The following is a 53,746-nucleotide window of genomic DNA, read 5'->3' on the forward strand; positions in this document are numbered from 1 at the left end:
TAACGCAAACGCTCAGGCATCACAGCACTCCGAATGTGAGAAGACCGGCGGATTCCAGCGCGATCTCGAATTGCACCTCGCCATCGTGGCGGCCGGAATATTCGAGCGCCACGATCTGAAACGGCCCGGCAATGGTGCCGAAATCGGGAATGACGATCTGCCAGCCCGGAATGGTGCCGGCGAAAAACGCGCCGCGCACCAAAGCATCGCTTGCCTGGTCCTTGAAGATGCCGGACGCCGTCAGCGATGCCCGCTGTACACCGGCGCCGGAGAGAAGTTCGCGCCAGCGGCCGGCGCTTTGCGCATCCGTCACATCGACCGCCTGCGCGTTGAAGGCCAGCCGTTTTGTCCTCAACCCTGCCACTGTGATATAGGCACCGGCATTGTCGATCTTCAGCAGCAGGTCCTTGCCCTTCTGCGCTACCATGTTGTTTCCTTTCATCCCGATTGCTGTTGCGGGGGTGGAGCTGGCCTGCTACCAAATAGTTTCCTGCCCCTCGCACCCTGCGATCTCACCATGTCCGACGCCGCCTCCATGACGTCCCGCGTGCGCCTTATCGGCGTGCTGGCGCTTGGGCAGATCGTCAGCTGGGGTAGCGGTTTCGATATGCTGGCCATTCTCGCGCCACGGATCGGCAATGAACTGGCGATCGGCAACGAGATCGTTTTTGCCGGCCTCACCATCATGATGCTGATCAGCGCGCTTTGCGGTCCGCTGCTTGGAAGAATGCTCGTCCGCCGCGGTGCGGCACCCGTGCTGGTGGCCGGTTCCGTGCTCTTCGCCGCCGGTTTTGCCGTGCTTGCCTTTTCGGGTGGTGTCACGAGCTATCTTTTCGGCTGGGCCGTGATGGGCCTGGCCGCGACCTGCGGGTTGACGACGGCCGCCCATACGGCGGTGGTGGAGCGCGTGGGTGCGGAAAGTGGGCGGTTACTGACGCTTCTGATGCTGTTCACCGGCCTTTCAGGGGCAGTTTTCCTGCCCCTCACCGCGCTTGTGGAACAGCATCTCGGCTGGCGCGGCACGCTTGTGCTTTATGCCTGTCTGCAGATTTTCGTCCTTCTGCCACTCTATCTTTTCGTGCTTCCCGGCCGTCCGGTCCGCACGGAGGCGAAGCGGCAGCAAACAGATGCCCTTTCGTCCTCGCCGGTCGATACACGCCGGGCCTTTCTGCTACTGGCAGCCATGACGACGATCAGCGCGTTTACGACATTCGGCCTGTCGCCGCTCCTGCCGCTGCTCCTGGTACAGGCGGGAGCAGCGCAATCGCTTGCCGTGCAGCTGGCATCGGTGCGCAGCCTGCTGGCAATTACGGCGCGCGGGCTGGATTTCCTGCTTGGAAAACGCGGCAATCCCTTTGTCACGGCCGCGATCGGCCTCTGTCTGCTGTTCCTGTCGCTGCTGCTGTTGCTTGGCTTTGCCCCGGCCATGCCGTCCTTCATCGGCTTCATCGTGTTTTTCGGTTTCGGCGCCGGCGTGCTCACCGTCAGCCGGGCCGTGCTGCCGCTCGCCGTGTTTTCGCCTGAAGACTATGGTCTTCAGGCGGCGCGCATCTCCCTGCCGCAGAACCTCGCCATTGCCGTCGCACCGGTCATTTTCACACTGGCGTTGGATCGCGGCGGGGTGGCGGCCATGCTTGGGATTGCCGCTGTGCTGATCGGCATTTCGTTCCTGCTGTTGATCGCTCTCTGGCGAACCGTGCGTAGACAAGGCTCCTGAAACGGCACTATTCCGTCACGGCCCTGAAACGCATTTCCGTCACAAAATTCCGCGTCTTCGCCTCGCGCCGCGAGCGGCTGGAGAGAAGCAGCAGATTGACGAGAGAGACGCCGGCAATCGACAATGCCGCATCGTCGAGCAGGTTTTTCACCCGAGCGGCGATCTCCCCCGCATCCTTGCGGCCATTGGCATCGCTCCAGATTTGCAGCGCCAGGAAATGTTCCTCGCCCTTTTCCGTCGCCGTCGAGTAATCCCGGCTTTCGAGATCGCCGATCACGATGCAGGGCAGAACGGCGCGCGACAGAAGCCGGTCGACAATGCCGCCGGGGGTGAGCGTCATGAGCGCCGCATCGCCCGCCAGCCGCGCGAAAATCGCCTGAAGAAACGCATTGGCAGCGCTCATCGGCTTTCCTCCTCGCAACGGCAGACGATGAAGCGTCTCGTCTCATCCGGATCCATCGTCGCCCGGATCGCGAGAATGCGCCGGCCCTTGCGAAAGCGCATGCCGGTGGTGACGTCACTGCGAAAGGCCAGCCAGACGCGGTGGGTGATCGTCACACCCTCGGCAGACGCCCGCTCATGGGAGGCCTCGGAAATCGGTTCTATGGCCGCCCAGAGCGACCGCAGGACAGACCAGCTTTCCGTTGTACCGCCCTGCCCGTCGGCCGTTTCGGTGCGCAGTTCCAGTTCCAGCCGCGCCGTCAGCTTGCCGGGGTCGAGAAAAACGAGGTTCATGGCTCAAAGCCCCAGGCGGCAGAAGGGCGCCACCAGCCGTTCGTAACCGGCGGGAACCGCCGCAGGCTGGTTCTCCGGTGCGACCGCGCCGCGAAAGGCGAACATCTGCGCTACATGCATCAACATGGCGCGTTTCAGCGTGTCGGGCACATCCGTGCCGGCCTCTCCGTAACCGGCGATGAAATCAATCTCGATACCGTTCATCGCCCGGCCGGGGCTTGGCGGATCGCGCAGCCACAGCCGCGCCGGGCGCGCCACGCCGTCGACTAATCTGTCAGCGGTCGTGATGTTTGCCGCGCGGCCCTGACCGTCAAAAACCAGAATCGTTTCGATGGCTTGCACCGGTCCCTTGCCAATCAGAATCACGCCGTTCTGAGGCCACCGATCAAGATAAAGCCGCCAGGTCTGGCGGATGAGGCAGAGGCCGGTCACGCGTTCCAGGTGTTCACGGGCGGTGCGCAGCAATGCGGCCAGAAGCGCGTCCTCCTCGCCGCCGTCGAGACGCAGATGCGCCTTGACCTCGGCAAGCGTCAGCGGCTCCGCCTGCGGCGGATGAATGAGGGCATAGGTCATTGGGGTCTCCGATGAAGAGGGCGAGCGGGTGCGTCTTTCGCCTTCTCCCCGAGGGGGAGAAGGTCGCGGCAGCGGGATGAGGGGGCAAGGGCAGTGATAGACCGAGAGCTTGCCCCCTCATCCGGCCCTTCGGGCCACCTTCTCCCCCACGGGGAGAAGAACCGAGCGGCACCGTCGAGGCTCAATTCACCCCGAATTTCACCAGCTTGATCGCCTCGAAATTCTGCACGCCGCCACCCATTCGCTTGGTGGTGTAGAACAGCACATAGGGTTTCGCCGAATAGGGATCGCGCAGGATGCGTACGCCGGTGCGGTCAACGACGAGGTAACCGGCGCGGAAGTCGCCAAAGGCGATGGCGAAACTGTTGGCGGCCACACCAGGCATGTCCTCGGCCTCCGTTACCGGAAAGCCCATCAGCGAGGCCGGCTGGCCGGCGGCGGCCGGCGGGTGCCAGAGATAGGCGCCGCTGGTATCCTTGAAGCGGCGCAATGCGCCTTGCGTCTTGCGGTTCATCAGGAAGGTGCCGTTCTGGCGATGGCCGGCTTTCAGCGCATAAACGGCATCGAGCAGTACGTCCATCGGCCCGGCAGAGGCGAAACCGGCCGAAACGCCGGTTGCGACATAACCGATATTGCCCCAGCTCCAGCCATCATTGGCAACGGGGGTATAGGAGAGGAACCCTTTTGGCTTGTTGATGCCATCACCGGCGATGAAGGCTGTTGCCTCCTGCTCGGCGAAGGCAATGTCCACTTCGGACGCGATCCAGGCCTCGATATCGACGGCCGCATCATCCAGCAGGCCCTGCGTGGCCGCCGGCATGGCGTAAAGCTCCATGGTCGGGAAAGAAAGCTCCGCAAGCTGCGGCGTTGCCGTCTGCGGACGCGCCGCCGTTTCGGAGACCCAGCCGGTCGTCATGCCACCCGGCGCGAAGGGTTTCTTCAGAACGGCGGCGGAAACCTGCCGTACGGTCGCCAGCGCCCGGATCGGCGAAATCGCCGTCATGCGCCGGCCGATCTCGCCATCCGTCTCGCTCGGCAGCAGAAAACCGCCATCCGCCCCGGTCGAACCGGCGAAGGCCTTGGCCTCCAGATCGCGCAGCGCGCCTTCCTCGCCGCGGCGGATATAGGCCTCGAAAGCTGCCTTATGCTCCTCGGAATCGTGGGAAAGCGCGTCGTTGCGGCCAAGCGCAGGGCGCGCCTTCTTGAGCGCAAGGTCATCCATGATCCTGCGGTTGTCGTCGAGCGCCTTGTCGATGCGGTCGAGCTTGTCGCGGGTCACAACATCCGACCCCATCTTGCGCTCGATATCGGCAAGCCGCTGGTCGTTGGTTTCACGGAAGGCCTCGAACGCTTCCATGAAGTCGTCGAAGGCGGCCGTCACCGTATCGGGCACGGCTTTCACCTGCGGCGCGACGGTCATCGGGGCCGGTTTCGTCATCTGGTCCGTCATGTGGTTTTCCTTTTTCGTTGATACCTGAAGGGTCAGCGTTTGAAGGTTGTGTCGAATAGCGAGCGGGCGGCGCGGCGCATCGCGCGCACCAGTTCGGTCTCCCGGTCCCTGAAGAAGCGGGCATGCTTGACGTCGGAGACCCGCGCAGAAGGCAGCATCGGGAAGGTCACGACCGAGATTTCCCAGAGATCGGCCTCCAGAATGCGCCGCACACCACTGCTAGCACCCTTGCCGGAACGAACCGTGCGAAAGCCGATCGACAAGCCGTCCAGCGCGCCGGTCTTCATCAGCGAATGCACCTCGCGGGAACGGGCAACGCCGGGTGCGAGGATGCCTTCGACATAAAGACCGCGCTCGTCCTCGCGGATGGTGCGCCATGCGCCGATCGGCTCGGCCGGATCATGCTGGTAGAGCATGCGGATACCCGCCGCTCCCCGCTCCTCGATGGAACGGCGGAAAGCCCCGCGTTCGATCACGTCCTTGCCGAGATCGACCTCGCCGAAGACGCTGGCATAACCGGAAAAGGTGCCGTCGCTGGTGATGCCACGCAGTTCCAGACTGGCGAATTTGCGCGTGGCGGGACGCGGCCCGCGATAGACGTGCATGAAAAACTCCTGCGATGTGAAGAGAGGGGAACGACGTCGCTCTCAGGCTGTGGGCTCCGGGCTTCGGGCTCTGGGCTCCGGGCTCTCAGGCGCGCGGGCGCGCGCCGTATCGTTCGGCGATGCGCACCAGAACGCCCAGCCCCCACCAGGCGCCCATGCTGGCGGCAGCAGAGCCGGCCACCATGATTTCCCGGCCTGAAAGCGCCCCGGCAATATCAAGCTGCTGCACGATCCACAGGCCGATCGGGCCGCCGAAGATCATGCCGCAGGAAACGCCGGTGACGAAACGGCTCGCCGCTTCGCGTTTGCTTTTCGGCAGCAGGTAAACGAGTGAGACACCCGCGCCCGCCACGGCGCCGGTGATGCGGGCGGCCCAGATACCGGCCTCATTGGCGAATTCAGACATGGGTAATCATTCCCGTTTAGGATGTTGCAATCGGGCGAACGCACCGCGCCGCCCGCAGGCGCTTTTTGCGCGCCTGTGATGGGTGATTTTCGAATCGTCGGAATCGCTTGGACGGAAGACCTCACAAAGAGAGTCCGCTTCTTCAGAAAGTGATTCAACTCAACCCGCCCGCTTCCAAGGGCGTGGTTCCAGCCACTCAGTAACCGACGGCTTCGCGTTTTTCCTCGTCGCTCAAAAAGGATGCCGCGCCGATGCGTGTCCAGAGCGCATCCCGTTCGCCGGCAAGCCCGGCGATCCTGTCGAGATCGGGTTCCAGCCTCAACCCGGCGCCGAAGACCGGTGCCAGCCAGCCGCAGAGCCTTGCCGCCGTGCGATAAACCAGTGGCAGCACGGTGAGGCGATAAAAGGCGCGGTTCGCCTCCTGGTAATTGGCATAGGTATTGTCACCGGGAATACCGATCAGCATCGGCGGCACGCCGAGCGAGAGCGCGATATCGCGCGCCGCTCCGTTGCGGGCCTCCAGAAAATCCATGTCGCGCGGTGAAAGACCCATGGCCTTCCAGTCCAGCCCGCCCTCCAGAAGCAGTGGCCGGCCGGCATTCATGGCCCCCTGATAGCCCTCTTCCAGTTCACGTTTCAGCCGCTCATATTGCTCGGTGGAGAGATTGCCGCCCTCCTTGGGCTGGTAGACCAGCGCACCGGAAGGCCGGGCGGAATTGTCGAGCAGCCGCTTGTTCCAATGGCTTGCGGCATTGTGGAGATCGAGCGCCGCACCCGCGGAGGCGAGCGGCGCAAAACCGACCCGGTCGTCCAGCGGATGGAAAAGCTTCAGATGCAGAAGCCCCAGCCCATCGCGGTCAGTGGCGATACGCCGCGCGGCGCGGCCCTCGGCGCGGTATTCATAAGCCGCCGGCCAGCCATCAGGCCCCTCGACGATGCTGACCCGGTCGGGCCTCAGGAGATGCAGCTCACGCAACCGACCGCCAACCATCAGCGGTTCGATATAGGCGTTTCCGGAGAGCATGAGATGGCCATAAAGCGTCTCGAAAAAATCCGGCCCGCCCATATGGGCGCTCGGCTGCGACAGCAGGGCCAGGAGCGGATGATCGGCCAGTTCCTCGTCACCATCATAAACCAGCCAGCTGACGGCGGCGGACGTTTCCGCCACCATGCGGGCGGCGCGGTGGGCGACCGGGTTCTTCATGAAACCTTCGCGGGCCAGAGCGGCATAGGAACGGCCGGACCAGAAGGCCTGCCCGCCCTGCATGGCCACGGCCATGAAGCCCTCGGCCATTTTCCGGCTTTCAGGCACGGCTTTGCCATCCGCCGGGCGCAGCCACGGCAGGGAGAAAGGAAATCGCATGGAATTGTCCTTGTTTTTATTCCGGCTCAGCCTCCCGCCCGGACCTCATCCCTGTTCCCCGGGAGAAGCCCGAGGACGTCACAGGGATCCAGCCAGCCCAAGTCCTTGGGCTGAAAGGAGTCTTTCCGCCGCGCAGACGCGCGTCGACTGGATTCCTGTGACGTCCTCGGGCTTGTCCCGGGGAACAGGAATGCGGGCGGAGGGGGCCTGAGCCCTATGACGAAGGAAAGGTTTGCGCCCGTTGTCAGCAGACTAAGTGCACATGCACGTTACTTCGCAGACGAAATGAGATGCTACCGGATCGGCGCCTTAACCGCCGTATCGCTGTTGAAATCGGCCGCGACACGGGTCTCGCGCAGTGGCTTCACCGTGCGGGTCGAAAGGTCATAGGCCGGATCGGCCTTGTAAGCCGCCAGCGCCGCCTCGTTTTCAAACTCGCCGTAGACGATGAAATCGACCGAGTTGCCCCATTGATCCTTCTTGACGTTCTCGCCGATTTCCAGCTTCAGCGCATGCGGTATCGCGGTGAGGCCGGAAAGCCCCCTGCGCACGGCATCGCGGTTTTCTTCGGGAACGGTGAAAAAGACGATATGGCGGATCACGGTGTCACCTGTCATGCAAAGTTCAAGAGCGGCCTCAGCGGCACGGTGTAACGGGTTATCATCTGGCCGACGCCGGTTCAATCCGCGCCGTAAGAAGGGCGCGATGAAATGCCCGTCCGTAACCGCTCACAAGCCGTGCCCGGTCACTGCCATTGATGATGGCGCGTGCGCCATCCCAATCCTCGCTGTCGCCGCTGAAGAAATCGGCAAGCCTGCGGCCGGTGAAGCTGCCGGCCATCATGCCGTGGATCAGGATCGTCGTTGCCACTTCCGCCTCCATGGCCCGCTCGGGGCGCTTCACCAGGTCGATACCCGTCAGCGCCGACATGGCGTCGTAGTTTCGGCGATGGGTCAGCTGCACGAAACCGCGCCCCAGCCAGCTTTTTCCTTCGGCATCCAGCCGCCAATAGGGTTTGCGCACCATGGGCAGCCGGCCCGCCGCAAAGGCGCGGTCGAGCCTGACGATTGCCTCGGCGTCGCTTGCCGCCAATGTCTCGCGAACCGGCTGCATGGTCGCCGCCGTCTCGTGAAAGGCCGTCGCCAGCATATAGGCCAGCCAGCGCGGATCGCCGCCCGGCAGCGCCTTTTCGAAACCGGCAAGCACCGTTTTCGTACCGGCTAGCTGCGCGGCGCGCAGGCGGCCCCCGAAGATGGAAATTCGCACCGACGCGAAGAATCGCACCTCGTCATAGGCCATATCAGGCTCCTGAAAGTGACGGGCGACAAGGCGCCCGGTTTTCTACATGACGGCCGTCACGACTAAATCGATTTGAAAAAACCTTAATCGATTTTAATCCGCCGCCCGGGGTTTCGGGGTAAAAAATTCCTTGAATTCCGGAACCTTAGCGCGCTAACTCCATTCACCGCGCAGTTCAGTCGCGTTAACCAATCAAGGAGGAATGCCACCATGACAGCGACAATCCCCCAGACCGTTTATGACCGCCTCGAAAACGAGTGGCGCCAGATGCGCGAAACCGGCTCTCAGCCGAAGCCGGCGCAATCTCCGAAGAAGTAAGGTCCACCGGACGCCCAATCATCGGCGGATACGGTGCCGAAAATTTCTTCTCCCCGCCGGGGAGAAGATGGCCCGAAGGGTCAGATGAGGGGGCGAGCTCTCCGAATCTGTCTACTCTCTCAGCACATATTGACCGTGGCCCCCTCATCCGGCGCTGCGCGCCACCTTCTCCCCGGCGGGGAGAAGAAACATGCGGCAAACGCTCGCTCAACGGGCTATGGCTCTTACCCGCGGGCCCGAAATTGCCCGCTCACATTCCCCGCACCCTCGGCTCATTCACCACCATCGTCGTCAGCGCCGTGATCGCCCAGACGAGCGCGTCCAGCCTGTCCGGCGAGCGTCCGGATGACAGGCCATCGGGCCCGAAATCCGTCATCTGGTCCTCCAGCTTTTCAAATCTCCCCGCGTGGCGCACCCGGCCCTGCTCGTAAAGGGCTGCGACCGGCTCGGCGCGGGTGAATTTGCCGCGGCTGGCGCGCACCATAGTCAGCGGCAGGTTGGCGTCTATGCTTTGCAGCATGGCCCGCACCATTTCGCCGCCCTGGTTGACCTCGGCCACCACCCGGTCGGCCTCGTGGCGGCGGAAGGCGGCAACCACGGCGCGCGCCCAGCCGGCCGGCGTTTCACCCTCCACCGAACAATCCGCCAGCACCGTGAGCAGCCCGGACATGCCAAGCCCCGCCACGACGATGCCGCAGCAGGAATTCTCGCCCATCCCGGAGGGCGGATCGACCGCAACCACGATCCGCGATAGCGGCTCATGCGTCGCCTCGATGATCGCTTCCAGATCGGCGCGTTTCCACAGCGCGCCCTCCCGTTCGTCGATCAGCTCGCCGCCGATTTCCTGACGGCCGAGCCGCGTTCCGCCGTAACGCTCCTGCATGGCCTTCAGGAAGCCGGGCGACAGGTTCTGCGCATTCATGGCGGTTGGCATTCGCGCCACCCGGCTTGTCGGGTCGGAAAGCAGTGCCTTCAGCAGCGGAATGGGCCGCGGCGTGGTGGTCACCAATTGCCGTGGCGCGTCACCGAGGCGCAGGCCGAATTGCAGCATGTCCCACGTCTCCTGAGGATATTTCCATTTGCCCAGCTCGTCTGCCCAGGCCATGTGAAATTGCGGGCCGCGCAGGCTTTCCGGGTCTTCCGAGGAAAACACCTGCGCCATCGCCCCGTTCGGCCAGAGAAGCCGGCGGCGCGACACTTCGAAGGCGGGGCGATGGCGGCGGGCAATGCGGCAGATGCCGGAAATGCCGTCGATCATCACCTCGCGGGCATCGCCCAGCGTTTCAGCCACCAGCGCGATGCGCAGATCCGACTGTTTGCCGGCGGAAGCGACGGCGTGCACCCATTCGGCCCCGGCGCGGGTCTTGCCGGAACCACGTCCGCCGATCAGCAGCCATGTTCGCCACTCACCCTCCGGCGCCTGCTGCGGCAGGTTGCCGATGAAACGCCAGTCGCGCAGGAGGTTGAAGACCTGTCCCTGCAAGCGGGTTTCAGTCAAAAATTCCGCCATGCCTCAGCCAGACCCGACGGAAGTACCAGACGCAGCGATCGCCTCCAGCCTCTCTCGGCATTTCTGCTCGGCCAGCGCTTCGATACGTCCGAGGAAATGCGCCACCGCCGCCTCGTAGTCTTCGGTATCGGCTTCATCCTCGTCCACAAGCGCCTGCCGCTCCTCTGCCAGCACCCGTTGCAGGGCATCGATCCGTTCCAGCGTGCGGACGATAAGCGACAGCTGATCCGTTGCGATTTTCACATCGGCGCGCGCCTGCTTGGCCTGCGCATCCTCGGCATCAGGCAAAAGCCCCGCCTCTCCGGCCTCCCGCAGATTGCGGTACATCGAGAATTGCTCGCGCATCTCCACCGTCAGCTCGTTCAGCAATTGTCGCAGACTGCCGTTGCGCGCCGCATCCTCCGCGGCCAGCCTGTCGGCCCGCGATTTTGTTTCGGGGGCGGCTTCCGACATGTCCTCACCCGCATAAGCGGGCGTCTCCGGCCAGGCTCCGTAGAGCGCCGGGTCACAAGTGTGAGAGCTTGTCATGGGATTGGCCTGCGAAAAAATAAGAAGGACACCGTACCGTATAGGGCGCAAGATGGTCCATCCAGACTCCCTCATCCCTGTGCTTGTCATAGGGATCCAGCCGACGCGCGTCTGCGCGGCGGAGAGATTCCTTTCAGCCCAAGGACTTGGGCTGGCTGGATTCCTGTGACAAGCACAGGAATGAGGAAAACGGGTGAAACTGTCAGTCAGCCGCAAATCTCCGACCGTATCCAAACACTAGCAAACCACCGTCACGCTGTAAAGGATTATTTTCCTATAATTGTGATTTTTATCCTGATGACAGCATTTGCACCCTTCCCCGCACCATACTACACTCGCGCCGCAAGCGGTGGACAAGAGGGGCAAGTCAAGTTGGTGAAACAATGGGTTGAGCGGTTGTTTGCGGGTCTTTCGGCAACCGGCATCGTCTTCGGCACGGTTCTCTTCTGCGCTTCTCTCACACCCTCGCTTTTGCCGCGTACATGGCTGATGCAAGGCGTTTTGTGCGGTTTCTCCTTCGCCATCGGATACATGATCGGCGTCGCCCTGCATGCCATCTGGGCCTATCTGGAGCTGCCCGAACCCTCGCGCCACAATGTCCGCGGCGTTCGGTTTCTCATCGCGCTTGCCGCCGCCATCACGGCGATTGCGTTCCTGTGGCAGGCGAAGGACTGGCAGAATTCGATTCGCGTGCTGATGGAGCTTGATCCGCTGCCCAGCGCCCACCCCACCAAGACCGGTGGCCTCGCCGTGCTGGTTGCCGCCCTCCTCATCGGCGCTGGTCGGCTTTTCCAGCTCATCCGCCGGTTCTTTGCCACCCGTAGCCGTCATTACCTGCCGCGCCGGCTCGCCAATGTTCTCGGCATCGCCGCTGCTGTCGTGCTGTCATGGATGCTGCTTAACGGCCTGATTTTCGATATCGGCCTGAAATTTGCCGATTCCTCGCTGAAACAGGTGGATTCGCTGATCGAGCCTGATGTGCCGCGCCCTTCCGATCCGCTGAAAACCGGCAGCAGCGCCTCGTTGATGTCATGGGAATCGCTCGGCCGCCGCGGACGGGAATTCGTGGCGGAAGGGCCGGCCGGCACGCAGATTTCCGCCTTCACCCATCGCCCGGCGAAGGAACCACTTCGGGTCTATGCGGGCCTCAATTCCGCCGCAACACCCGAAGAGCGAGCCTCGCTGGCGCTGGAGGAGCTGAAAAGGGTCGGCGGTTTCGAGCGCAAGGTGCTGCTCGTCGTCATCCCAACCGGCACCGGCTGGATCGATCCGGAAGCGCTTGATACAGTGGAATATCTGCATGATGGTGATATCGCCAGCGTCGCCGTGCAATATTCCTATCTTTCCAGCTGGATCGCGCTGCTGACCGAACCGGATTACGGTGTCGAGACGGCCCGCGCCCTGTTCGAAGCCGTTTATGGCTACTGGACCACCTTGCCGAAGGAAACGCGGCCGAAGCTCTACCTGCATGGCCTCAGCCTCGGTTCGCTCAATTCGCAGAAATCTTCCGATCTCTATGATGTGCTGTCCGACCCGTTCCAGGGTGCGCTGTGGAGCGGACCGCCCTTTTCCAGCTCCACCTGGCGCATGGCCACCAATGGCCGGGTGAAGGACACGCCGGAATGGCTGCCGCGTTTCCGCGATTCCTCCGTCATCCGCTTCGCCAACCAATATACGACAGCCCATATGCCAGGCGTGGACTGGGGTCCGATGCGGATCGTCTATCTGCAATATGCCAGCGACCCCATCACCTTCTTCGAGGCCGCCTCGCTTTACCGGCGGCCGCAATGGATGGTGCATCACGGTCCTGACGTTTCCACGTCCTTCCGCTGGTTCCCGGTGGTCACCCTGCTGCAGCTCGGTCTCGATGTTGCCGCCGCGACCACGGCGCCGATGGGTTATGGCCATGTCTATGCGCCGGAACATTACATCGACGCGTGGATGGAGGTGACCCAGCCGCAGGGCTGGAATGCCGAGGATATCCAGCGGCTGAAGATGCTCTTCAAGGCCCGCCGCGGCTCCACCGATCCGGCGTGAGCGCGGCGGGTTCGCTTTGAGCCTCAGCCTTTCAGCCGGTCCAGATTGTCGGCAATATAGGTTTGGAGCGAACGCGGCGCATGGCCGGTCAGCGTTTCCACGTCGCCGGTCACCACGGCCGTCCAGCCCTCGCGCACGGGATAGAAGATCGAGGCGAGGAAGGACGCGTAATCCTGCGGCACGCCGGCGCCGGTGAGGATGCCGATGAAGACTTCATCCGAGACGGCGCCGTAAGAGACAGGTTTTCCGATCGCCTGCGAAATCAGCGCGGCTGCCTCGGCGTAACCGAAGGCCTTCGGGCCTGTTAGATTGAAGGCCTTGCCATTGAAAGCGTCAGAGGTAAGTGCTGCGGCGGCACTGTCGGCGATATCACGCACGTCGATGAAGCTCGATTTTCCCTCGCCGGCCGGAACGGCGATCTGACCGTGCTCGATCCCGGCCTTCCAGTAGCTGTGGAAATTATCGGCAAACCAGTTGGGGCGCAGGATGACGTAAGGCGTGCCGGACGCGATGATCTTCAGTTCGATCTGGCGATAGGGAATGGAATCGTCGGCATCGACGCCCAGCACGCTGAGGAAGACGATCTTCACCTTGCGGCGCGCGGCCTCTTCGACAACAGGGGTCAGTGCATCGATGGCATCCAGACGCCCGCCGGCCAGCATGAGGAACAGGCGATCAACGCCGTCAAATGCATCCGCGAAAGTGGCGTGGTCGGTATAATCGAAGCGCACACCTTCCGCGCCGTCCGTGGCGTTGCCGCTGCGCGACGCCGCCTTCACGCTTTCACCCTTGGCAACCAGCGCTTTGACCAGCGGTGTGCCGATCGTGCCTGTCGAACCGATTACGAGTATCTTGCCTGTCATCTCAAATCTCCTTAGTATCTAATGGAAACCATGTTTCGAAAACACAGATACTGCGTTGGCGAAATCATGAAAAGAGAGCACTTTTCGGTTATCTGGTTTCCTCGTGGAAACCGGCAAGACCCTGAAAGCACGGAACAAACCGATGGAACACATCTATGACGTCTATGAGGATCGCTGCCCCACCCGCATGGTGCTGGACAGGATCGCAGACAAATGGGCGCTGCTGATACTCGACAAACTGCGGGTGGACGCCGTGCGCTTCAACCTGCTGCGACGGGAGATCAAGGGCATTTCGCAGAAGGTCCTGTCGCAGACGCTGAAGAAGCTGGAGCGCGACGGGCTGATTTCCCGGCAGGCCTTTGCGACGGTGCCGGTGACGGTGGAATATTCGCTGACACCGCTGGGGCGGACGCTGACCGACACGGTGGCGGCGCTCGCCCATTGGGCGGAAGGCAATATCGATGCGGTGATGGCGGCGCAGAGGGCTTATGACGAGAGAGTGGCGGTTTAAATCGAGGCGCGGCTACCCCCGGCTCCCTCATTCCTGTGCTCGTCACAGGAATCCAGCCAGCCCAAGTCTTTGGGCTTAAAGCACTCTTCCCGCCGCGCAGACGCGCGTCGGCTGGATCCCTGTGACAGGCACAGGGATGAGGAAGGAGAGAGCGTCAGGAACGACGGTCGGCGTCGCGCCCACCAAACTCCCCTACCGCGAAATCCGCGTCGAAAGAATGATCGACGACAGCGTCCGCTCCACACCGTCAAGCGCGCCGATGCGGTCGATCAACCGGTCGAGATCGAGGATCGAAGGTGCGGCCAGAATCGCAATCAGGTCAAATGTGCCGCTCACAGAATGCAGCGTCGTCACTTCCTTGATGGCGGTAAGCGCGGCCGTTACCGCCGGCAGCGCCTTCGGCCCGATGGTGATCAGCACATGGGCGCGCACCAGCCCGGAAAGATAACTTTCCGAAAGCCTCAAGCCATAACCGGCAATCACGCCGTCGGCCTCCAGCCGCTCGATTCGCGCCTGCACGGTGGTACGGGAAAGCCCGAGCCTGCGCGCCAGTTCCGCCACCGGCATGCGGGCATTTTCGGAAAGCAGGGCGAGCAGCGCCCGGTCCTTGTCGGCGATTGCCATAGTGATCAATCCTGTCGTCTAATTGTCCAATATTATCCCGCTATCCGCACATAGTGAAGCTGCGAATCGTCAAAAAAAGCTGGCATTCTGTCTTTGGAGCGCATTCATTGCGCAAAGACATGCGAATTTACTGCGGGGAACAAAAACATGAAAAACATTGTCGTCATCGGCGCTGGCAATATCGGTTCAGCCATTGCCTGGATGCTGGCCGCAACGGGCGATTATCGCATCACCGTCGCCGATCGCTCGACCGATCAGCTGACGAACGTGCCGGCGCATGAGCGCGTCGATACCGAGATCGTCGACATCGCCGATCGCCCGGCGCTGGAAGCACTGCTGAAGGGCAAATTCGCCGTGCTTTCCGCCGCCCCCTTCCATCTGACGGCGGGCATTGCCGAAGCGGCGGTCGCGGTTGGCACCCATTATCTCGATTTGACCGAAGATGTGGAATCCACCCGCAAGGTCAAGGCACTCTCGGAAACGGCCGAGACCGCGCTCATTCCACAATGCGGTCTCGCGCCCGGCTTCATCTCCATCGTCGCCGCTGATCTCGCCGCCCGCTTCGACAAGCTGGACAGCGTGAGGATGCGCGTCGGCGCGCTGCCGCAATATCCGTCCAATGCGCTCAACTACAATCTCACCTGGAGCACGGACGGGCTGATCAACGAATATATCGAACCCTGCGAAGCCATCGTCGAAGGCCGCCTCACCGCCGTTCCGGCGCTGGAAGAGCGTGAGGAATTTTCGCTCGACGGCGTCACCTACGAGGCCTTCAATACTTCGGGCGGCCTCGGCACCCTGTGCGCCACGCTTGATGGTAAGGTGCGGACGATGAATTACCGCACCATCCGTTATCCCGGCCATGTGGCAATCATGAAGGCGCTTCTGAACGACCTCAACCTGCGCAACCGCCGCGACGTGCTGAAGGACCTGTTTGAAAACGCCCTGCCCGGCACCATGCAGGATGTGGTTATTGTCTTCGTCACCGTCTGCGGCACCCGCAACGGCCGTTTTCTGCAGGAAACCTATGCCAACAAGGTCTATGCCGGCCCGGTTTCCGGCCGGATGATGAGCGCTATCCAGATCACCACAGCCGCCGGTATCTGCACGGTTCTCGACCTTCTGGCGGAAGGCGCCCTGCCACAGAAGGGTTTTGTGCGACAGGAGGAAGTGGCGCTGCCGAAATTCCTCGAAAACCGCTTTGGCCGGTATTATGGCGCGCACGAGCCGCTGGCCCGGGTGGGGTGAAGAGCTAGTATTTATAGGGCGCGGCGTTGCCGCTGGGTTTCTTCTCCCCGCCGGGGAGAAGGTGGCCCGAAGGGTCGGATGAGGGGGCAAGCTCTCCGGATATCTCTACCCTCGCCCCCTCATCCCGCTGCCGCGACCTTCTCCCCGGTGGGGAGAAGAAACAAGGGGCACACGCTCGCTCCAACGCTGCCGTTCAACCTTCGCTTACGTCCCGCAAAACGTCCTGAATACCCGTTCATGGCTCATCGGCGGCTGCATATAGACGAAATTGTCCGGCCGCTCCTCGAAGGGCGTTGCAATGGCCCTCAGCATCGCGTGGAAGGGCTCGAAATCACCATCCTCCACCGCCGCCTCGATCAGCTCCTCGATGCGATGGTTGCGCGGGATGACGGCCGGATTAACTGATAGCATCGCCGCTGACCTTTCGGAATCGGAAATCCCGTCCCGACCGGCCCGTTCCCGCCAGCGGGCCAAAAACGCGTCCGCCCCGGCAATGTCGATGAACATGCCGCGGAACGGCTCGGCATCACCGTTTGCCGCATGGGAGAGACGCCGGAAGGTCAGTGTAAAATCGGCTTCCGATGACTGCATCAGCGAAAGAAGCGCCTGGACCAGATCCATGTCGCCCTCTTCCTCGGTCGTCAGGCCGAGCTTTTCGCGCATGCCGGTGAGCCAGCGCTGGGGAAAGGCGGCAGCGAAATCGGCGAGAACGGCGTTGGCGAGTTCCGCGGCCTTCTCCACTTCAGGATCGAGCAGCGGCAGCAAGCATTCCGCCAGCCTTGCGATGTTCCATTGGGCGATGCCGGGCTGGTTGTTGTAGGCATAACGGCCCTGCGCATCGATGGACGAGAAGACCTTGTTCGGATGGTATTCGTCGAGGAAGGCGCAGGGGCCGAAATCGATGGTCTCGCCGGAAATTGCCATATTGTCGGTATTCATCACGCCGTGGATGAAACCCACCATCATCCAGCGGGCGATAAGCGCGCATTGCCTTTCAGCAATGCCGCGCAGCAAAGCGAGATAGGGATTGTCGGCGTCTTTCGCTTCGGGATAGTGGCGGTCGATGACGTAGTCCGCAAGGCTCCTGATCGCCTCGTCGTCTTCGCGCGCGGCGAAGAACTGGAAGGTGCCGACACGGATATGGCTTGCCGCGACACGGGTGAAGACACCGCCCGGCAGGCCCACCTCCCGCTGCACCCTTTCGCCACTGAGGACGGCCGCCAGCGCCCTTGTCGCCGGAATGCCGAGCGCAAACATGGCTTCCGAGACGATATATTCACGCAGCACCGGGCCGAGTGCTGCGCGCCCGTCACCCCTGCGCGAAAACGGTGTGGGGCCGGAACCCTTGAGCTGGATATCCCGCCGCTTGCCGTTCGCGTCGATCACTTCGCCGAGAAGAATGGCGCGGCCGTCGCCAAGCTGCGGCACGAAACCGCCGAACTGGTGCCCGGCATAGGCCATGGCCAGCGGTTCGGCTCCCTGCGGCACGACATTGCCGGAAAAGATCGCCGCGAGCCTGTCATCGTCAAGACCGGAAACGTCAAGAAGAAGCTCATCCGCCAGCGCGCGATTAAAGGCGATGAGGCGCGGCGCCTTTACCGGCGTTGGCAGCACGGCGGCGCTGAACCGCTCCGGCAGGCGGGCATAGGAATTGTCGAATTTCATCACGGGTAAACTCCCTGCTTTTGCCTGATATGGCGGTTTTTGCTTTCGGTTGCGAGAGTGGCGGCAGCGAATTCGACTGGTCATGCCGAGCTTTAGTGAAATTCGGTTTGGACTTGGCTGCCTTTGCCCCTACATAGGCATGGTATTGAGCCCCCCGTAGTGCAGGATGAATTTGTGCCGCATTTCCCCGATGACGATAGTGAGATGGGCAAAGCCATCCGGCTTTTCGACTGGACATCAACGGCGATGGGACCGGTGGAAACATGGCCCGTTGCGCTGAAGACGACGGTGCGGACAATCCTGAAGCAAGGTCACGCCATCTGCCTGTTCTGGGGACCTGATCTCAATATCATCTATAATGACGCCTACCGGCCGTTTCTCGGGCTGAAGGAGCGGGGCGCCCTTGGCAAGCCGTTTCACATCATATGGTCGGATGTCTGGGACGACGTAAAACCCTTTGTGGATGAAGCGCTGTCCGGCAGAGGAACCTTTGCCGAGGACCTGCATCTCATCATGGATCGCAACGGTTTTCCGGAGGACACCTACTGGACCTTTTCCTACAGTCCGCTTTATGACGATAACGGCAAGGTCGCCGGGTTGATCAACATCACCATTGAAACGACCGCGACCGTGGAAGGTCGCAAACGGGAAGAACTCCTGCGGCGCGAACTCGTCCACCGGGTCAAGAATACCATGGCGATCACCACCGCCGTCGTCAGCGCCACCATGCGCCATTCGCGAACGCTGGAAGAGGCGCGCGACACCATCAAGCGGCGCATCGCCGCGCTTGGCAATGCGCAGAACCTCATGCACGCTTCCGGCAAGGGGGCGGGCATTGTCGAGCTTGTCCGCGATTCCGTTTATCCTCATCTCGACGACAGGGCACGGGTAACCATTTCCGGCCCGGATATGGACATTGCGCCGCAACAGGCACTCGGCCTGTCACTCGCGGTCTATGAGCTTGCCACCAATGCCCTCAAATATGGCGCGCTTTCCAGCGAAAGCGGCCGGGTGGAGATCGCCTGGACGCTCGGCGACAATGACCGCTTCGAACTGCGCTGGCGTGAAACGGGCGGCCCGCCGGTCAGGCCCCCGACCCGCACCGGTTTCGGCTCGCGCCTCACCAATCAGATCGTCGCCGCCTATTTTTCCGGCGAGGGCCGCACCTTCTATCATCCGGATGGGCTGGTGTTCGAACTGGACGGCAAATACGAAACGGCGGCGCAGGAGCAATCCGGCGTTTGAACTTTCTTTCGTCCCATTCGTTGCGTTCTCTGAACCAGAATTGCCGCAACGAAAGGAACGGGAATGACCGTCGTTGAAGCCGTAACCGCAGAGCCGGAAAGCGCGATCCGCACCCTCCACACCGACCTGCCTGTCAACGCCACCTTCCATGTGTGGCTGAAGGCGAAAAAGGATGCCGAACCCGGCGCTGTTTCCTTCTCCAACCAGAATGGAAAATTCGCGGAAGTTTCAAGCGTCAATACTGAAGAGTTCAGTTTTCGAATCTATCAGGTCTTCGGCGGCGGCCATGTGGAGCTGAGCTACGACACGGTAACCACGGCCGTTTCCGTCATCTACTGGTTCACAGCGTCGGATGTGCTGGAAACCGGGATCACCGTCGTCCATACAAAACCGGACAATGCCGCACCCGAGCTACCGGGCAGCTATCATTTCCGCCCACCCTTCGGCTGGATGAACGATCCGAACGGTTTTGGCCGTTTCGAAGGTCGGCCGCATCTGTTCTATCAGCATTACTCGCACGGGCTGCGCTGGAACACCATGCATTGGGGCCATGCCGTCTCCTCGGATTATCTGCGCTGGCGGCATCTGCCGATCTTCCTCTTTCCCTCCGAGGACCTGACGACGCGGCCGGACAAGCGCGGTGGCGCCTATTCCGGCTCGACCATTCCGCTGGTGGAAGGCACCGGCATCCGCGTCTTTTTCACCGAACAGGTGCAGGACCGTATTCCCGAGCAGCAGATTCAGCTCACCGCCACCTCCTCGGACCTCATCATGGCCGGACAGGCAGACGTCATTCTCGCCCACCGCCCGGATGGGCAGGGGCTGACGCCTGACTTCCGCGACCCTTATGTGTTTCGCGGCCCAGACGGTTTGTGGAAAATGCTGCTCGGCAGCCAGAGCGATGGCGGCGGCGTAATCCTGCTTTACGAGACGCTGGACCCCACGGCCGCCTCCGGCTGGACCTATGTCGGCAAGCTGTGGGTGGAGACGCGTTACAAGACCACGGCGATTGAATGCCCCTGCCTGCTGCCGCTCGATGGCCCTGCCAATGCCCGTTCGACACGGTGGGTGCTGATCTACGGGCTGATGCATTCCGAAGACCCGGAGACCGGCCGTAAGAACCTGACCATGGCCGATGTCGGCTGGTTTGACGGCAAGGTCTTCACCAAGGAATTTGGTCAGGAGCTGGATTTCGGCACGGATAATTACGCCTTTCAGGCCTTTCTCGATGGCGACAGCATCATCGGCATCGGCTGGCTGGCAAACTGGGCGGATGCCAATCCGGAAATCGATTTTCCCACCTCCATGACCCTGCCGCGCCGAATTCACTATGCCAACGGCGAGCTTCTGACCCCACCTATCGGCGCGGCGGAAAGCCTGCGCAGCCATATTCTCGACCGCACGCGACTGGCTGCCGGCGAACGCGTCACCTTCATTAACGGTGCGGTGGAAATATTGATCGAGCTTGCCTCGTCAGGCGCGGCCTTCGAGCTCTCGCTCGATCATCCGACAGTCACGCTCGGTCTCGTCTCCGACGAGACGGGCCTGTGGATCCGCCACGAGGATGGACGCGACGGTGCTTCACCGCACTACATCGCCAAGGGAGCGCGGGCGTCCCGCATCCGCATTTTCCTGGATTACGGCTCCATCGAGGTCTTTGCCAATCGCGGCCGTTATGTCGGCACCAAGCGCATCGAAGGTTTCGAACCGGTGCGCTCGGCGCTGCTTCGCGCCGACCCCGGTGCAGTGGTGCACGCCACCAGCTGGGCGCTAAAACCGTGAGGAACCTTTTGGTGGACTGGGCGGTTGATAGGCGAAACCGCCCAATCCACGGATAAGGAGAAACGGCATGACCAAAATCCGCGATACCAGCGATCCGATCCTGTTTCCGACCGAAGCCAATGAAAACAAGGCGGAGAAGAAACGCGCCGGCAAGGGCATCATCATCATTATCGGTGCGGTCGCGATCATGGCCTTCGTCGTATATCTGGCGGCGATCACCATAGCCACCACCCAGTCCTGACGGCGTGGGTGAACGGCCGTTCGTTTGTTTTTGTCGCATTTCCGGACGGAAAACCGGGTTACACTTTTCCTGGAAATGCTCTACCGGCGCGCGCTCCGCAAGCCCCTCGCCGTCATGATCGCCAGCAGCGACACAACCACACCCAGCCCATAAAGATAAAGCATCGGCGTCGTCACATCAGCACGATCGATCTGCACGACGAGATCGGTCGCGGCGGCGACGGTGCCGCTGGCACCCGCACCGGCCGCAGAACCCAGCGTTGCGACCGTGGGCAGCAATGCGCCTGTCATCTTGCGTTCCTCTTCCGGCGCCGCCTCCATGGCCGCCTGGCTGATACCGGCCCAGGACATGCCGAAGGCAGATCCTATCAGGATTTGTCCAAGCAACATTTCTCCCCAATTGCCCGTCGCAAGCCCGAGCCCCAGCAGCACACAGCCCGGCACCATCTGGTAAGGGCCGTAATGCAGGCAGATTTCCCGCAGGCGGTTTGAGCGCAGACTGCCGATCAGCATCGCCATGAAGCTCCAGGCGAGCGGCATGGTGACAACGATGAAACCAGCAAAGGTCGGTTCATGCTGCCAGAGATTGATGGCGACATAAGCGAGATAGACGCTGCCCAGTGCATGGGCATAGGACATCAGGAACAGCACCCAGAAGCCACTACCGAGCACCGTTTTCAGCCGGAACGAATCCCTGGGGAACAGGCCGGAGGAAGGCTGGATGCCCGCCCGCAGGGAGGCCCACAACAATGCCGCGCCCGCCAGCAGAGAGATTGCCCGCAGGCTCGCATCCTCAAAGGCAGAAGGCGCGGAAAAGGCCAGAGCGCCGCCAAGGCAGAGCAGCAGCGGCACCAGCGGCTTGCGCGTGGCGGCCACCGGCCGCTCGGCGGAGACGGCAACCACCGTATAGACCATGAGCACAATGATCAGCGGTGCCGAGAGCAGGAAGGTGGCGCGCCAGGAGATGTGCTGGGTGGCGAAACCGCCGGTCAGCGGGCCGATGAAGGAGGCCACCGCCCAGATCGCCGCCTCGATGGCAAAGACCTTCGGCAACAGGCCGGAGCGGAACCCGGCGGGAATGAGGCTGTAGCACACCGCCACAATCAGCCCGTCCGCCACCCCCTGCAACGCCCGGCCGATAACCACCCACAAAAAATCGCCGGCGATTGCCGAAAGAACCGAGCCGAAGGAAAAGATGAGGCAGCACAGAAGCAGGACGCCGCGGGCGCCAAAGCGTTCGCGAAACAGCACCGCGGTAACGCCGCCCGCCACGGAGCCTACGAAATAGAGACTATAGGCCCAGCTATAAAAACCTGCGCCGCCGATTTCGTTGACGGCGACGGGCAAGGCCGTGACGACAGCGAACTGATTAAAGGCGTGCAGACCGATACCGGAGGAGATGACGGTCAGAAGCGAGAGGTTAGCCCCGCTCAGCAATTCGCCCCAGCCGTTTTTCTCCACCATTTCCATACTCGACAAAGCCGTATCCTTTCCATTTTTGCGATACGGCGGGCAAACTAGAACCTCAAGCACCATTGAGGTCAAGACGGCTTTTTCGCGTAATTGGTTTGAAGGAATTGGCGGGCGGCAGGAACCCTGCGCGCGCCCGGCCGTTTGCTGAAGAACCGACAGAAAGGATACCGTCATGGACCGCAACAAGATCATGCCCCACACGGAAGACGCCATGGACGAGAATTTGCTCGATCTCGACGTCGACGCCCTTCCCGCCAAGGGAGAAATTCCGCAATCGATCGAACAGGAAATCGAGGAAGAAGAGGCCGAAACCGAGGACGACCCTTATCAGGAAAGCGACGAGGCCCTGCCCGATGATGCCGAGGAGCGGGTGATCAACCGCAACCCTTCGCGCGAGGGCGGGGCTTTCGACGAGGTTTAGCCGCTTGGCTGGCCGGATACGAGGCGCTTCAGCATATGCCGTTGATGATCCTGACCACCGAAGAAGACGGCGAGAATGCGCAACGTTTTCTCGCCTTCAACAACATCGAAATAAAAGATCGCCTGATTTTTTGTGACCCGACGAAGGCCGGGCAACAATTCGGGCATCAATGTCCCCTGAAGCGGCGCTTTGCCAAGGGTTTGCATATCCGCCTCGATAGCGCCGATGCGCAGGACTGCCCGCTCGAAAGCCTCCGGTAGGGCGTCGCCAAGGTCGCGATAGGATTGAACGAGATGGTCGAGAATGAGGCCGAGATCCTGATCCGTCTGCGCCGAACGCAGGACCTTAAAGGCCATAGCCGGCCTTCCTGGCTGCAATCACCGCTGCGGTTCTGTCCTTGCCGTCCCCGACGGAGACAAAATCGCCCTGCGCACGATCTGTCAACAGGTCGCGAAGCGCGGCAAGCTCGGCGTCCTTCAACTCTGTTTCCTGCCGAAGCAATTCCAATCCCCGCTGCATAACCGCACTGAGACTGGCATAACGCCCCTCCTCCACCAGCCTGCGGGCGAAGCTGTCCTGTTGATCGGAAATGGAGACTGACGCCTTGACGGACATTGGGGCACTCAATTTGCGTGGCAAGTGATGCTACCCAGTAGCATATTTTGCCATTTTTTCCAATGCGCATTTCTCAAGCTGGATCGATCATGCTGATGACGCGCCCGGCGATTTCATCGATCGTCGCATCATCGAGGGTTTCGATATATTTCGCTTTCTTCTGGGAAACCCGGGCGACGATATCCATGCTTCTCACCTGATTGCACAAAGCGACGCCCGTTGTCTTGTGGCCGGATATATTCACGGCAAGCCCTGCCTTGCGCGTAAACATGCCGCCGGTGGTCACGGGCACGACGAGACACAGTCCGACCGCGTTTATCTCTCTGGGCGTGATGACGACACAGCGATGTTCGTCCCTGATTTCGCTGCCGATGACAGGGTTGAGATCGACCAGATAAACGTCGCCACGTTTCGGAACCTGGCTGCGGACCATCAAAGGACTTCTTTGCCTATTGGCGGCGCTTCGTCCCACTCCCGCGCACTGGCATTGAGGGCGGCGACTTCATCCGCACCCTCCAGCAGTTCGGCAAGCGTGAAGTGCTTCTTTTCCTGCCGAACCGGGCTGGCGACCAGCGCGCCGTTATCGACCTCGAGCGTCAGTTGCTCACCGATTTCCAGCCCCAGCATCTTCAAAAGAGCGGGCGGGATGGTCATCACCGCCGCACCACCCTGACGTCTTATCCTCGTGGTTACGGTCATCCGTCTGCGCTCCATTTTGTGCAACATATGTAGCACATTTTTGGACCTGCGCAAATGGAAGTCGTCTATCAACCCGCCCGTTCCGGCGAATAACCGGCATCGCGGATCGCCGCTTCCGCGGTTGCGGCGTCACCGGTCACGGTCAGCTTGTGGGCATCGAGGTCGATGGCCACTGACGCACCAGGAAGCACATCCGCAAGTGCGCCGCGAAGGGTCTTTTCGCAATGGCCGCAGGTCATATCAGGGATGAGGAAGGTGGTTGCACTCATGGTTCTCTCCTTTTGACCGGCACTTTGCGCCGGCTGATATTGCAGTTCAGTGAGTTCTGGCGGGCTTGTCATCTGTCTTGTCGGCGCCCGCGAGATCATCGAGGATGGGGCAATCGGGCCGGTTATCGCCGCCGCAGCAATGGGCGAGATGGGAGAGCGTCTTCACCATGCTCTTCATCTCGGCGATCTTCTGCTCGAGATCGGCGATGTGGACGAGCGCGATTTCCTTCACCGCCGAACTCTCGCGGCTCTTGTCCTGCCAGAGTTTTAGCAGCGTCTCGGTTTCTTCGAGCGAAAAACCGAGCGTGCGCGCCCGCTTGATGAAGCGCAGATTATGCACGTCCTGCTCGCCATAGACCCGGTAATTATTGCCGGTGCGTGCGGCGGGGGTGATGAGGCCGATCTGCTCGTAATAACGGATCATCTTGGCGGAAACGCCCGATGCTTCCGATGCCTGGCCGATATTCACGATGTCACCTCCCTGTGCGCAACCTTCGCCCGTTTCAACCGCAGCGCATTGGCGAGAACAAAGACGCTGGACAGCGCCATGGCGCCCGCGCCGATCATCGGCGACAGCGTGATGCCGAAGGCGGGATAAAGCACGCCCGCCGCAACCGGTATCAGCGCCACGTTGTAACCGAAAGCCCAGAACAGGTTCTCCTTGATGTTGCGCATGGTCGCCCGGCTCATCTCTATGGCGTTGACTGCGCCGAGAAGATCACCGCCAACCAGCACCACATCGGCGCTTTCGATGGCGACATCCGTGCCGGTGCCGACGGCGATGCCGATATCGGCCTCGGCGAGCGCCGGCGCGTCATTGATGCCGTCACCCACGAAGGCCAGCACCTTGCCGCCGGTGCGCATCTCGTGGATCGCCTTCACCTTGCCTTCGGGCAGCACTTCCGCCACGACGCGGGAGATGCCGACCTGCCGGGCGATCGCGTTGGCCGTGCGTTCATTATCGCCGGTCACCATCGCCACTTCGATGCCCATCGCCTGCAACGCTTTGATCGCAGTGACACTCGAGGGTTTCAGCGGATCGGCGACGGCAATCGCAGCCGCCAGCCTGCCGTCGATGGCGGCATAAAGCGGCGTCTTGCCCTCGTCACCCAGCCTTGCGGCGGCTTCAGCGAAAATCTCCACGGAATGGCCGAGTTTGGCCATGTAACGATCCGCGCCGACTTCGACCCTGCGGCCATTGACGGTGGCCGCGATGCCGTAACCCGTCACGCTTTCGAAGTTCTCGACGGTCGCAGGTTCGAGTCCTGCAGGGGTCGCCACCTTCTTTTCTTCCGCAGCCCGGACGATGGCTTCGGCAATCGGATGTTCCGAGCGGCCCTCGACAGCGGCGACCAGCGCCAGCACTTCGTTATCGGCAAACCCTTCCGCAACCACCAGATCGGTCAGTTCCGGGCGGCCCTTGGTCACAGTGCCGGTCTTGTCGACCACGACGATCTCAGCCGAGCGCAGTTCCTGCAATGCCTGCCCCTTGCGAAACAGCACGCCCAGCTCCGCCGCCCGGCCGGTGCCGACCATGATCGAGGTCGGCGTAGCGAGACCCATGGCGCAGGGGCAGGCTATGATGAGCACCGCGACCGCATTGACCAGCGCGAATGTATAGGCAGGCTCAGGCCCGAATATCGCCCAGACGATGAAGGTCAGCACCGCAATCGCAATGACAACGGGCACGAACAGCGCAGTGACACGGTCGACCAGCAGCTGGATCGGCAGCTTGGAGCCTTGCGCCTCCTCCACCATGCGGATGATCTGCGACAGCATGGTATCCGCGCCGACCTTGGTTGCCCTGAACTTGAAGGCACCGGTCTTGTTGATGGTGCCGCCGACGACCGCTGCGCCGACCGTCTTTTCCACCGGCACGGGTTCGCCGGAAATCATGGACTCATCGACATAGGACGAGCCTTCGACGACTTCGCCATCCACCGCCAGCCTTTCGCCGGGACGGATGACGACGATATCGCCCGTCACCAGATCGTCAGGGGAAATATCGATGGTCGCACCGTCGCGCTCCACCCGGGCGGTCTTTGCCTGCAGGCTCATCAGCTTGCGGATGGCGTCTCCCGTACGGCCGCTGGCGCGGGCTTCGAGAAGCCGTCCGGTGAGGATCAGCGTCACGATAACGGTGGCCGCCTCATAATAGACGAACTGCGCCTCTGCCGGCAGCAGATCGGGCGCGAAGGTTGCAACAACCGAATAGAGATAGGCCGCCGTGACACCCAGCGCCACCAGCGAGTTCATTTCCGGCGCGCCGCGCAAAAGCGCCGGAAAGCCGGTCTTGAGAAAGCGCAGGCCCGGCCCGAAAATCACCGCCGTCGCCAGCACGAAATAGATGTAATAGAGGTTCTGCGTCTCGATGATGCCCATCAGCCAGTGATGCATCGGCTCATAGAGATGGCCGCCCATTTCCAGCACGAAAAGCGGTGCGGTCAGGATGGCGGCAATCGTCAGGTCGCGTTTCAGCGCGCCCTCCTCACCGGCATGTTGCATATGGTCATGGCCACCACTTTCACCGGCCGCCATCTGGGCGTGGCCCTGATGATGTCCGTGGTGCTGGCTGTGGTCTTGATGGGCGGAATGGTCATGCGGCTTGCGTGTCGTCAGCACAAAGCCGGCGAGCTTCGCCGTTTCCACCAGCGCATCCCGCTCACGGCGGCCGCCGATGGTTTCCACCGCCACCTTCCCGGCAGCAGCGTCCACCTTCACGTCGACGGTAGTGGCGATGGCGTCCAGAATGGTTTTCAACCGTCCGGCATCCGCATCGCCGTGCAGGCCTTCGACGGCAAATTCATGCCGGTCCGGTGCGATATCGTAACCGACCTTCTTGATGGCGGCACCAAGCGTTCTGGCCGAAAAGCCCTCGGCGGGCTCGACGGTGAGCTTCTTCGTGGCGAAGTTCACCGAGCTTGATGCAACGCCCGGCACCTTGGCCGCGGCCGTTTCCACGCGCCGCACACATGACGCGCAGGTCATGCCTTCCACGGGAATGGAAACCGGTTGGTTCGAATGGGCGTGTCTGACTGTCTCGTTCATGGGAAATCCCCTTTCGAGACCCTATGTAGGGCTTCCCATGATGGGAAGGTCAAGGTAGGGGCAAGCTTTTTGTTGAACACACAATCGTGAGCACTGGCACCAGCCATAAAAGCAGGGATTTCCGTCGTTTACCTTTGTTGTCCGGTAACCGCGCGTTCGCCTCTCAGGCCGCCACGCGTCTGGCGAGATAAACCGTTGCCCCACCACATTGCGGGTCATTGACCGTGTGATCGAGAAGCCGGAACCCATTTGCGGCGAGCAGGCTCTCATAATCTTCGCGTGCAAGGCTGGCATGATAAAGCGGCTTGCCATGGAACGTGCCTATCGCTTCGCCCTGCTCCGGCCCGGCCGTGAACATCAGGGCCGCACCGTCATTGGCGTGCTGGCGGAAAATGCCGAACATCAGGCGTTGTTGTTCGGGCTTCAGGTGGAAAAAACTGTGCCAGGCGATCAAGCCGTCGAAACGGCGACCGAGAGCCAACTCGCGCATATCGGCAACCGCCCAGAGATTTTCCGGAAACCGGCTGCGGCAAAGTTCGATCAGCGGCAGGGACGCGTCAATACCCGTGACGTCATAGCCATTGGTGATGAAATAGCCGGCAATCGGTTCGCCGGAACCGCAGCCGATATCGAGAATGGAACCGCCGCCGGGCAAAAGCGAGGTGAATCTGTCCAGCCATGGTTTTTCGGCAAGGGACCGGCCGCGCTCCTTGTCGAAATCAGCGCCGTGTTCGGTATAGATCCCGATGACATCGCGGGAGGCGTTCGACATTTCCTGATGTCCTTTTTTCAGGGCATTTCGGCCGCGTCGTTTTTACCGGTGCACCGCCAGCCGCGGAATATCGCGCAAAAAGGCATCGCGTACGGCGGGCCCGAGCGGTTCATTCGACGGTTTGTCGGAAACGCGCAGCCTTGCGAAGACGATGTGCTGGCCTTCCCGCTCCGCCCAGCCGACGAACCAGCCGAAGGGGCGGTTGCGGTCCGGATTGCCCTTTTCGTCGCGCATGTAGCCAGTGCCGGTCTTGCCGTGTACGGCCCAGCTTTCCGGCGCATCGAAGACCGGCACGATGGCCCGCGTCTTGGCCTGCGCATCGCGGGAGAAAGGCAGATTGCCGCCGAGAAGACGGCGAAGGAAACCCACCTGCTCCACCGGCGAAATCGTAAGTGACGCGCCAAGCCAGGAATGGGTGAGGCCGTTATTCTTGCCCGGTTCGCCGGACACATCCGCATTGCCGTAACCGAGGCGCTTCACATAGGCGGCGAATTTTTCCGGGCCGAGGCGGCGGGTGACTTCTCGCGAATACCACAGCACCGAATCCTGCTCCCATATGGTGGGATCAACCGTCTTGCGATCCGAGGCACGGGCTTCCGTGCCGGGTTTCCAGTCCCAGGCGGGCGACTTCTCATCCTGAAGGATGCCGGCATCGTAACCGATCAGCGCCAGCGGCACCTTGAAGGTGGAGGCCGGGGCCACGCGCTGGTCGCAGGCGCCCTGCTGGTTGATGATGGCGCCTGTTTCGATTGACGTGACCAGCGTGCATTCAAAGGCCTGCGGTTGCTGCTGGGCAAAAACGGAAAACGGCAGGAGGCCCGGAAGGGCAAGGCACGAAAGAACGATGGCGGGCAGCCGGTAGCGCATGCGTTTTGATGTCCCTCGTCCGCTTTTGCGGATCATTTGCCGGAATGGCCGGAAGCTGTCCTTGATTTCAGACAAGTCGATCCCGAAACAGTGACACGTTTTCGGATGACATGCCTTAAGAGACTGATGGGGCAGGAATAGGACCAAAACAAGAATTGACGTCTTCCGTCAGATCCGCTGCTTTTCGCCCGCCTTCTCACCCACTGTCAGGGGCCAGTCGACCACATAATCCTCGAAGTCGTCAACATCCACATTGGCCTCGCTGACGGTACGCCCACGCGCGGAAATGCCAGCCTGATGCACCGTCTCGGTATCGCCGGAGACGAGATAGTGCCACCAGTACAGATCCTTGCCATCACGCACCAGCGCATAGGCGCAGGTGGGCGGCAGCCAGCCGATCTCATGCACCTTCTTCAGGTCAAGCTGGATACAATCCGGCACGGTGGCGCGGCGGTTTTCATAGTCGGAGCATCGACAGCTTTCACCGTCAAGCAGCACACAGCGTACCGAGGTGAACACCACTTCGCCGGTGTCCCAGTCTTCCAGCTTGTTGAGACAGCACAGGCCGCAGCCGTCGCACAGGCTTTCCCATTCCTCGCCGGTCATCTCCGTGAGTGATTTGGTTTTCCAGAACGGCGCGTCATTCATCGTTAACATTTCCGTTTCATTTTGATCTCTTGGACGGGAGTGTTTAACCGGTCCCTAATCCTTTATATCGTATCGCCAAGGGCTGGTTTGTACGATATTTTATGAAGATTGGCGGACGGCAAAGGGTCATTGGCCCGCAAGAAGCCGCCGCGTCAAGCAATTCCGACACAAGCATGCCATGGTTTTGCGTCGGGAATGGGTTGAAACGCAGAAATACCGACGGGCCGCGTTGCGTTGAACAGGAAAACATCGCCAGGTGCAGGAAGAAAAAGACGATAATAAAGGCCGTAAGAAACGGCACATCCTGCTCCGGATCGATAGCTTCATCGATAGCGGCCTGTGGACGGCTGCGGCGCGGCTGGTGGATTTCTGGGAAGACGTCACCATCGCCTCACGCAAATTGCATGTGCGCGGCTGGAAGAAGCTGGTCGTCAACCTGACCTGCGACGCGTTGACCTTCGGGACGGCAGGTGCCGTCGTGCTTCTCGCGCTCGCCATGCCCGCTTTCGAAGAGACCAAGAAGGACTGGCGTTATCGCGGCGATTTCGCCGTCACCTTCCTCGACCGTTACGGCAACACCATCGGCCATCGCGGCATCATTCATGAAGACAGCGTGCCGATCGACCAGATGCCTGACCATTTCATCAAGGCAGTGCTGGCGACCGAAGACCGGCGTTTCTTCGACCATTTCGGCATCGATTTCATCGGCCTTGCCCGCGCCATGAGCGAAAATGCCCGCGCCGGCGGTGTGGTGCAGGGCGGCTCGACGCTGACGCAGCAGCTCGCCAAGAACCTGTTTCTCACCAATGAGCGCTCGCTGGAGCGCAAGATCAAGGAAGCCTTCCTCGCGCTCTGGCTTGAGAGCAACATGTCGAAGAAGGAAATCCTCAGCCTTTATCTCGACCGCGCCTATATGGGCGGCGGCACCTTTGGCGCAGCGGCAGCAGCGCAGTTTTACTTCGGCAAGAACCTGACCGACGTGACGCTTTCGGAATCCGCCATTCTGGCCGGTCTGTTCAAGGCGCCGGCCAAATATGCGCCGCATGTCAACCTGCCGGCGGCCCGTGCCCGCGCCAATACCGTGCTTTCCAACCTGGTGCAGAGCGGGCTGATGACCGAGGGCCAGGTGATCGGCGCCAGGCGCAACCCGGCGACCGTCATCGACCGCGCCGACGTGAAAGCGCCGGATTATTTCCTCGACTGGGCCTTCGACGAGGTGCAGCGGCTGGCCGCCGAAGGCAAGTTCAGGGATCACACCGTCATTGTGCGCACCACCATCGATACCGGCCTGCAGCAGGCGGCCGAACAGGCGATGGAAATGGAGCTGCGCGAATATGGCGAGGGTTACCGCGTCAAGCAGGGCGCGATGGTGATGATCGAGAATGGCGGCGGCGTGCGCGCCATGGTCGGCGGCCGTGACTATGGCGAAAGCCAGTTCAACCGCGCCACGGCGGCGCTGCGCCAGCCCGGTTCCTCCTTCAAGGTCTATACCTACTCGGCCGCCATGGAAAAGGGCATGAAGCCGGACACGCTGATATCGGATGCACCGGTGACCTGGCGCGGCTGGTCGCCGCAGAATTACGGCCGTTCCTATGCCGGCAAGGTGACGCTGCAGGTAGCGCTCGCCAAATCCTACAATACCGTGCCGGTGCGGCTCGCCAAGGATGTGCTCGGCACGCAGGTCATCGTCGACACCGCCAAGGCGATGGGCGTGGCGACGCCGCTTCGCAGTGACAAGACCATTCCGCTCGGCACCTCCGAGGTGACGGTTCTCGATCAGGCCACCGCCTATGCCGTGTTCCCGGCCGACGGCATGCAGTCGCGCCGCCACGGCATCGAGCAGGTGCTGGATTACGAGGGCAAGGTTCTCTACGATTTCAGCCATGACGAGCCGCCGGCCAAACGGGTGCTTTCCGAAGAAGCCAACTCCAAGATGAACCAGATGCTGGTGACCATCCCGGTCATGGGCACGGCGCGGCGCGGCGCGCTGGATAACGGCATCGTCTCCGGCGGCAAGACCGGTACTTCGCAGGCCTATCGCGACGCCTGGTATGTGGGTTTCACCGGCAATTACACGACCGCCGTCTGGTTCGGCAATGACGAGTTCACGCCGATGAACAACATGACCGGCGGTGCGCTTCCGGCCATGACCTACAAGCGGCTGATGGATTATGCCCACCAGGGTATGGAGCTGCGGCCGATCCCCGGCATCCAGAACCCGCTGCCGACGGGTGACCGCCCGCAGCCCTCGGCAGAAGTCGCATCCGCCTCCGCCAACACACCCGCGATGCCGGCACTGACCCGCCCGCGCTCGCTTTCGGCAGAGGCGACGCGGGTGATCCGCTCGATCGGGCGGAAGATGAAGGAGGCCACGGCGTTGAGTGTGACGACGCAGAAGGTGGCGGATGCTTCCTCGCATGAGGGCTTCGACGCCATGCGGCGGTGATAACACATCGCGTTGAGAGGTTACCGGCAGTGCGTGGGGTTTACCCCCCCTCTGCCCTGCCGGGCATCTCCCCCTCAAGGGGGGAGATCGATATGCGGCGACGTCTCGCATACCTCAACCTTTGCGAATGAAGTGGCGGTAGCGCTGCTTGCTAATCTCCCCCCTTGAGGGGGAGATGTCCGGCAGGACAGAGGGGGGTTAGCCACTCGCTCTACAGCTTCCGTCTATCCAAATCGCAAAACCGCAAACCGGCGCGAAACGCCTCACCGCATCAACACCGCCTTCGCCGTCCCAACCACATTGGCCGTCAACCCGGCCAACCGCTCCGCCGCAAGCCGGTTCACCTGCCAATAAAGCGGAATATCCAGCGGCGTGCCCGATATCAGCTCAACCAGCCGCCCTTCCCTCAAATGCTCACCCACCAGCTGCACCGGATTGAGCCCCCACCCCATGCCGGCAAGGCTCGCCTTCACGAAACCATCCGTCGAAGGCAGCCAGTGGGTGGGATAGGAAACCTCCTCCCCCAGCGCCGTCCTGATCCAGCTCGCCTGCAACCGGTCCTTCTGGTTGAAGGTCAGCCCCGGCGCGCGGGCAAGGGCGGCGGGTGTCACACCCCCGGCAAAATGGCGAGCCATGAAATCCGGGCTCGCGGTCGCGTGGTAACGCAGCACGCCGAGCGGCGTTACCCGGCAGCCCTGCACGGGTTTGTCATGGGCGGTCACGGCGGCAAGCACCCTGCCCCCGCGCAGCCATTCCACCGTATGATCCTGATCATCCACCGCGATATTGACGAGATAATCGTTACTGCCGGTGAATTTCGACACCGCATCCAGAAACCATGTGCCGAGGCTGTCGGCATTGGTGGCGATGTTGAGCGTCACGCGCTCCTGCCCCGATCCCGCTTCTGCCAATGCCGGCAGCTGGCGGAAGAGTTCGTTTTCCAGCATACCGACGTGATCCATATGGCGGCAGAGCCACTCGCCCTTTTCCGTGGCGACGCAGGGATTGCCGCGCACGATCAGCACCACGCCCAGCCGTTCCTCCAGCTGCTTGATGCGCTGCGAAACGGCTGATGGCGTGACACACAACACCTGCGCCGCCTTTTCGAAACTGCCGGTCCGGGCAACGAGCGCCACGGCGCGCATAGAAGGATAGTCGAGCATTAGGGCACCGGATGAGGAAGTTGGAATTGATGCGACTGGTGCGCCGCTACAGACCATTGGTGAGGAGCTCTCCTCTCCTCATTCCTGTGCTTGTCACAGGAATCCAGTCGACGCGCGTCTGCGCGGCGGAAGAGTCTTTTCAGCCCAAGGACTTGGGCTGGCTGGATTCCTGTGACGAGCACAGGAATGAGGGTTGAGGGGAGGCAGCGCCTCAGAAAAGCAGTATCCGAAATGACATGGCAAGACATTAGCTCAACTTATCTGGACGGAGTTTATTTAACTGGATTAAACCATCCCACCCAAATATCCAAGTACTCGGTCCGCAAGCGAAGGCTTGCGCCATTTCGCATGGACAAAGACAAGAGGCTTCGACGCGCATGGACATCCAGATCTTCTTCACCGGCCTGACGATGGGCCTCAGCCTCATCGTCGCCATCGGCGCACAGAATGCCTTTGTGCTGAAACAGGGACTGGCGCGTTCGCATGTGTTTGCCGTCTGCGCCACCTGCGCGATATCGGATGCGCTGCTGATCACCGTCGGCGTGTTCGGTTTTCAGCGGATCAGCGCCATCATGCCCGCGCTCGATCCGATCATGCGTTATGCGGGGGCCGCGTTCCTCATCTGGTATGGCGCCAAAAGCCTGCATTCAGCGCTGCGTTCATCCGAGGTGCTTTCGGTGGCCGAGCGGCGGGAGGCGAGCCTGTGGCAGACGCTTGCCATTTGCCTGGCGCTGACCTTTCTCAATCCGCATGTCTATCTCGATACCGTCGTACTGCTCGGCACGATTTCCACGCAGTTTCCCGGTTTCGAGAAAACCTTTGCGGCGGGTGCTGCCACCGGCTCGCTGCTGTTCTTCTTTTCGCTGGGTTATGGCGCGCGCTGGCTTCGGCCGATCTTCGAAAAACCGTCTGCCTGGCGCATTCTCGAAGGCATCATCGCCGTCACCATGTGGGCGATCGCGTTCAAGCTGGTCATGGGTGCATGAGGGGGGGCATAAGGGCGGGAACTTCGCGCTCCCGTCACTTTCACGAGGACTAAACAAGCCACGCCATTTTCCAAACGGGGAATCAGTGATAGTCCTCGACCTGTTCAAAAACGGGAAAACAGCGTGTTCCGAGTTCCATTCCTTGTCGGCATCGCCCTTCTGATCGCCTTTGGCGGCGGTATTGCCGCGACGATGGCAGCGCTTGAAGCGACATCCGGCTTTGGATCGATCCGCATCGGCTCCTGGGATGCCTTTCCCGAGGCGCAGACGATCGAGGCCGACCCTTACGCCAAATCGCACCGTGCCGATGCCGGCAAGCTGCTTTACGGCACGGCCGAAGGACTGTCCTTCACCGCCTCCGTCGACAGCGACGGCCAGCGCCTGAGCGGTGAATGCCGCTACCGTCTGGCGGGCGCCGTGCCGCCGGCGCGGTTCTGGACGCTTTATACCGCCGACCAGCAGGGCAATGTGCTGGCCGAAGATGCCGGGCGGCCCTTCGCGCTCAATTCCCGCACGCTGCTGCGCAGTGCCGATGGCGGCATAGACATCACCATCGCCCCCGATGCCCAGACCTATAACTGGCTGGCAGTGCCGCAGGGCCAGACCTTCAAGCTGGTCATGACGCTGCTCGATACGCCGGTTGCCGGCAGTTCCGGCCTGATCGATATTTCCATGCCGCAAATCCGCAAGCGGGGGTGTGGCAATGCTTAGGATCCTGCTCGCCATCGTCACCGGCCTCGTTGCCGCCGCTGTGCTGCATGTCATCGTCATTCTGGCGATACCGCATTTCAGCAATCGCGACGCCTATACGCGCGCGCTGGCGGAAGGAAAACCGCATGTGTTTCATCTGCTCGAGGAGACGGCGGAGAAAAAGACCCTCGGTAGCGGCGATCCCTTCATGCGGGTGGCCGTCTGCACCTTCAACATCGAGGAACAGCCGGTCAGGCTCACCGCCATCGGCGCCGTGCCCTTCTGGTCGGTCGCGGTTTACGACAAGGCCTCGAACGAAGTATTCAGCATGAACGACCGCACCTCCGCCGGCGGCGAGATGGATATTCTGGTGGCCGATGCGGTGCAGATCGCCGCCATCCGCAAGGCACAGCCGCCCGCGCTCTCGCAGGCCATTCTGGCGGAATCGGATCAGACGGAAGGGTATGTGGTGTTGCGAACCATGGTGCCGCAGCCGAGTTTCGGCGAAGAAGCGGAGCGGTTCCTGAACGAGGCGAAATGCCAGCCGACGCCGTGGAAATAACGTCGGTCCGTCGCGATAATCAGGACTTCAGGGCGGTTTCCGTTGCGGATTTGCCCTTGCGCGCGACTTTGCCCGTTGGCTCCGCATCGCGTTTTTCATAACGAACGCCGGTAAACAGCACGACCTTCGCGGGGCCGACTATTACCGTTCCAGACAGGCCAGCGGGGCGCGGGCTTCGTCGGGCGTCGCCAATTGGAATAATCTCTGCCATGCTTCTCTCCTCTTCGGGAGTCAATGTTGCCCATGGGAACCGCGCAAGCCTCGTCTTGCGTCGGGAATTTCATCACCATCACATTGCGCATTGGCCAGTCCACAGACTGGTTTTCGCACGATCCAAAAATCCAAAGCGATTCTTATAAGACGATCGTGCGCAGATTCAGGCTTCACATGCCATTTTTGTATTTATTCCGTAGATCAGAATAACATGGAATCCTAATACTGCCCATGAAATTACAAACAGACAGAGGTTAATGATCCGTTAACCCTAATTGCCGGACCCTCATTTCTTTCTCTGTGAGCCGCACCCGTTGAAAACTAAGGCGATGCAGCAAAGTTCCATCGGATTTCCGGCGTCATCAAGGTTTTAAAATTTCCTTGTTGAAAGAGGCAGATTCCCTCTTGCCACCCCCCATAGTTAACAGGACGTCAACGGATTTGCTCTAATTTGAACCGATATTGTGTTTGCGTTTGTTGGGTAGTGCGTTGACCGACCGGTTTCGAGAACTTGAGAGGCCAAGAGCCATTAGGAAGAAAGATGTGGTGCTTATGGCCACGGTGACGAATTTCGAAACTGTTTCCCATCCGTCAAAAACGGACCTTCGGCAATTCGCCGAACTTTTCATGCCGCTTTTCAACGCCTCCACCGAAGAAGCCAAGCGGGAGGCAATCGCCGCGCTCTCGCAGCATCCGAGCGTGCCTTCGGCGGTTGCCTTCTTCATTGCCTGCCAGCCGATTTCGCTTGCGGCACCCTTCCTCATTTCCTCGAAATGCCTCGATGACGACACGCTGATAACCATTGCCCGCACGCAAGGGGCGGCCCATGCGCGCGCCATCGTCCGGCGCGACGACCTCTCCCCCACCGTCATCGATGCGCTTGTCGGGCTGCGCCATGCGGAAGATCTGAAACGGCCGGGTGAAGAGGCAAACATCGCCGAGCCGCAGACGGCGGCAAGCCCTGAAGAGCCGAAGGGGGAAGAAAGGAGAGACAACATCGCCGCCGCTTCCGCATTCGAAGAAGAAATGCGCCAGCGGATCAAGCAGATGGCACATCACCTCAACCGCCCGGAAAGCGACATTCTCGGTCTTCGCCGCCTGAGCGAGGTGCAGGAAGCGCTGCTCGTGCGTTTCGCGCGTGAACGCAATGCCCGGCAATTTGCGGTGGCGCTGGCGGATTCGCTCTCCTCCAGCTACTGGCTGTCGGAGCGTATCATGCTCGATATATCAGGCGCGCAGCTGGCGACGACGCTGACAGGTCTCGGAATGGAATTTTCCGAAGCGGCCTTCGTGCTGCAATGCTTCTATCCGCATCTTTCCGCCGCCGCCGGCGATATGAGCCGTGCGGAAGCGCTGCTCGACGGCCTCGACATCGTGGAATGCGAAGAGCGGCTGGAAAGCTGGCGTCGGGCCGAAAGCTATACACATGGCCGCGAATGGCCGAGCCGCAGCGCACCGGCCACGCAGAGAACCGGAACGCAGGGTTAGGCAGGCAGGTCCACGTCTTGACGGGTTGAAGAGGCGGGCCCTTGACCGGGCAGTTCTAGGCCTGCGGCTTGTCCACCAGCGTCAGCAGGGTGCCGATCTCATCGGTCTCGATCTCCACGACCCACAGGTCGCTATCGAAGCGCCTTTCCCGTTCCAGCAGCGCAGTACTTTCCTCGCCCTCCACACCGGCCAGACGCGTTTCGAAACGGCGCTCGGCGCGCATGATGTCTTCGTCATCGGCGAAACTCTGCGGGGCGGGTCCATAGAGGTTCTCGCGGCCGTTGCGCAGCCGCTGGCGCACGAAGATCGCTCCCGCCGCCTCCGCGCCCTTCTTTTCGACAGCGGCAAATCCGCCGGCGGCAAAAACGCGACGGATGAGGGCTGAGACGAACATTTCGGATTTGAGGCGCATGGGTTTGCTTTCGGTGGAGACGGTGGACGTGCTCTCGATATTGATCTTACGCGGCMGAGGGTGCCTGGGGTTCACCCCCCTCTGCCCTGCCGGGCATCTCCCCCTCAAGGGGGGAGATCAGCAAGCGGCGCTACCGCCCCTTCATTCGCAAAGGTCGAGATATGCGAGACCTCGCCGCATATCGATCTCCCCCCTTGAGGGGGAGATGCCCGGCAGGGCAGAGGGGGGTAAAGCCACCCGCACCCTTGGTCCGCCGTCTACACTCCGGAAGCTCAAATCTAAAGCGCGCCGATCGACTTCAGCTTCTTCAGCACGGCCTCACTCGGCTCGCCGGTTTCCGGCAGGCGATAGTGTTTTTCAAACGCGCGGATGGCGTTGCGGGTCTGCTGGCCGGCCACGCCATCCACCTTCACGTCGGCATAGGCGATATTGATCAGCCCCTGCTGGATCTTGGCGATCAGCGCGCTGCTGACCGGTTTTGCGCCAGCAGTCGCGCTGTTGAGGGACGCAGGTTCGGCCTTCACCTGCGGCTTCTCCGCCTTGCGGATGGCGGCCGCGACCGGGTCGATTTCCACTCCGCCGCCGGTGTTGGCGTCGGACGGCCGGTCTTTTGGAATGGCCGCAACGGTCGCGCCATCGATCTTCAGCGCCGCCAGCACCCGGGTCGTCGGCTCGCCGGTCTGTTCCATGCCCAGCGTTTCCTCGAAGAACATGATTGCGGCGGCGGTCTTCGGCCCCATGCGGCCATCCGCCTCGCCTTCATATAGCCCGCGTTTTTTCAACTCGGCCTGAATATCGGCGACGATCTGCTGCGGCTTCTGGGTGTCAGCGGCGGGAAGTGCCGCGGTTTCAGCTGTAGCGGGAGGCTGCGCCGTCTCGTTTTCCGCCGGCCGCTCTATGCGGAAGGTCGTGACGTTGCCATGCGTGCCGAGCGGCTCAGTCGGACGATAACCGGCAATGCCGTTCGGGTTTTCCGCATCGCGGGTGCGCAGGAAAGGCGTCGGGTGGACGCCCGGCTGATACCAGAGCGCATTGGCGGCGACAAAACCGAAGACGACCGCAAAGGCACCACAGCCGCCGACCAGTTTCGGATGGCGCAGGATTTCGCGCCCGATGGCCGAAACCACCAAGGAAACAAATCCGGCGCCGATCTGGGCCGTTGTTTTCTTAGGCGATTTTCGCTTTCGCGGGGCCATCGTCACCATCCTTCTTCATCTTCGCGGCCATGTCGCCGAGTTGGCGGATGCGCGGCGGGAATTCCACCATGCATTCGGTTTCAGCGTTTTCACCGCCACCTACCATGCCGGAACCGTCGGCAGGCAAGGTGATCGTTACGACCGTTCCCTCGGCGGGCTTGCTGGTGATGACGAAAGTGCCGCCATGCAGTGCCACAAGCCCCTTGACCAGGGACAATCCCAGACCAGTGCCCTCATAGCGACGGGTATATTCATTCTGAACCTGCATGAAAGGCTGGCCCAGCAATTCGATCTTGTCGGACGCGATGCCGATGCCGGTATCGCTGACCGTCAGCTTCAGCATCCCACCTTCGCGCGCGGCGTCGATCGACACCACACCACCCGCATCGGTGAATTTGATGGCATTGCCAGCGAGATTGATGAGAACCTGCCGGATGGCGCGCTGATCGGCCGAGATTTCGCCGATACCGCGCTGGATGCGGCTGGTCAATGTCAGGCCTTTTTCCTTCGCCTGCAGGCCGAGCATGGCTTCGCAGGACGCTATGGTCTCCGAAATCGGGAAGCTTTCCATCAGCAATTCGTAACGACCGGCTTCGAGCTTGCTCATATCCAGCATCGTGTTGACGACGGACAGGAGATGCGCGCCGGACTGGCGGATCAGGCCGACATATTCGCGCTGGCGGTCATTCTCCAGCCGGCCGAAATATTCACCGGCCAGAATATCGGAAAAACCGAGGACGGCGTTGAGCGGCGTGCGCAGCTCATGGCTGACGGCGGCAAGGAAACGCGACTTGGCGTCATTGGCCGATTCCGCCTCCGCCGTCTTGCGGGCAACATCGCGGCGCAGGCGCTCCATCTCAGTGACGTCGGAAAGCTGGGCGACGATGCGGCGCAGACGGCCGGTCGCACCGCGAATTGCGGTCATCTCGATGCGGACGTGCATGAATTGCGTCTGGCGCGATTTTGCACCCGTTTCGAACCGAAGCTCGGCTGTGGCCTTGTCCTCGCCCTGCCGCAGCAGGTCGAAGGCCTGCATCAGTTCGATACGATCGGAGACATAGACATATTCGGCGAAGACCTCGCCTTTGCTGGCCGTGAGATCAGCAGGGAAACTGTCGCGGTCGCGGCCGGAGACGCGCTCGACGAGACCGTTTTCATTGAGGGTGAGAACGAGGCCGGGCACCTGCGCTGCGGCGATCATATCCTCATCGCCGGAAGGCGCCGAAGGCGAGGAGAAGCCGCGTGCGGGACGCGAAAAGGCAATCAGCAGCGCGGCGGCGGCGAGATAAAGCGCCAGCACCACGGCCGCGCCGATGGGCAGCGCGATGGCGGGGCTGAAAACAAGGCTGAACAGGGCTGGTACAATAAAAAGGCCGACGGCACTGAAGGCGATCAGCCGGCGCAGGCGTGCAATGGTTCCGGCGCGCCTTTCGGCGTCCTCTTCCATGCGCGCAAGCCATCTGCCCGCGGCATGGTCGACCAGTGCGACCGCTTTTTCTCTCATATTACGCAATACCAAACCCGAATCTTAAAGGCGGTTCCAACGGCCTCGACAATAGAAGGCGGCGGCTTAAGGAATGGATAAAAAGAATGACGCCAAAGGCACGTCAAATGCGCCGCAGTCCCATTACGGGGCATTTATTCCAAGCTTTGCCAATCATGGTTAATGACGGGTAAGCGACGGATTTCGCTTCATTTTCGCCATCGTGTTAACCTTTGTGGCAAGGCTTGCCGCCGCTTTGCCCGGGAACGCGTGGGCTCTGTCGCAATTATGCTTAACATGGACTGTTAAAATGCGAATGAATTGATGGCGGGCGTGCCGATACGAGGAGAATAGATACAATTTGAATTAAATTGCGCCGCTTTTTGCAATCGGCTGTTCGCCGGTCACGTGTAGCTTCATCACAAGCCCGAAAAACGGGACAAAGGCCGATGACCCGAAACCGGGCGGGGCTTTAGAAAACAAAGATCATCTGGCAGGGTGTCTGACAATGTGGTTTCTGATCAAAGGAACATTCTGGTTTTCGCTGGTGCTCGTGGCGCTGTCCTACTTCGGCAGCAGCAACGATCCGACCAAGGAGCCTTCGGCATTTGATCTTCCCAGCGCCGTTTCGGCCGCAGGGGAAGCCTATCGTTATGTCAGCGCCATCTGCATCGAAAAACCCGATGTCTGCGTCAAGGGCGCCGAAACCTTCCATGCTCTCGGAGAGCGGGCGAAGGAAGGCGCAAAGGTTGCCTATGAACTGCTGGACAAGCAGCTAGCCTCCGGTGACAAGCCCGCTGACGTTGCCGAAGTTGCTGCGGACGCCGAAAAACTGGCGGCAGCACCCGTCGTCAGCGTCGAATTTCCCGGCAAGCCCGACATGCTGAAGACCGGCACCGTCATTCCCCTGCCGCAGAAGCGCCCTGCTCCCTGAGATTTCGGCCCTGATCCTGCCGGCCGCCGCGCCATTTATTTGCAGACGGAGACATCCGTCTGCCCACTGCCTGCCTGACTTGCCCACGGAAACCTGTTTTCCGTGGGCTTTTTCATGACCCATGGTTCAAAACCACGCACACTTCCCCTATATCCTGGGAAAGACATTGAATAACGGATGATACGGCGCAACCATGGCCTCTCTCGAAACGATCCTTGACGACTTCGCTTTCCTCGACGACTGGGAGGACCGCTATCGTTATGTCATCGAACTCGGCAAGGCCCTTCCCGAGCTGGCGGAGGACAAGCGGACGCCTCAGAACAAGGTGCAGGGCTGCGCCAGCCAGGTCTGGCTCGTCAGCCATAGCGACGGTGCGGAAGATCCTCTCCTGACCTTTGAGGGCGATTCGGATGCGCATATCGTGCGCGGCCTCGTCGCCATCGTGCTCGCCGTCTATTCCGGCAGAAAAGCATCCGAAATTGCCGATCTGGATGCCATCGAGGTGTTCAGCAAGATTGGGTTGGTGGAGCACCTCTCCGCACAGCGCGCCAACGGCCTGCGCTCGATGATCAAGCGCATCCGCGACGAAGCCCGGCTGCTGGCGGCCTGAGCTTCATCGCGTCATCGAAGGGCGATAGTCCGTGTCGCCCCAATGGTGGCTTCCGCTTCGCGTCTTGCGCTGAGGCGGCGCGTAGTGGCGGGCGAGCGAGAGCAGTGCGGCCCTGAGCAGTAATTTTGCCGAGCGCGCCGGCCATAGTCTTTCCCGCTCCACCGTCTCCAGCCCCTTTTCGAAGCAGCAGATATCGATGGCGACGCCCGAGAGTTCCGGGCCCATCGCATCCGCCGCGCGGGAAAACCGCGACCTTGCGGCCATTGCCGCCTCGGTGAGATCAAGTGCGCCTCCCGCCTCCCCTTTGCTGCGGCTGGCAATGCGCGGCTCCCATATCGCCGTGACCCTGGGATTGAGATGGCCGCGATGAAAATCGGCAGCGAGGCGCTCGCCCGCCGCCAGCGCGTCTTCAGGGAAAAATGCGCTGCCGTCCCGCTCCTTCAATCGTGAAAGGCTGGTCAGCGGCGCGGTGTTGAGGTTGCGCCGGGCGGGCTGCTTCGTTGCGTCGATCTCAACCACGACGGTCTGCATATCCCGGTGCTGCTCCTGAAACACCTCGTCCCGGTCCTTTACCATGGCCCGTTTCAGATAGGAGGCAAGCGGCGGCGCGGCGGAAAGGCTGTTCTGCCGCCACTCGACCAGACCGGAGGAAATGGCAAGCCGCACCGTCTCCGCCGGAAACCGCTGAACAACCTGCTTCGGGCGCATGCGACGCAGGACGATCTCGTTCCCCTCCTGCGTGACATCAGCCGCGCCGGACGCAATACAACGCAGAAGCCGCAGCAGGACGCGATGCGCCGAAGCGGTCGAGGCGTTTTTCAGTTCATTCATCCCTTCCCCCTTTCATCACGCTGAAAATGCCGACGACCAGCCGCTCCAGCACGGCGACGAACTCATCGAAGGCAGGCTCATCGCGCCGGTCCTCGACCACCTGGCAGGCATGGCCCACCGTCGTCCTGTCCCGGCCAAAACACGGCCCGATATCCGACATGGGGATGCCGAGCGCGACATGGCAGACATACATGGCGATCTGGCGGATGTGGCATTCGATGCGCCGGCGGTCACGGCGCGCCGCAAAGCGATCACCCGTCAATTGCACCATCTCGCCGGTGAGCTGCCGCACCAGACGGCAAAGACGGGCAACCTCCTCCCGTCCGGCAGCCGGCGGCCAGTGACGGAAAGGGCGATCGACGGCCTGCATGCGAGGCCGCGCGGCGGCAGACAGAAGCAATGTATCCGACGGCATATGCAACTCCTCTACGAATAGGAATTAATTCATACACCTGTGGACGGATGCGGGGAAGTGCGAATTTGCCCCCGCAAATATACCAATTGATTTTACATCGTTTTTTGGATCGCGGCAGCGCCGGAGAAGGATTTTTTTCCTCTGTCGAAATTCCGCGCGGCATAAAAAAAGCCGGTCGATGGACCGGCTGGACATTTTCATACGGAAAGAAACGGCCTCGAAGACAGCCAATCCGGGTGATCGGATGAGCCCTGCCGCCTTCTCCCCGCCGGGGAGAAGAACAGGCCAGACCGGAGCGTCGTTACAATCAGCGGCTGGCCTTGCGGCGCTGGCCGAGACCCATTTCCTTGGCGAGCCGCGAGCGGGCTTCGGCATAGGCGGGAGCAACCATCGGATAGTCGACCGGCAGATCCCATTTTTCGCGATATTCTTCCGGCGTCATGCTGTGATGCGTCGTGAGATGCCGCTTCAGCGACTTGAACGAGCCGCCGCATTCCAAACAGACGATGTGATCGTCCTGAACCGACTTGCGGACAGAGACGGCAGGCTTCTGCTTTTCAACATTGACCGCCACCGATGCCGGTGCCGATGTTCCGCTGAGCGCCGTGTGAACATCCGAAATAAGGCCGGGAAGCTCTGTGACCGGAACGACGTGGTTGCTAACATAGGCAGCCACAATATCCGCCGTCAGTTCGACCAGCAGATCCTGGGCGTTACCGTATGCAGTTTCCGTCATTTAAGTATCTCCTGTTTATTGATCCCCTGACGCGGGCGAACGCCGCGTCGAGCGATGTGAAGTTACCCGGTGCCCCACCTTCGCTTTGTTGAAACCAACGTGAAATCTACCCCTAGATTTCAAGCGAAAACCGGAAACGAATTAATCCGAGATTCAACTTACGGCCGGCGACATGGGCAGCAATGGTCCGATGGGCCATAGATTAGACATCAATAAAATGCCTATGCTGACTATGAAGAGGCTAGATGCAAATCGCGATGAGCAACTTTACACTTAATTTGGATAACAGCAAAACAGCAAAAGTCAAATTCCTAGTGTCCATTTTTCAGTTCAAAACAGTCTAATTCGAATACAAAAAATTACGGGTAATAAAATACTATGCCTAGTAGTAATTGAAAATGAATACCCCCAATTATTGGGGGGATTTTCAACTTCACATTTTCTTGAGGTCATCAACTACCGATTTATCGGCCAGCGGATAACCTGCCTTGTGTGCCGCCATGGCAAGAAGATGCGCAGACACCGGTGCGGTGAGGATAAAGAACAGAAAACCGGCCAATGCACGCGCCAGCGTCGACAGTTCCATGGAATGGATGCCCACCGCCAGAAGCAACAGGCCGGACCCCACCGTTCCCGCCTTGGAAGCGGCATGCATGCGGGTATAGACGTCAGGCAGCCGATTGAGCCCGATAGCGGCTATCAACGAGAAGAGGGCGCCGGAAACCGTCAGCGCCGCAACGAGTATTGCCACGATCCATTCGGTCATCGCCGGCCCCTCCCCTTTTTGCCGCGCGTATCGTTTTCCATAGTTTTTTCAATTACTTCAGATGCCCTATCCCCATCGAGAACCGTCGTTCGCCTGCGTCGATCGTCAGGACCGCGCGACAGTACGAAGCGGGCAAAGGCGACCGTCGCCAGAAAGCCGACCAGCCCGAGCGCAATGGCGATATCGATGTAAAGGTTAAAGCCGGTGCGGATGGCGATAACAGCGATAAAGCCGATGGCGATGCCGACCAGCATGTCGAGCGCGACGATGCGATCCGGCAGGGTCGGGCCAACGACGACACGATAGACTGTCAGCAAAAAGGCGGCCGACAATACAACCGTTGCAAGTATAGTTGCGAATGAAACTGTGAGTTCCGGCGTCATATCTGGAACGCCTCCATGATTTTTCTTTCGAAGCCGTTTCGGATGTCGTTTTTCGTGGCTTCGATATCGCTGCAGTCGATCGCGTGTACGTAGAGCGTCTTTCTATTCTCGGAAATATCGACGGAAAGCGTGCCCGGCGTGAGCGTGATGAGATTGGCAAGCAGCGTGATTTCGAAATCCGTCGTCACCGTCAGCGGATAGGCAAATATGCCTGGCTGAACCTCAAGCTTCGGCCGTGTCACCAGCACCGCCACCTTCCAGGCGGAGAGCGCCAGCTCCTTGAAGAACAACAGCACCAGCGACAGCACACGGAAAAGCCTGAGCCAGTGGCTACGCCCGCCCGGAAGCTGGTGGCGGATCAGCCCGAGCGCCAGTGTCGAAACAATGAGGGCGAAGACGATATTCGCCAGCGTGACGCTGCCCGTCACGGCAAGCCAGACGGCCACGAAAAGCAATTGCACGATATAGAGGCTCATGGCTTGCCCCCTTGCGGAAAGACCGACTGAATATAGGCCTGCGGATTACCGAGACCAGCCGCCGCCTGCTGGCTGAGATTGAGCAGGCTTTCCGGGAACAGGCCGAAAAACACCACCAGCAAAGTCAGCCCCACCAGCGGCACGACAGACGGGGCCGGTGGGCGGGCGGCGGGCTGCAAGGCCGGCTGGCCGGTGGGTGCCGTTACCGGACGCCAGAAGCAGAGCAGGAAGACCCGCCCGAAGGCGATGGTGGCGATGAAGCCGGAGATGAGGATGGCGGCGGCGAGCCACCAGGCGCCGATATCTATGGCTGATTTGACCAGAACCGCCTTCGGCCAGAAGCCGGAAAAGGGCGGCAGGCCGGAACCGGCGAAAAACAGGGCAAGCGCCAGCGCCGAAAACCACGGGGCCTGCCGGTAAAGCCCGCCAAGCGCCGCGATGCTGAAACCGCCGCCGAGGCGGGCGGCATGGCCGGCGGCGAGATAAAGCGCCGTCATCAGCACCATGGAATGCAGCGCGTAGAAGATTGCGCCCGATACGCCTGACGGCGTGCCGATGGCGATGCCGGCCATCATGTAACCGATGCCCGATATGACGATGTAACCGAGCATGCGGCGGATATCGTTCTGTGCAAGCGCCCCCATGGCGCCCAGCACCATGGTGAGTGCCGCGGAAATGGCGATGACGATGCTGAGCTCTTCCCGCTCGACCGGAAACAGCATGACCATGACGCGCAGCAGCGAATAGATGCCGACCTTTGTAAGCAGGCCACCAAAGAGCGCCGAAACGACGATGCGTGGCGTATGATAGGAGGCGGGCAGCCAGAAATTCACAGGGAAGGCAGCCGCCTTCATGGCGAAGGCGAGAGCAAAGAGGCTGGCGAGCGTCATCAACGGCGCGGTGCCACGCAGCTCCGTTGCCTTCAGCGCAATATCGGCCATGTTGAGCGTGCCGAAGATCGCATAGAGATAACCGACCGTGATCAGGAACAGTGTCGTACCGATGAGGTTCAGGATGGCGTATTTCAGCGCGCCATCGATCTGCTCGCGCGTGGAACCGAGCACGATGAGGCCGAAGGACGAGATCAGCAGCACCTCGAACCAGACATAGAGGTTGAAGAGATCACCGGTCAGGAAAGCGCCGGTGACGCCCGCCATCAGCAACATCAGGAACGGATAGAAGCCATAACGCCTGCCGCTGGCATCGATATCCGCGCCGGCATGGATGGCGCCGGCCAGCGCGACGATGGCAGCGGCGAGCGACAGGAGCGCGCCGGTGAGATCGGCGGTGAAGGCAATGCCGAAGGGCGGCAGCCAGCGGCCCATGACCATGGTGAATGGGCCTTGCGTCGCAACCTTCCAGAGCAGTGCTGCATCGAGGATCACCAGCAAAGAAAGTGCTGCAATGGCGACTGCGGCATGGTGGCGGATGGCGTGGCGCATCATCATCAGCACGGCACCTGCGCCGATGCACAGCGCGATTGGCAGGATGATCAGCCAGTCGGCAAGCGGCACGGGCGCCATCACGAGCGCTGCAGAAAGATCGGTCACGGTTGATGTGGTGGAGGAAGCCATGTCGTCTCTGCCTCGCCGCTTAATAACCGAGCGGCGGCAAGGGCTCGCCGGCGGGTTCTGCGGTGCGCATTTCGTCCGTATCGTCGGTCTGCAATTCCTGGAAGGCGCGCCAGGTCAGGACCAGAAGGAAACAGAAGAAGGAAAAGGAAATCACGATCGCCGTCAGGATAAGCGCCTGCGGCAGCGGATTGGCGGCACCTGCGGGCAGCGTGTCCATGCCCGCCGGAATGATCGGCGGCACATCCCGCGTCAACCGGCCGGCGGTGAACAGCAAAAGATTGACCGCATTGCCGAGAATGGCGATGCCCAGCAGCATACGGATGCTGTGGCGCGACAGCATGAGATAGATCGCCACCGAAAAGAAGATGCCGACGAGAATGGAGAAGACCGCTTCCATCAGTCGCTTTCCCTTTCTTCCAGCGCCAGCGCAATTGACGTGATGGCGCCGACAACGACGAGATAAACCCCGATATCGAAGGACATGACGGTGGAGAGCGGCACCTCGACGCCGAACAGGCTCGGATAAATCCAGAGGCCGGTCATGAAAGGCACGCCTGATGCCATGGAGACAAGGCCTGACAGCATGGCCAGAAGTAGCCCTGCCCCGGCAATCGAGAGCGGATGAAAGACGATGGCGCGCCGCACGGCCGCCACGCCATAGGCGATGCCATAGATCGAGAGCGCCGAAACGGCAATCAAGCCGCCGATGAAACCGCCGCCCGGCTCGTTATGGCCGCGCAGCAGCACGAAGATGGAAAACAGCACCATGAGACTGGTCACGACAGGCGCGACCGTGCGCAGGATGAGCGTGTTCATGTCCGCGCTCCCTTCTTTTTCGCCGTCTTCGCCGGCCCCTTGAGGGCGGCGGCGGGGCGGATGCGGATGAGCGCGAGGATGGCAAGGCCGGTTATCATCACGACGGCGATTTCGCCGAGCGTATCCGTGCCGCGGAAATCGACGATGATGACATTCACCACATTTGCGCCGTGGGCGATGACCTTGGAATAGGTATTGTAGAACTCGGTCAGGCGGTTGTCGAAGCTCGCTTGCGTCGCCCGCATCAGGAACAGGGCAAAGCCGGTTCCGCAGGCGATGGCGATGGTGCTATCGAGCAGTTTCTGGCCAAGCCCGCGATGGTCCGACGGCGACAGGCGCAACCGCGTCATGACAAGCGTCAGGATGACCACCGAGAGCGTCTCGACCATGAATTGCGTGAAGGAGAGATCGGGCGCACCGAACAGCAGGAAGATGACCGCCACCGCAAAACCCTGAATGCCGAGCGCGATGATGGCCGTCAGCCGGCTCGATGCCGTCAAGACCGCGAGAAGACCCGCCACCGCGATGACGATGAAGGTCAGCTCATGGATGGGCATATCATGCGGCCAGGCCGGGATCGACGGCAGTTCGTCATAAAGGAACAGCGGCACCAAAAGCACGGCGGCGATGACGGCGAAGGTGGCGGTGACGTAGAACTCCAGCCGGCCGGGCTGGATGAGCCGCGTGATGTGGAAGGAAATCCTCACCAGCGTCTCGATGAAGACATCAAAGCCCCTGTCCGGCCCGGCCCCCAGCGCCTTGAAGCTGCGGTCCATCAGGCTGCGCACCGTGGAAAGCTGGGTGTAAAGGACGATGCCGAGCGCGATCGTCAGCAGCGACAGGCCAAGCGGCAGGCCTATATGGGGAATGAGCGAGATTTCCACCGGGCGCGGCTCACCCGCAATCGCGCTTGCCATGGGGGTGGAGATGTAAAAATGTGCGATGCCGGCAAAGAGCGCAATGGTGAGCCCCTTCAATGCCAGAAGCGCCGGGCCGAGCCAGAGCAGCAGCGGGCCCTCATGCGCGTGTTTCGGCGTTTTCACCGGCTTGCCGATGAAGGGTTTCAAGCCCACGGCGAAGGCAACGGCGAACATCAGCCCGTTGCCGAGAATGGCGATGCCGGTAAACAGCACCGCGCGCGGATTGCCATGCGCCAGCGCATAATAAATCTCTTCCTTGGCGAGGAAACCGAAAAATGGCGGCAGGCCGGCCATGGAGATGGCCGCGGCAAGTGCGGCCGCGAAGGTGATGGGCATGGCCTTGCGCAGGCCGCCGAGCTTCGTCACATCACGCGTGCCGGTCTCGTGATCGATGATGCCCGCGGCCATGAACAGGGCGCCCTTGAACAGCGAATGCGCCACCAGATAAAGCATCGCCGCCTCGATGGCGTGGTCCGAGCCGAAACCGGTGAGCATGACGAGCAGGCCGAGCGAGGAGACGGTGGTATAGGCAAGCATCAGCTTCAGGTCTGTCTGGCGCACGGCGAGCAGCGCGCCGGTCAGCATGGTCAGGCCGCCGAAGAAGGGCAGCAGGATTTGCCAGGCGGCCGTGTCGCCGAGAACCGGGTTAAGCCGCATCAGCAGATAGACGCCGGCCTTCACCATGGTTGCCGAATGCAGATAGGCCGAGACCGGCGTGGGCGCTTCCATCGCGTTGGGCAGCCAGAAATGGAACGGAAACTGCGCTGATTTGGTGAAGGCGCCGCCGAGAACCAGCAGCAGCGCCGCCAGATAAAACGGGCTGTCACGCAATATATCGCCGCCGCGTACCAGCATGGACAATTGCGTCAAGCCGCTGATGTCCCAGATGAAGATCAGCCCGGCAAGCAGCAAAAGCCCACCGCCGCCCGTCACCACCAGCGCCTGCAGCGCGGCACGACGCGAGGCGGCGCGCTCGTGGTCGAAGCCGATCAGCAGGAAGGAGGTGATGGAGGTGAGTTCCCAGAACACGAACAGCATCAGCAGGCTGTCGGAGACCACGACGCCCAGCATCGCGCCCATGAACAGCAGCAGGAAGGAGAGGAACCGGCCCTGCTGCGGATGCCCCTTCATGTAACCACCGGCATAAAGCACGATCAGCATGCCAATGCCCGTTATCAGCAGCGCGAAGGTGAGCGACAGGCCATCGATGAACCAGGAGAAGCTGAGATTGAAGCTCGGCACCCAGGCATAACCGCCCGTTACCACACCGCCCGCCGCAATCTGCGGCAGCATCAGCGCGAAATGCACGAAGGCGAAAGCCGGCGCGATCGCGATGATCCATGCGGCATTATGGCCGAACCTTTTCACCAGGGCCGGCGCGGCAAGCGCTGCCACAAATGGCAAAAACAGCGACAGGAATGTCAGCGCCGTGACATCTGATGTCATTCACATCTCCTGGGATGTCCCCCATCCCTGCGCGCCAATGCATGGCGTTCTTCTTTCAAATCGAGTTTCAGTTAAGCCATACACACTGCCATCTCAACCCAAATCGGTACTGCCGCCCCATAACGAACGCGTTATGACGCCCCGCCCCTTTCAATCGGCGGCGGCGATGATTATTTGAGGCGGGAACAGAAAGGATCATTCCATGAGCGATCTGACATCCCCGAAGGTGAACAAGACCGATGCCGAATGGCGTGAACAGCTGACACCGGAGCAATATCGCATCCTGCGCGAACACGGCACGGAACGCGCCTTCACCGGACCCTACTGGAACTCGACGGAAAAAGGCCTCTACCGCTGTGCGGCCTGCGACGAGCCGCTATTCCTCTCGGATACGAAGTTCGATGCCGGCTGCGGCTGGCCGAGCTATTTCGAGCCTGTGAAGCCAGGTGCTGTGACGGAACATCGCGATGCGACCCACGGTATGGTGCGCACGGAAATCCGCTGCGCCAATTGCGGCGGCCATCTCGGCCACGTCTTCCCCGACGGCCCGCCGCCCACCGGCCTGCGTTATTGCATCAACGGCCATTCGATGGTGTTCGAGCCGGTTTGAGCGGCAAGACCGTGCCGCGAGCTTCTTCTCCCCGCCGGGGAGAAGATGGCCCGAAGGGTCAGATGAGGGGGCGACGTTGCCGGATTTCGGAGAGCTCGCCCCCTCATCCCGCTGCCGCGACCTTCTCCCCGGCGGGGAGAAGAAACAAGCGGTATGAGCCCGATCCAGAGGTGGCCTTCAGCTTTCAGCCTAATTTCAGTTCCATGCAGGTCAAATCCAGCCAGCGGCCGAACTTGATACCGACTTCCGAAAATCTTCCGACCACCCGGAAACCGAGGCTTTCATGCAGGCGGATGGAGGCGGTGTTTTCCGCCTCGATGGCGGCGATCAGCACATGTATGTCGTTGCCGGTGGCATGGTCGATCAGCGCCTGCATCAGCCGCTTGCCGATGCCGTGGCCGCGGGCATCCTTATGCACATAAACCGAATGTTCGCGGGTATGGCGATAGCCGTCAAAAGCGCGCCAGTCGCCATAGGATGCGTAGCCGGCAACCTTGCCTTCGAGGATGGCGACGATGACCGGAAAACCGCGTGACGTGCGGGCGGCGAACCATTCCTTCCGGTTCTCCAGATCGACCACGGCCTCGTTCCAGATCGCCGTCGTGTTCACAACCGCCTCGTTATAAATCTCCATGATGCCGGAGAGATCGTCCACGGTCGCGTCACGCAGTTCCACGGTCATTATTGCTTCGCCCTCATATTTCCCAATGAGCGGCTGCGGAAAGGCGGCGGCTCTGGACGAGCCTTAAGCGATGACGCGGAGCAATGTCCAGTGCGCCGAGAGTTACGACGCCAGGGGAACGAGGCTGAAGGCGGTGACCACGGCGAAATAATGCACCGCGGCCGCGGAGACCACGAAACCGTGCCAGATGGCATTCTGGAAGCGCAGCTTTTCCCAGACATGGAAGATCACGCCGAGCGAATAGATGACGCCGCCGGCGACGATGAGCCAGAGCGTGACCGGGGCGAGATGCGACGACAGGGGGCCGACCACCATGATGCCGCTCCAGCCCATGGCGAGATAAAGGCCGATGGCAACCCGGTCGTAACGGCCGGGAAACAGGCATTTGAGGAGGATGCCGCAGATGGCCGCAAGCCAGATGAGGCCCAGCATGACGGCGATCAGCGGATCGTGAATGCCGCGCATCAGGAACGGCGTATAGGTGGCGGCGATGAGAATGAAGATCGCCGAATGATCGAGCCGGCGCAGGAACCATTTCACCCTGGAATGCGGCCAGATATTGTAGGTGAAGGACACGGAAAGACAGGCAACGAGACCGAGACCATAAATCCACGCCGCCGCAATCGCGCTCAGCGTGCCCCAGGCAGTCGCGTAAAAAATCAGCGCCGTGGCGCCCACCAGCGCAAATACGATACCGACGCCGTGGACGATGCCATCGGCGACGATCTCGTGAAAATCATACTGGCGCCCGAACCGCCACATCTCGCTCATTGGTCCAATCCCGTCTGCGTGCTTTCATCAAAGCATGGAGACAATATTAGACAGGAACAAGACAGCGTCCGGTTAACGGCGATCAAATTGCGTTCGAGGCTGTTGCGAAAGGAGAGGTCTTGTTTCGCTTGAGCCATCCAGCGCCGGCATAGCGAGTGGTCCCCGCTTGTTTCTTCTCCCCGCCGGGGAGAAGGTCGCGGCAGCGGGATGAGGGGGCAAGGGTAGAGATATCCGGTGAGCTAGCCCCCTCATCCGACCCTTCGGGCCACCTTCTCCCCGGCGGGGAGAAGAAACGGGAGGCGACCTCGCACTCCAAATTACCCCTCACAAAGCCGCAGCACACTCCTGGCAGAACGGCGTATAAGGCACCGCATTCAGCCGATCCTCCGAAATCCTCTTGCCGCATTTGACGCAGGTGCCGAAAGTGCCACTCGCGATGCGGTCGAGCGCGGCGTCGATGGCGCGCAGTTCGTCCTGACCCACCTGCCCCAGCTCGTCCAGCACCTCGTCATTGCTGCGTTCGCTGGCGCGATCCTCGTCATCGGGATTGCGCGGCTCTTCGAAATCGGCCTCGATTTTGTGCAGACGGCGATAAAGCTCGCGCTGACGGTCACGCAGGATTTTCTCATAACTTTCGACATTCATGGACTTTTCCTCCAGCCGATACGGGCGGAAAACCCGCCCGCAACCCTAAAACGTCAAACTCTTATCTATCCACCAACACCGAGCATTTGGCGTGGCGCACCACGCGGTCGGCGGTGGCGCCGATGAAATAGTTGCTGAAGTCCGGTGTATGCGACGCGATAATGATGAGATCCGCCTTGTGTTCCTCGGCGGCGGCGATGATCTCGCGTGCGGGTGCGCCGCTTCTGATTTCCTGGCTGCCCTTGAAACCGGCCTTGGTCTTGAGGTCCAAAAGCTTGGTCTTGGCGTCCTTGATGGCGTTTTCGATGAGGTCGACAGGCAGGTCGATCGCCATATAACCCGGCAGTTCCTCGACCACGTTGATGAGAACGATCTCGCCGTCGGGGTCCAGCAGCGCCTTGGCCTTTTCGAGGATCTTTTCCCCCTTGTCGGTGGCGCTGAGGTCTACCGGTACGATGATCTTCTTGTACATGGCTGTCTCCTTTGGCTTGATCCGCCATTTAACGTGTCGGGCTAGGCTCATATTTCCCCGGCAGCGCCGCCTTCACCTTGATCGAAGTCAAAGCCGCAAGCGGCGTCAGCGGGTGGCATTGTCAACGAATGGTGGACAGTCAATCGCCGTGCCGCGATCTTTGCTGAACGACGAAACCAGCCCATATTCGGCTCTAACAAACGCCGCAAAGCGGCGTCGGCCGATATCTTCGGCGACCGATCCGCCCCTTGGCGCTTCGGATTCAATATGGAGATCATGATGAGTGAAATCAAACAATTCGCCCTGACGCGGCCGGCCTATGTCGGTCAGGCGCATCTCGTCGTTCACGATCTGCCGCGCGTTTCGGATTTCTACCAGAAGATCATCGGTCTTTCCGTTCTCGAAAAGAACCCGAGCGGTGAAGTGCTTGGCGTAAACGGCCAGCCGCTCTTGACGCTCTCCACCTCCGACACGGCGGAACGCGCGCCG

63 protein-coding genes (2 of these 63 running past the window's edge) are annotated in these 53,746 nt (G+C 61.1%); 17 read left to right on the forward strand and 46 right to left on the reverse strand.

The annotated features are described in order from the left end of the window. Together O8B93_RS20495 and O8B93_RS20500 are read right to left on the reverse strand one after the other, a co-directional pair. Positions 1–20, reverse strand: the 5' portion of a protein-coding gene (locus tag O8B93_RS20495; protein ID WP_269711728.1) for a gene transfer agent family protein. The gene continues 340 nt to the left of window position 1, outside the view; 20 of the gene's 360 nt are visible here — the first part of the coding sequence; its start codon is at positions 18–20; the stop codon falls past the left edge of the window. Next, positions 20–427 (reverse strand): phage major tail protein, TP901-1 family, encoded by a 408-nt coding sequence (locus O8B93_RS20500; RefSeq protein ID WP_269711729.1) that lies wholly within the window; start codon positions 425–427, stop codon positions 20–22. Before O8B93_RS20500 ends, O8B93_RS20495 begins: the two co-directional genes overlap by 1 nt. A 90-nt stretch (positions 428–517) precedes the next feature. On the opposite strand from O8B93_RS20500, the gene O8B93_RS20505 reads away from it, so the two are divergent. Next, positions 518–1,717 (forward strand): MFS transporter, encoded by a 1,200-nt coding sequence (locus O8B93_RS20505; RefSeq protein WP_269711730.1) that lies wholly within the window; start codon positions 518–520, stop codon positions 1,715–1,717. 7 nt (positions 1,718–1,724) lie between these two features. Here O8B93_RS20505 and O8B93_RS20510 read toward each other — a convergent pair whose 3' ends face one another. The 11 genes from O8B93_RS20510 to O8B93_RS20560 form a co-directional block, all read right to left on the reverse strand. Beyond that, positions 1,725–2,120, reverse strand: coding sequence for a DUF3168 domain-containing protein (locus O8B93_RS20510; protein ID WP_269711731.1), 396 nt, complete (start codon positions 2,118–2,120; stop codon positions 1,725–1,727). Further along, positions 2,117–2,452, reverse strand: coding sequence for a phage head closure protein (locus tag O8B93_RS20515; protein WP_269711732.1), 336 nt, complete (start codon positions 2,450–2,452; stop codon positions 2,117–2,119). The genes O8B93_RS20510 and O8B93_RS20515 overlap by 4 nt, the downstream gene beginning before the upstream one ends. A 3-nt stretch (positions 2,453–2,455) precedes the next feature. Further along, a complete protein-coding gene (locus tag O8B93_RS20520) occupies positions 2,456–3,025 on the reverse strand; it encodes a head-tail connector protein (protein WP_269711733.1) in 570 nt (189 codons plus the stop codon). Between the two features lie 181 nt (positions 3,026–3,206). Continuing rightward, positions 3,207–4,475 carry a phage major capsid protein gene (locus O8B93_RS20525; RefSeq protein ID WP_269711734.1) on the reverse strand — a complete coding sequence of 423 codons (1,269 nt, stop codon included), beginning with the start codon at positions 4,473–4,475 and terminating at the stop codon, positions 3,207–3,209. Between the two features lie 32 nt (positions 4,476–4,507). Then, a complete protein-coding gene (locus tag O8B93_RS20530) occupies positions 4,508–5,080 on the reverse strand; it encodes an HK97 family phage prohead protease (protein ID WP_269711735.1) in 573 nt (190 codons plus the stop codon). Positions 5,081–5,165: 85 nt separating this feature from the next. Then, positions 5,166–5,486 carry a DUF6107 family protein gene (locus O8B93_RS20535; protein WP_269711736.1) on the reverse strand — a complete coding sequence of 107 codons (321 nt, stop codon included), beginning with the start codon at positions 5,484–5,486 and terminating at the stop codon, positions 5,166–5,168. A 196-nt stretch (positions 5,487–5,682) separates the two neighbouring features. Next, entirely contained in the window at positions 5,683–6,849 is a 1,167-nt protein-coding gene (locus O8B93_RS20540) for a phage portal protein (protein WP_269711737.1), read from the reverse strand. Positions 6,850–7,142: 293 nt separating this feature from the next. Then, positions 7,143–7,451, reverse strand: a complete 309-nt coding sequence (locus O8B93_RS20545; RefSeq protein WP_137410976.1) for a Dabb family protein — start codon at positions 7,449–7,451, stop codon at positions 7,143–7,145. 58 nt (positions 7,452–7,509) lie between these two features. Beyond that, positions 7,510–8,148, reverse strand: a complete 639-nt coding sequence (locus tag O8B93_RS20550; protein WP_269711738.1) for a hypothetical protein — start codon at positions 8,146–8,148, stop codon at positions 7,510–7,512. Positions 8,149–8,716: 568 nt separating this feature from the next. Beyond that, on the reverse strand, positions 8,717–9,976 hold the full coding sequence (locus O8B93_RS20555) for a DNA-packaging protein (protein WP_269711739.1): 1,260 nt from the start codon (positions 9,974–9,976) through the stop codon (positions 8,717–8,719). Between the two features lie 3 nt (positions 9,977–9,979). Next, complete coding sequence (locus O8B93_RS20560) at positions 9,980–10,504, reverse strand: hypothetical protein (protein WP_269711740.1); 525 nt, start codon at positions 10,502–10,504, stop codon at positions 9,980–9,982. A gap of 396 nt (positions 10,505–10,900) precedes the next feature. Between O8B93_RS20560 and O8B93_RS20565 the strand changes: the two genes are divergently transcribed. Beyond that, positions 10,901–12,541 (forward strand): alpha/beta hydrolase, encoded by a 1,641-nt coding sequence (locus O8B93_RS20565; protein ID WP_269711808.1) that lies wholly within the window; start codon positions 10,901–10,903, stop codon positions 12,539–12,541. Between the two features lie 23 nt (positions 12,542–12,564). On the opposite strand, the gene O8B93_RS20570 is transcribed toward O8B93_RS20565, so the two are convergent. Beyond that, entirely contained in the window at positions 12,565–13,404 is an 840-nt protein-coding gene (locus O8B93_RS20570) for an SDR family oxidoreductase (protein WP_269711741.1), read from the reverse strand. A gap of 142 nt (positions 13,405–13,546) precedes the next feature. Between O8B93_RS20570 and O8B93_RS20575 the strand changes: the two genes are divergently transcribed. Continuing rightward, a complete protein-coding gene (locus O8B93_RS20575; protein WP_269711742.1) occupies positions 13,547–13,915 on the forward strand; it encodes a winged helix-turn-helix transcriptional regulator in 369 nt (122 codons plus the stop codon). A 192-nt stretch (positions 13,916–14,107) separates the two neighbouring features. On the opposite strand, the gene O8B93_RS20580 is transcribed toward O8B93_RS20575, so the two are convergent. Then, positions 14,108–14,539 (reverse strand): Lrp/AsnC family transcriptional regulator, encoded by a 432-nt coding sequence (locus O8B93_RS20580; protein WP_174007961.1) that lies wholly within the window; start codon positions 14,537–14,539, stop codon positions 14,108–14,110. Between the two features lie 147 nt (positions 14,540–14,686). Here O8B93_RS20580 and O8B93_RS20585 point away from each other — a divergent pair, with 147 nt between their 5' ends. Continuing rightward, positions 14,687–15,787, forward strand: a complete 1,101-nt coding sequence (locus O8B93_RS20585) for a saccharopine dehydrogenase family protein (protein ID WP_269711743.1) — start codon at positions 14,687–14,689, stop codon at positions 15,785–15,787. A gap of 204 nt (positions 15,788–15,991) precedes the next feature. On the opposite strand, the gene O8B93_RS20590 is transcribed toward O8B93_RS20585, so the two are convergent. Further along, positions 15,992–17,452: a protein adenylyltransferase SelO gene (locus tag O8B93_RS20590; protein WP_269711744.1), complete on the reverse strand. Its 1,461-nt coding sequence runs from the start codon at positions 17,450–17,452 to the stop codon at positions 15,992–15,994. Between the two features lie 159 nt (positions 17,453–17,611). Between O8B93_RS20590 and O8B93_RS20595 the strand changes: the two genes are divergently transcribed. From O8B93_RS20595 to O8B93_RS20605, 3 genes are all read left to right on the forward strand, one after another. Beyond that, positions 17,612–18,697, forward strand: a complete 1,086-nt coding sequence (locus tag O8B93_RS20595; RefSeq protein WP_269711745.1) for a sensor histidine kinase — start codon at positions 17,612–17,614, stop codon at positions 18,695–18,697. Between the two features lie 63 nt (positions 18,698–18,760). Then, entirely contained in the window at positions 18,761–20,479 is a 1,719-nt protein-coding gene (locus O8B93_RS20600; protein WP_269711746.1) for a glycoside hydrolase family 32 protein, read from the forward strand. Positions 20,480–20,546: 67 nt separating this feature from the next. Then, complete coding sequence (locus O8B93_RS20605; protein ID WP_080825533.1) at positions 20,547–20,720, forward strand: hypothetical protein; 174 nt, start codon at positions 20,547–20,549, stop codon at positions 20,718–20,720. A gap of 80 nt (positions 20,721–20,800) precedes the next feature. On the opposite strand, the gene O8B93_RS20610 is transcribed toward O8B93_RS20605, so the two are convergent. Next, on the reverse strand, positions 20,801–22,189 hold the full coding sequence (locus O8B93_RS20610; protein ID WP_269711809.1) for an MFS transporter: 1,389 nt from the start codon (positions 22,187–22,189) through the stop codon (positions 20,801–20,803). Positions 22,190–22,364: 175 nt separating this feature from the next. Here O8B93_RS20610 and O8B93_RS20615 point away from each other — a divergent pair, with 175 nt between their 5' ends. Beyond that, positions 22,365–22,613: a hypothetical protein gene (locus O8B93_RS20615; RefSeq protein WP_269711747.1), complete on the forward strand. Its 249-nt coding sequence runs from the start codon at positions 22,365–22,367 to the stop codon at positions 22,611–22,613. Here O8B93_RS20615 and O8B93_RS20620 read toward each other — a convergent pair. From O8B93_RS20620 to O8B93_RS20665, 10 genes are all read right to left on the reverse strand, one after another. Next, positions 22,610–22,969, reverse strand: a complete 360-nt coding sequence (locus tag O8B93_RS20620) for a type II toxin-antitoxin system RelE/ParE family toxin (RefSeq protein WP_269711748.1) — start codon at positions 22,967–22,969, stop codon at positions 22,610–22,612. The genes O8B93_RS20615 and O8B93_RS20620 overlap by 4 nt on opposite strands. Next, positions 22,959–23,228, reverse strand: a complete 270-nt coding sequence (locus tag O8B93_RS20625) for a ribbon-helix-helix domain-containing protein (protein ID WP_269711749.1) — start codon at positions 23,226–23,228, stop codon at positions 22,959–22,961. The genes O8B93_RS20620 and O8B93_RS20625 overlap by 11 nt, the downstream gene beginning before the upstream one ends. A 73-nt stretch (positions 23,229–23,301) precedes the next feature. Beyond that, positions 23,302–23,661 carry a type II toxin-antitoxin system toxin MazF gene (gene mazF, locus O8B93_RS20630; protein ID WP_269711750.1) on the reverse strand — a complete coding sequence of 120 codons (360 nt, stop codon included), beginning with the start codon at positions 23,659–23,661 and terminating at the stop codon, positions 23,302–23,304. Then, a complete protein-coding gene (gene mazE / locus O8B93_RS20635) occupies positions 23,661–23,927 on the reverse strand; it encodes a type II toxin-antitoxin system antitoxin MazE (protein ID WP_269711751.1) in 267 nt (88 codons plus the stop codon). The genes mazF and mazE overlap by 1 nt, the downstream gene beginning before the upstream one ends. Before the next feature lie 68 nt (positions 23,928–23,995). Next, a complete protein-coding gene (locus O8B93_RS20640) occupies positions 23,996–24,196 on the reverse strand; it encodes a heavy-metal-associated domain-containing protein (RefSeq protein WP_269711752.1) in 201 nt (66 codons plus the stop codon). 46 nt (positions 24,197–24,242) lie between these two features. Continuing rightward, positions 24,243–24,665, reverse strand: a complete 423-nt coding sequence (gene cueR / locus O8B93_RS20645; RefSeq protein WP_269711753.1) for a Cu(I)-responsive transcriptional regulator — start codon at positions 24,663–24,665, stop codon at positions 24,243–24,245. Continuing rightward, complete coding sequence (locus O8B93_RS20650; RefSeq protein WP_269711754.1) at positions 24,662–27,244, reverse strand: heavy metal translocating P-type ATPase; 2,583 nt, start codon at positions 27,242–27,244, stop codon at positions 24,662–24,664. The genes cueR and O8B93_RS20650 overlap by 4 nt, the downstream gene beginning before the upstream one ends. Before the next feature lie 163 nt (positions 27,245–27,407). Beyond that, on the reverse strand, positions 27,408–28,016 hold the full coding sequence (locus tag O8B93_RS20655) for a class I SAM-dependent methyltransferase (RefSeq protein ID WP_269711755.1): 609 nt from the start codon (positions 28,014–28,016) through the stop codon (positions 27,408–27,410). A gap of 42 nt (positions 28,017–28,058) precedes the next feature. Further along, complete coding sequence (gene blaOXA, locus O8B93_RS20660) at positions 28,059–28,883, reverse strand: class D beta-lactamase (RefSeq protein ID WP_269711756.1); 825 nt, start codon at positions 28,881–28,883, stop codon at positions 28,059–28,061. Positions 28,884–29,051: 168 nt separating this feature from the next. After that, positions 29,052–29,531: a YcgN family cysteine cluster protein gene (locus O8B93_RS20665; protein ID WP_269711757.1), complete on the reverse strand. Its 480-nt coding sequence runs from the start codon at positions 29,529–29,531 to the stop codon at positions 29,052–29,054. A gap of 256 nt (positions 29,532–29,787) precedes the next feature. Here O8B93_RS20665 and O8B93_RS20670 point away from each other — a divergent pair, with 256 nt between their 5' ends. Beyond that, positions 29,788–31,977, forward strand: a complete 2,190-nt coding sequence (locus O8B93_RS20670; RefSeq protein WP_269711758.1) for a transglycosylase domain-containing protein — start codon at positions 29,788–29,790, stop codon at positions 31,975–31,977. A gap of 263 nt (positions 31,978–32,240) precedes the next feature. Here O8B93_RS20670 and O8B93_RS20675 read toward each other — a convergent pair whose 3' ends face one another. Next, positions 32,241–33,140: a LysR family transcriptional regulator ArgP gene (locus O8B93_RS20675; RefSeq protein WP_269711759.1), complete on the reverse strand. Its 900-nt coding sequence runs from the start codon at positions 33,138–33,140 to the stop codon at positions 32,241–32,243. A gap of 377 nt (positions 33,141–33,517) precedes the next feature. Here O8B93_RS20675 and O8B93_RS20680 point away from each other — a divergent pair, with 377 nt between their 5' ends. From O8B93_RS20680 to O8B93_RS20690, 3 genes are all read left to right on the forward strand, one after another. Next, positions 33,518–34,126, forward strand: coding sequence for a LysE/ArgO family amino acid transporter (locus tag O8B93_RS20680; protein WP_269711760.1), 609 nt, complete (start codon positions 33,518–33,520; stop codon positions 34,124–34,126). Positions 34,127–34,249: 123 nt separating this feature from the next. Then, positions 34,250–34,837 carry a DUF1214 domain-containing protein gene (locus tag O8B93_RS20685; protein ID WP_269711761.1) on the forward strand — a complete coding sequence of 196 codons (588 nt, stop codon included), beginning with the start codon at positions 34,250–34,252 and terminating at the stop codon, positions 34,835–34,837. After that, positions 34,830–35,378 (forward strand): DUF1254 domain-containing protein, encoded by a 549-nt coding sequence (locus tag O8B93_RS20690; protein ID WP_269711762.1) that lies wholly within the window; start codon positions 34,830–34,832, stop codon positions 35,376–35,378. Before O8B93_RS20685 ends, O8B93_RS20690 begins: the two co-directional genes overlap by 8 nt. Before the next feature lie 19 nt (positions 35,379–35,397). Here O8B93_RS20690 and O8B93_RS20695 read toward each other — a convergent pair whose 3' ends face one another. Next, entirely contained in the window at positions 35,398–35,589 is a 192-nt protein-coding gene (locus O8B93_RS20695; protein WP_269711763.1) for a hypothetical protein, read from the reverse strand. A gap of 554 nt (positions 35,590–36,143) precedes the next feature. Between O8B93_RS20695 and O8B93_RS20700 the strand changes: the two genes are divergently transcribed. Beyond that, positions 36,144–37,079 (forward strand): DUF2336 domain-containing protein, encoded by a 936-nt coding sequence (locus O8B93_RS20700; RefSeq protein WP_269711810.1) that lies wholly within the window; start codon positions 36,144–36,146, stop codon positions 37,077–37,079. 55 nt (positions 37,080–37,134) lie between these two features. Here O8B93_RS20700 and O8B93_RS20705 read toward each other — a convergent pair whose 3' ends face one another. The 3 genes from O8B93_RS20705 to O8B93_RS20715 all read right to left on the reverse strand — a co-directional run bounded on the left by O8B93_RS20705 (position 37,135) and on the right by O8B93_RS20715 (position 40,191). Further along, positions 37,135–37,491: a DUF1491 family protein gene (locus O8B93_RS20705; RefSeq protein WP_269711764.1), complete on the reverse strand. Its 357-nt coding sequence runs from the start codon at positions 37,489–37,491 to the stop codon at positions 37,135–37,137. Between the two features lie 278 nt (positions 37,492–37,769). Next, on the reverse strand, positions 37,770–38,687 hold the full coding sequence (locus O8B93_RS20710) for a peptidoglycan-binding domain-containing protein (RefSeq protein WP_269711765.1): 918 nt from the start codon (positions 38,685–38,687) through the stop codon (positions 37,770–37,772). Beyond that, positions 38,659–40,191 carry a sensor histidine kinase gene (locus tag O8B93_RS20715; RefSeq protein WP_269711766.1) on the reverse strand — a complete coding sequence of 511 codons (1,533 nt, stop codon included), beginning with the start codon at positions 40,189–40,191 and terminating at the stop codon, positions 38,659–38,661. The genes O8B93_RS20710 and O8B93_RS20715 overlap by 29 nt, the downstream gene beginning before the upstream one ends. Positions 40,192–40,678: 487 nt before the next feature. On the opposite strand from O8B93_RS20715, the gene O8B93_RS20720 reads away from it, so the two are divergent. Both O8B93_RS20720 and O8B93_RS20725 read left to right on the forward strand, forming a co-directional pair. Then, complete coding sequence (locus O8B93_RS20720; RefSeq protein WP_269711767.1) at positions 40,679–41,104, forward strand: DUF5330 domain-containing protein; 426 nt, start codon at positions 40,679–40,681, stop codon at positions 41,102–41,104. Positions 41,105–41,297: 193 nt separating this feature from the next. Beyond that, entirely contained in the window at positions 41,298–41,714 is a 417-nt protein-coding gene (locus tag O8B93_RS20725) for a SufE family protein (RefSeq protein ID WP_269711768.1), read from the forward strand. A 3-nt stretch (positions 41,715–41,717) separates the two neighbouring features. Here the strand turns inward: O8B93_RS20725 and O8B93_RS20730 are convergent, their stop codons facing one another. The 10 genes from O8B93_RS20730 to O8B93_RS20775 form a co-directional block, all read right to left on the reverse strand. Continuing rightward, complete coding sequence (locus O8B93_RS20730; protein ID WP_269711769.1) at positions 41,718–42,545, reverse strand: DUF6456 domain-containing protein; 828 nt, start codon at positions 42,543–42,545, stop codon at positions 41,718–41,720. Then, complete coding sequence (locus O8B93_RS20735; protein WP_269711770.1) at positions 42,538–42,960, reverse strand: helix-turn-helix domain-containing protein; 423 nt, start codon at positions 42,958–42,960, stop codon at positions 42,538–42,540. The genes O8B93_RS20730 and O8B93_RS20735 overlap by 8 nt, the downstream gene beginning before the upstream one ends. 307 nt (positions 42,961–43,267) lie before the next feature. Continuing rightward, on the reverse strand, positions 43,268–43,696 hold the full coding sequence (ros, locus tag O8B93_RS20740) for a MucR family transcriptional regulator Ros (RefSeq protein WP_003509257.1): 429 nt from the start codon (positions 43,694–43,696) through the stop codon (positions 43,268–43,270). Between the two features lie 433 nt (positions 43,697–44,129). Then, positions 44,130–44,462 carry a monovalent cation/H(+) antiporter subunit G gene (gene mnhG, locus O8B93_RS20745; RefSeq protein ID WP_269711771.1) on the reverse strand — a complete coding sequence of 111 codons (333 nt, stop codon included), beginning with the start codon at positions 44,460–44,462 and terminating at the stop codon, positions 44,130–44,132. Beyond that, positions 44,459–44,845 carry a cation:proton antiporter gene (locus tag O8B93_RS20750; protein WP_269711772.1) on the reverse strand — a complete coding sequence of 129 codons (387 nt, stop codon included), beginning with the start codon at positions 44,843–44,845 and terminating at the stop codon, positions 44,459–44,461. Before O8B93_RS20750 ends, mnhG begins: the two co-directional genes overlap by 4 nt. Continuing rightward, a complete protein-coding gene (locus O8B93_RS20755; protein ID WP_269711773.1) occupies positions 44,842–45,321 on the reverse strand; it encodes a Na+/H+ antiporter subunit E in 480 nt (159 codons plus the stop codon). The genes O8B93_RS20750 and O8B93_RS20755 overlap by 4 nt, the downstream gene beginning before the upstream one ends. After that, complete coding sequence (locus O8B93_RS20760) at positions 45,318–46,895, reverse strand: Na+/H+ antiporter subunit D (RefSeq protein WP_269711774.1); 1,578 nt, start codon at positions 46,893–46,895, stop codon at positions 45,318–45,320. The genes O8B93_RS20755 and O8B93_RS20760 overlap by 4 nt, the downstream gene beginning before the upstream one ends. A 19-nt stretch (positions 46,896–46,914) precedes the next feature. Next, positions 46,915–47,292, reverse strand: a complete 378-nt coding sequence (locus tag O8B93_RS20765) for a Na+/H+ antiporter subunit C (protein WP_006316622.1) — start codon at positions 47,290–47,292, stop codon at positions 46,915–46,917. Then, on the reverse strand, positions 47,292–47,711 hold the full coding sequence (locus tag O8B93_RS20770) for a Na+/H+ antiporter subunit B (protein ID WP_269711775.1): 420 nt from the start codon (positions 47,709–47,711) through the stop codon (positions 47,292–47,294). Before O8B93_RS20770 ends, O8B93_RS20765 begins: the two co-directional genes overlap by 1 nt. Beyond that, on the reverse strand, positions 47,708–50,077 hold the full coding sequence (locus O8B93_RS20775) for a putative monovalent cation/H+ antiporter subunit A (RefSeq protein ID WP_269711776.1): 2,370 nt from the start codon (positions 50,075–50,077) through the stop codon (positions 47,708–47,710). Before O8B93_RS20775 ends, O8B93_RS20770 begins: the two co-directional genes overlap by 4 nt. A 202-nt stretch (positions 50,078–50,279) precedes the next feature. On the opposite strand from O8B93_RS20775, the gene msrB reads away from it, so the two are divergent. Continuing rightward, on the forward strand, positions 50,280–50,687 hold the full coding sequence (gene msrB / locus O8B93_RS20780) for a peptide-methionine (R)-S-oxide reductase MsrB (protein ID WP_269711777.1): 408 nt from the start codon (positions 50,280–50,282) through the stop codon (positions 50,685–50,687). A 184-nt stretch (positions 50,688–50,871) separates the two neighbouring features. Here the strand turns inward: msrB and O8B93_RS20785 are convergent, their stop codons facing one another. From O8B93_RS20785 to O8B93_RS20800, 4 genes are all read right to left on the reverse strand, one after another. Further along, positions 50,872–51,369 carry a GNAT family N-acetyltransferase gene (locus tag O8B93_RS20785; RefSeq protein ID WP_269711778.1) on the reverse strand — a complete coding sequence of 166 codons (498 nt, stop codon included), beginning with the start codon at positions 51,367–51,369 and terminating at the stop codon, positions 50,872–50,874. Positions 51,370–51,471: 102 nt separating this feature from the next. Continuing rightward, positions 51,472–52,140 carry a PAQR family membrane homeostasis protein TrhA gene (gene trhA, locus O8B93_RS20790; protein WP_269711779.1) on the reverse strand — a complete coding sequence of 223 codons (669 nt, stop codon included), beginning with the start codon at positions 52,138–52,140 and terminating at the stop codon, positions 51,472–51,474. Between the two features lie 324 nt (positions 52,141–52,464). Then, positions 52,465–52,785, reverse strand: coding sequence for a TraR/DksA family transcriptional regulator (locus tag O8B93_RS20795; protein ID WP_269711780.1), 321 nt, complete (start codon positions 52,783–52,785; stop codon positions 52,465–52,467). Positions 52,786–52,846: 61 nt separating this feature from the next. Further along, the gene (locus O8B93_RS20800; RefSeq protein WP_269711781.1) at positions 52,847–53,257 is read right to left on the reverse strand and encodes a universal stress protein; all 411 of its coding nucleotides are present in this window, start codon (positions 53,255–53,257) and stop codon (positions 52,847–52,849) included. A 279-nt stretch (positions 53,258–53,536) separates the two neighbouring features. Between O8B93_RS20800 and O8B93_RS20805 the strand changes: the two genes are divergently transcribed. Next, positions 53,537–53,746 carry the beginning of a VOC family protein gene (locus O8B93_RS20805; RefSeq protein ID WP_269711782.1) on the forward strand. 651 nt of this gene lie beyond the right edge of the window, so only the first 210 of its 861 coding nucleotides appear in the window; it begins with the start codon at positions 53,537–53,539; its stop codon lies off the right edge, out of view.

The sequence above is a fragment of the Martinezella rhizogenes genome, assembly GCF_027460065.1.
Classification (GTDB): domain Bacteria; phylum Pseudomonadota; class Alphaproteobacteria; order Rhizobiales; family Rhizobiaceae; genus Agrobacterium; species Agrobacterium rhizogenes_C.

What these genes read in the sequence shown, in the direction of transcription:
- ros (WP_003509257.1), bottom strand. Translation starts at nt 43,696, where the DNA reads ATGACGGAAACTGCATACGGTAACGCCCAGGATCTGCTGGTCGAACTG.
- O8B93_RS20535 (WP_269711736.1), bottom strand. Translation starts at nt 5,486, where the DNA reads ATGTCTGAATTCGCCAATGAGGCCGGTATCTGGGCCGCCCGCATCACC.
- O8B93_RS20515 (WP_269711732.1), bottom strand. Translation starts at nt 2,452, where the DNA reads ATGAACCTCGTTTTTCTCGACCCCGGCAAGCTGACGGCGCGGCTGGAA.
- mazF (WP_269711750.1), bottom strand. Translation starts at nt 23,661, where the DNA reads ATGGTCCGCAGCCAGGTTCCGAAACGTGGCGACGTTTATCTGGTCGAT.
- O8B93_RS20555 (WP_269711739.1), bottom strand. Translation starts at nt 9,976, where the DNA reads ATGGCGGAATTTTTGACTGAAACCCGCTTGCAGGGACAGGTCTTCAAC.
- trhA (WP_269711779.1), bottom strand. Translation starts at nt 52,140, where the DNA reads ATGAGCGAGATGTGGCGGTTCGGGCGCCAGTATGATTTTCACGAGATC.
- O8B93_RS20625 (WP_269711749.1), bottom strand. Translation starts at nt 23,228, where the DNA reads ATGTCCGTCAAGGCGTCAGTCTCCATTTCCGATCAACAGGACAGCTTC.
- mazE (WP_269711751.1), bottom strand. Translation starts at nt 23,927, where the DNA reads ATGACCGTAACCACGAGGATAAGACGTCAGGGTGGTGCGGCGGTGATG.
- O8B93_RS20620 (WP_269711748.1), bottom strand. Translation starts at nt 22,969, where the DNA reads ATGGCCTTTAAGGTCCTGCGTTCGGCGCAGACGGATCAGGATCTCGGC.
- O8B93_RS20720 (WP_269711767.1), top strand. Translation starts at nt 40,679, where the DNA reads ATGTGGTTTCTGATCAAAGGAACATTCTGGTTTTCGCTGGTGCTCGTG.
- O8B93_RS20755 (WP_269711773.1), bottom strand. Translation starts at nt 45,321, where the DNA reads ATGAGCCTCTATATCGTGCAATTGCTTTTCGTGGCCGTCTGGCTTGCC.
- O8B93_RS20525 (WP_269711734.1), bottom strand. Translation starts at nt 4,475, where the DNA reads ATGACGGACCAGATGACGAAACCGGCCCCGATGACCGTCGCGCCGCAG.
- msrB (WP_269711777.1), top strand. Translation starts at nt 50,280, where the DNA reads ATGAGCGATCTGACATCCCCGAAGGTGAACAAGACCGATGCCGAATGG.
- O8B93_RS20765 (WP_006316622.1), bottom strand. Translation starts at nt 47,292, where the DNA reads ATGGAAGCGGTCTTCTCCATTCTCGTCGGCATCTTCTTTTCGGTGGCG.
- O8B93_RS20690 (WP_269711762.1), top strand. Translation starts at nt 34,830, where the DNA reads ATGCTTAGGATCCTGCTCGCCATCGTCACCGGCCTCGTTGCCGCCGCT.
- O8B93_RS20575 (WP_269711742.1), top strand. Translation starts at nt 13,547, where the DNA reads ATGGAACACATCTATGACGTCTATGAGGATCGCTGCCCCACCCGCATG.
- O8B93_RS20700 (WP_269711810.1), top strand. Translation starts at nt 36,144, where the DNA reads ATGGCCACGGTGACGAATTTCGAAACTGTTTCCCATCCGTCAAAAACG.
- O8B93_RS20505 (WP_269711730.1), top strand. Translation starts at nt 518, where the DNA reads ATGTCCGACGCCGCCTCCATGACGTCCCGCGTGCGCCTTATCGGCGTG.
- O8B93_RS20750 (WP_269711772.1), bottom strand. Translation starts at nt 44,845, where the DNA reads ATGACGCCGGAACTCACAGTTTCATTCGCAACTATACTTGCAACGGTT.
- O8B93_RS20795 (WP_269711780.1), bottom strand. Translation starts at nt 52,785, where the DNA reads ATGAATGTCGAAAGTTATGAGAAAATCCTGCGTGACCGTCAGCGCGAG.
- O8B93_RS20775 (WP_269711776.1), bottom strand. Translation starts at nt 50,077, where the DNA reads ATGACATCAGATGTCACGGCGCTGACATTCCTGTCGCTGTTTTTGCCA.
- O8B93_RS20735 (WP_269711770.1), bottom strand. Translation starts at nt 42,960, where the DNA reads ATGCCGTCGGATACATTGCTTCTGTCTGCCGCCGCGCGGCCTCGCATG.
- O8B93_RS20540 (WP_269711737.1), bottom strand. Translation starts at nt 6,849, where the DNA reads ATGCGATTTCCTTTCTCCCTGCCGTGGCTGCGCCCGGCGGATGGCAAA.
- O8B93_RS20585 (WP_269711743.1), top strand. Translation starts at nt 14,687, where the DNA reads ATGAAAAACATTGTCGTCATCGGCGCTGGCAATATCGGTTCAGCCATT.
- mnhG (WP_269711771.1), bottom strand. Translation starts at nt 44,462, where the DNA reads ATGACCGAATGGATCGTGGCAATACTCGTTGCGGCGCTGACGGTTTCC.
- O8B93_RS20600 (WP_269711746.1), top strand. Translation starts at nt 18,761, where the DNA reads ATGACCGTCGTTGAAGCCGTAACCGCAGAGCCGGAAAGCGCGATCCGC.
- O8B93_RS20560 (WP_269711740.1), bottom strand. Translation starts at nt 10,504, where the DNA reads ATGACAAGCTCTCACACTTGTGACCCGGCGCTCTACGGAGCCTGGCCG.
- O8B93_RS20725 (WP_269711768.1), top strand. Translation starts at nt 41,298, where the DNA reads ATGGCCTCTCTCGAAACGATCCTTGACGACTTCGCTTTCCTCGACGAC.
- O8B93_RS20675 (WP_269711759.1), bottom strand. Translation starts at nt 33,140, where the DNA reads ATGCTCGACTATCCTTCTATGCGCGCCGTGGCGCTCGTTGCCCGGACC.
- O8B93_RS20800 (WP_269711781.1), bottom strand. Translation starts at nt 53,257, where the DNA reads ATGTACAAGAAGATCATCGTACCGGTAGACCTCAGCGCCACCGACAAG.
- O8B93_RS20510 (WP_269711731.1), bottom strand. Translation starts at nt 2,120, where the DNA reads ATGAGCGCTGCCAATGCGTTTCTTCAGGCGATTTTCGCGCGGCTGGCG.
- O8B93_RS20710 (WP_269711765.1), bottom strand. Translation starts at nt 38,687, where the DNA reads ATGGCCCCGCGAAAGCGAAAATCGCCTAAGAAAACAACGGCCCAGATC.
- O8B93_RS20715 (WP_269711766.1), bottom strand. Translation starts at nt 40,191, where the DNA reads ATGAGAGAAAAAGCGGTCGCACTGGTCGACCATGCCGCGGGCAGATGG.
- O8B93_RS20610 (WP_269711809.1), bottom strand. Translation starts at nt 22,189, where the DNA reads ATGGAAATGGTGGAGAAAAACGGCTGGGGCGAATTGCTGAGCGGGGCT.
- O8B93_RS20695 (WP_269711763.1), bottom strand. Translation starts at nt 35,589, where the DNA reads ATGGCAGAGATTATTCCAATTGGCGACGCCCGACGAAGCCCGCGCCCC.
- O8B93_RS20520 (WP_269711733.1), bottom strand. Translation starts at nt 3,025, where the DNA reads ATGACCTATGCCCTCATTCATCCGCCGCAGGCGGAGCCGCTGACGCTT.
- O8B93_RS20665 (WP_269711757.1), bottom strand. Translation starts at nt 29,531, where the DNA reads ATGAATGACGCGCCGTTCTGGAAAACCAAATCACTCACGGAGATGACC.
- blaOXA (WP_269711756.1), bottom strand. Translation starts at nt 28,883, where the DNA reads ATGCGCTACCGGCTGCCCGCCATCGTTCTTTCGTGCCTTGCCCTTCCG.
- O8B93_RS20680 (WP_269711760.1), top strand. Translation starts at nt 33,518, where the DNA reads ATGGACATCCAGATCTTCTTCACCGGCCTGACGATGGGCCTCAGCCTC.
- O8B93_RS20760 (WP_269711774.1), bottom strand. Translation starts at nt 46,895, where the DNA reads ATGGCTTCCTCCACCACATCAACCGTGACCGATCTTTCTGCAGCGCTC.
- O8B93_RS20785 (WP_269711778.1), bottom strand. Translation starts at nt 51,369, where the DNA reads ATGACCGTGGAACTGCGTGACGCGACCGTGGACGATCTCTCCGGCATC.
- O8B93_RS20640 (WP_269711752.1), bottom strand. Translation starts at nt 24,196, where the DNA reads ATGAGTGCAACCACCTTCCTCATCCCTGATATGACCTGCGGCCATTGC.
- O8B93_RS20550 (WP_269711738.1), bottom strand. Translation starts at nt 8,148, where the DNA reads ATGGCCTATGACGAGGTGCGATTCTTCGCGTCGGTGCGAATTTCCATC.
- O8B93_RS20590 (WP_269711744.1), bottom strand. Translation starts at nt 17,452, where the DNA reads ATGAAATTCGACAATTCCTATGCCCGCCTGCCGGAGCGGTTCAGCGCC.
- O8B93_RS20650 (WP_269711754.1), bottom strand. Translation starts at nt 27,244, where the DNA reads ATGAACGAGACAGTCAGACACGCCCATTCGAACCAACCGGTTTCCATT.
- O8B93_RS20580 (WP_174007961.1), bottom strand. Translation starts at nt 14,539, where the DNA reads ATGGCAATCGCCGACAAGGACCGGGCGCTGCTCGCCCTGCTTTCCGAA.
- O8B93_RS20615 (WP_269711747.1), top strand. Translation starts at nt 22,365, where the DNA reads ATGGACCGCAACAAGATCATGCCCCACACGGAAGACGCCATGGACGAG.
- O8B93_RS20705 (WP_269711764.1), bottom strand. Translation starts at nt 37,491, where the DNA reads ATGCGCCTCAAATCCGAAATGTTCGTCTCAGCCCTCATCCGTCGCGTT.
- O8B93_RS20500 (WP_269711729.1), bottom strand. Translation starts at nt 427, where the DNA reads ATGGTAGCGCAGAAGGGCAAGGACCTGCTGCTGAAGATCGACAATGCC.
- O8B93_RS20655 (WP_269711755.1), bottom strand. Translation starts at nt 28,016, where the DNA reads ATGTCGAACGCCTCCCGCGATGTCATCGGGATCTATACCGAACACGGC.
- O8B93_RS20530 (WP_269711735.1), bottom strand. Translation starts at nt 5,080, where the DNA reads ATGCACGTCTATCGCGGGCCGCGTCCCGCCACGCGCAAATTCGCCAGT.
- O8B93_RS20770 (WP_269711775.1), bottom strand. Translation starts at nt 47,711, where the DNA reads ATGAACACGCTCATCCTGCGCACGGTCGCGCCTGTCGTGACCAGTCTC.
- O8B93_RS20730 (WP_269711769.1), bottom strand. Translation starts at nt 42,545, where the DNA reads ATGAATGAACTGAAAAACGCCTCGACCGCTTCGGCGCATCGCGTCCTG.
- O8B93_RS20570 (WP_269711741.1), bottom strand. Translation starts at nt 13,404, where the DNA reads ATGACAGGCAAGATACTCGTAATCGGTTCGACAGGCACGATCGGCACA.
- O8B93_RS20605 (WP_080825533.1), top strand. Translation starts at nt 20,547, where the DNA reads ATGACCAAAATCCGCGATACCAGCGATCCGATCCTGTTTCCGACCGAA.